The organism is Enterococcus pingfangensis (assembly GCF_005405205.1).
GTDB classification, from domain to species: Bacteria; Bacillota; Bacilli; order Lactobacillales; family Enterococcaceae; genus Enterococcus_A; species Enterococcus_A pingfangensis.
The window spans coordinates 1-57,671 of sequence record NZ_BJDP01000011.1; the positions used below are offsets into that span (position 1 = coordinate 1).

Consider the following 57,671-nt stretch of genomic DNA (forward strand, 5'->3'; position numbering starts at 1 on the left):
TGTTTCTATTAAATAGAAACGCCCTACACATTTGGTTTGTTTTATTCGTTCAGTTTTCAAAGGTCTACATTGTTTGTTGCTTTGTTTCAGCAACTTTTATATCTTAACAGCTTGCTGAGTGAATGTCAATAACTTTTTTGAAGTTTTTTTAATTTCAAAAGTCAACGTTCGGTTTTTACTGCATCAGCAACGTTTATTAATTTACCATTTAATTAACCAGCGGTCAACTATTTTCTTCAAAAAAAAAAGAACTTATTTTTATAAGCTCTTTTTTCAGGATTATTCAAATAATGGTACACCCTCAATTTCAATTGTTCCGAGGATTTTTCTCACGCTATCGGGGCTTTCCCAAGCGAAGCCTTCTGGCAGTTCTGTTACTTCTTCGCTGACCATTTCAAATACATACAATGGTAAGCTGGCGCCGTGTGATTGTGTATTGGTTAATTCAACTAGACGAATATTATTTACATCGATATGTAGTGTCGTTTTCAAAAAATTTAAAAAACTAGCTAAAACAGTGTGTTCAGCCGTGGTCTCAGTGTGGGCAAATTCTTTATCTCTTCCTACTTCATGAACTAAAAAACGTTTTGAACCATCTTCTAAATGCAACATGATTGTTCCAGATACTTGTTTCGTCACAATTTTCACCTCTGCAAGAGCTAATCTAAAATCGCACTCATTGTATCATGCTTTCAGAAAAAAAGATATTGTTTGCATAAAATAGTAATTAATTTTCAGCTTGTTCTTTCAATAGAAAGTCGATGGCTTCATCGGTCCATTTCGGCATATTCTTTTCAAGTGAACGGAATCCGATGTTCTTGTTGCGATTTGTGAAGTAACGTTTTCGATGATACGGCACTTCCGCTGGATGTTCTACAAGTGTTCGTAATGACAAACTGATTTTTTTAGTGTACTCATCGATATCAATAAGCTGAACTTTCACTACTTGTCCGACTTCTAAAAAGCTGTGAATATTTTTAGTATAACCAGACTGTACTTCGGATATATGAACCAGCCCTTGCGTCTGATCGTCTAATGAGATAAACGCTCCATAAGGTTGGATACCCGTTACATAACCTTCAATGATATCTCCAATTTTATATTTCATTCGTTTCCCTCTTTTCGCATGTTTCATTATACTGTATTTATAAATAAAATTGAAGTTCACAACTAGGAGGAAAGAAAATGACACATTTTGAGCGGCCAATCGAGCGCATTGGTTCCAACAGTATCAAATGGGACGCGATTCTTGATACGTACAACGAAGAAGAACTTTTGCCATTATGGATCGCTGATATGGATTTCCGAGCACCCGAGGGCGTTTTAACTGCCTATCAAAAATTAATCGCTCACGGAATATTAGGTTATGCTGATACCCCGGAAAGTCTTTATCGTACGATCATCGATTGGGAAAATGATCACCACCACCTTGCATTAGAAAAAAAAGATATTTTATTCTTTTCCGGAGTCTTAGCCGGAATAACGACAGCGATCCAAGCGTTTACCGCTCAGGATGATGCGATCTTAATCCACGATCCTGTCTATCCTCCCTTTGCAACAATCATCACGGAGAATCAACGAAAATTAGTGCGCAGCCGCTTGATTGAAAAAAACGGTCAATTTGTGATGGACTTTGCGGATATAGAGGAGAAATTTAAACAGCAGCATATTAAAGCGATGATTTTATGCAACCCGCACAATCCAGGTGGACGCGTCTGGTCGAAAGAAGAGTTGCAGCGTTTGGGCGAGCTTTGTAAAAAGTATGCTGTACTTGTCCTGAGTGACGAGATTCATCAAGACTTAGTTTTCCCACCCCATGAAATGACTTCTTTCTTTTGTGCCGGAACAGACTTTAGCGACTTTAGTTTACAATTTACGTCTATGACTAAGACCTTTAATCTGGCTGGGATCAAAAATTCCGTCGTCTTTGTCAAAAATGACGCGTTGCGGGAGCAGTTAGCGCGTAAACAAGCGGCGAACTTCCAGCACGAGATCAATACATTTGGCTTAGTCGGTATGGAGGCCGCTTATCAAACTGGAAAAGACTGGCTTTCAAACTTGCTACCTTATATCCAATCAAACATAACTTATTTGCTGGATTTTTTCCAAGACCATTTGCCAAAAGTAAAAATCATGATCCCGGAAGGAACGTATTTATTATGGTTGGATTTTTCTGCGTACGGCTTGTCCGATGAAGCATTGGAGAATCGCTTGGTTCATATAGGTAAAGTTGTTTTAAACCCCGGTGTCAGTTATGGACCTAGCGGCAAACAGCACATGCGCTTAAATGTTGCTTGTCCACAAGTCATTCTTGCCGAAGGATTACAGCGAATCGCAAGCGCATTAAACGAATAAAAAAAATACGGCTAAGCCGTATTTTTTTTATGCTGTGATTTCAATTGATTCAATGACGATATCGTGAACAGGTTCGTCTTGCGCGCCACGTTTAGCAGCAGCGATAGTATCAACGACATCCATTCCTTCAGTCACATGGCCAAAAACAGTGTGACGGAAGTCTAACCAAGGAGTTCCGCCTTGTTTGTATGTTTCGATGATTTCACCAGGGAAACCAGCTTCTTCTAATTGTGTCAGCATGTTAGCAGGAACGTCTTGCTTGTTCACAATAAAAAATTGACTGCCGTTAGTGTTAGGACCTGCATTAGCCATTGATAATGCCCCGCGCAAGTTAAATAAGTTGCGTGAAAATTCGTCTTCAAATTTTTCACCATAAATGCTTTCGCCGCCCATCCCAGTACCGGTTGGATCGCCGCCTTGGATCATAAAATCAGGAATTACACGGTGGAAAATCACACCATCATAATAACCGGTCTTTGCTAATTCGATAAAGTTTTTAACGGTTTTAGGTGCTTCTTCTGGGAATAGTTGAACCTTGATATCCCCCATATTGGTTTTGATCGTCGCTTTAGGACCTTTTTCTTCTGTTAAATTTAATTGTGGGAATTGAGTCACTTTAAAATCCTCCTTTATTTTTTTGCTGTGTCCATCATAACAAACTTTTCTAAATTTGCCACCTCTGCAAACTAAGCAGTTTTTTCTCTTTCATTTATTTGTTACAATCGATGAGAAGAAAGGGTGTTGATATGGAAATTTTTGATATAACTATCGTAGGCGCAGGACCAGTCGGTATGTTTGCGGCTTTCTATGCAGGAATTCGCCAAGCTAAGACAAAGTTGATCGACAGTTTGCCGCAATTAGGCGGACAATTGACAACTCTTTATCCTGAAAAAAATATTTATGACATTCCTGGATTCCCGATTGTAAAAGCGGCGGATCTGGTAAACAACTTAGAAAAACAGTTGCGGACATTTTCTCATACCTATTGTTTGGATGAAGAAGTGCTGGAGCTAAAACAACATGAAGATTATCTCGAATTGGTCACTAATAAAGAAAGTCATTACACAAAAGCAGTCGTGCTTGCGCTTGGCAACGGTTCTTTTCAGCCAAGACGCTTGATGATCGACGGTGCTGAAACTTTCGAAAATCACGGAATCGATTATTACATCACTGATTTGATGAAGTATGCCGGAAAAAAAGTTGCCATCGCTGGCGGCGGAGATTCCGCGATCGATTGGGCATTGATGTTAGAACCTATCGCTGCAGAAGTCTCGATCATCCACCGCCGTGATAATTTTAGAGGACATGAACACAGTGTGGAAAAACTGAAAGAATCCTCCGTCAATATTTACACGCCGTATCTGCTAACCGAACTCACTGGCGGACAAGAGTTAGAAGGTGTGACTTTACAAAAGGTGAAAAGCGATGAGACAATTACAGTAGGCGTCGATTATTTGATCGTCAACTACGGTTTCTCTTCTTCATTGGATCACTTAAAATCTTGGGGATTAGAAAGTACCCGTCAAGCCATTCTCGTCGAATCGGATATGCGAACATCAATCCCTGGCGTTTATGCTTGCGGAGATATCACGACGTACGATGGTAAAGTAAAATTGATTGCCACCGGCATGGGCGAAGCACCGACCGCTGTTAACAATGCGCTCCACTATATCAATCCGAAAAATCGGACACAGCCCGGACATAGCACTAGCCTATTTCCACAAAAATAATTTTGGAGGTAAGTTATGGTATTTGAAACTACTGCGCTTGAACAAACGGCCCGCGAACTCTTAGAAGAACGCGGAGTTACTATTAGAGACATCGCGGAATTAGTCTTCTTTTTGCAAAAAGATTATATCGATAAACTGGATATCGAATTGTGTATCCATAGTGTGAACCGCGTGCTGACCAAACGCGAGGTCCACAACGCGATCATCACTGGTATCCAGCTAGATAAACTAGCCGAACAAAAAAAATTGGACTACCCGCTGCAAAATATTTTAGAAGAAGATGAAGGTCTTTACGGCATCGACGAAATCATGGCACTTTCGATTGTGAACGTTTATGGTTCGATTGGTTTCACGAATTACGGCTACATTGATAAAGTAAAACCAGGTATCTTGAAAAAACTAAACGAACATGACGGCGTCCACGTCCATACTTTTTTAGATGATCTCGTTGGAGCGATCGCCGCATCGGCTGCTAGTCGTTTAGCGCACGAACATCCGCGGAAATTAGATTCTATCGTCAAATAAATTAGACAAAAGAGCATTAAAAAAAGAGCTTATCGCTCTTTTTTTAATGCTCTTTTACCAAAATAAATCGGTAAGAGATAAAATAGTTCCAATAATACAAAAAATAAAATAAAACAATGTAAGAAAAAGGTTTCCGGCAACACATTGATGATCGGGTCGGTTGCTGGATCAAAAATCCACGCATCATTGTTGAACAATACCCCATGAAATAAAATGAAGAACTGATCAAAATTCACCGCCATCATAAAAGCGATCACGATTGGTGCTGCGACGGCTATGCGAAATGGCTGAATCAATGCCCAGAGACGTTTTTGCTTGAGCAAATGCCGCAAATAAAAACCACTTGGTATAACGGTCGCTAACAATAACCCGTAATTCAGCAGAAACAATCGTTTCACTTCATAAAAATGCTTCGCACCGCTAGTCGAGACAGGAAAATCCGTCATTTGAAGGTTTTCTATCCAAGGCAAGTTCAAGTAACGCATCAATTGATCAAAATTATGCAGCAACTCTTTTTCTGAAAGCATCGTATAATCCAGCAAATTCAACTGACCGATATCAAAGCGATACAGCCAGCGGGCGTTGATTGTCAGTGTGATCGCTAATGTCAGTAAAGTCAGTAGCAAACAGATCAAGCCCAAACGCTCTAGCCATTTACTTTTCATCAAAATTCCACTCATCCAATGAGTCGACAAGATATGTCGGCGGCACAGGCAAAGTCGGTACGTCTGCTTTTTGGGTGTACCCGGACAAAACCAATAAAGAATCGACCCCATTATTGATTCCTGCCAAAATATCCGTCGTATAATTATCGCCCACCATCAAGACCTCAGATTTTTCCAGTCCTAAAACTTCGACAGCTTTATCCATAATGATTGCTTCAGGCTTGCCGATGTAGATCGCTTTTTGCTGAGTAGCAGCTTCTACTAATGCGATCACCGAACCAGCACCCGGCAACAAGCCGCGCTCAGTTGGAATGTTCTTATCTGAATTGGTTCCGATGAAGGTCGCGCCTTTTTGGATCGCTAACGTTGCTGAAACAAATTTTTCATACGTCACATTTGTATCTAAACCGATCACTACATAATCCGGATCTTTTTCATCCCAAACATAACCGGCAGCTAAAATCGGATCGATCAACCCAGGTTCGCCGATGACAAAGACTTTTTTGCCTTTGCCTGCTCCATTCATATAATCGATCGTCGCAAGTGTTGCGGTGTAGACCGTTTCCGGACTAACATGAATTGAAAACTCATTGGCTAATCGGTCTGCCACGGTTGCCGGTGTTTTTGTCGTGTTGTTTGTTAAAAATAAAAATGGAATCTGCCGAGCTTGCAGTTGTTCCACAAATCGACGGCCCGCGGGGATCGGTTCGCTGCCGCGGTAAATCGTTCCATCTAAATCAATCAAATATCCTTTGTACATCGTATTACTCTTCTCTTTGACGAATCACAAAGCGTTCGCCCTTTTCTTTTGTTTTTGTTGGTACGGGTGTTTCTTTTTGCGGCTGACGAGTTCTGATAATCGTCTTTTTCTTTGGTTTATCGGTCACTGGAACCTTTTTTTCTTCTACGAAAGCTTGCGGTTTGTCTTTGCGTTTCCGCTTGCGTTTTTTGCGAACTTGCTGCCGCTTGCCGCCGGTTCGTTCTAAGACAAAATACGCACAACCGAAATTGCAGTACTCATATAAATAATCTTCTAAGGTATCAATCCGCTGCTCGGGCAAACTTTTCCGATCATCTTCGCGGAAAAAACCTTTTAATCGCAGCTGTTCATAACCCCAATCCCCAACGATATAATCATAACGTGTCAAGACCTCACTAAAGCGTTCACCTAAACGTTCGGCATCAAAGCCTTCACGATAATTTTTAACTAAGCGGTATTGGCGTTCGCCAATCAAAAGATTACTCTCATCGACGAATACGACCATTTCACCCTTTTTCTTTTCTTCAGCGGGCGTCTCAACGATTTCATCTAAAACCTCAGCCAACTCTTCAGTGACGGTTTTTTCTGGATTGGTTTGTTTTTCTTTTTTGTCGTTTTGTTCTTTTGTCATCGTTTCACCACCTGCCTGCTATTATACCTTGTTTTTATTTGATTGGATAGTGAGTGTGGAGATAGTCTCCCAAAACACTGCGGATAAAATCCGGGAATAGAAATTCATAGCGGCCCGCAATCTCGATCGTCGGGAAAAATGGAACGAACATAAAATGATCTACCGTTGCGATTGTATAATCCAACTCAGGATCGACTAACTCACCGAGCCAGCGGACTTGATGATTCACTGAATCATATTCGATTCCGTCATACACGAGATGACCAAATACTTTCCCGCGAAAGCCCATCCCCATCACAGGAAAATTGATCAGAAAATGTCGGTTTTTTTCCATTTCCAGAATCAAACGGACCAGATTCTCACCGCTCAGCGTCACCTTGATCAAATGCATCGGATGCGGCAATGCTGTGTGGAGCTGATCTTGATCGACGATTCCTGCAGGGATGTCTTGTAAAAACAAACCAGAATTCAACACCGCGGCTTCTGTTCCAGCCGCTTCTTTTACTGCCGCTAAGGTATAGTTGATCATTGGATGATCGCCTTGTAAGTCTGTACTCATAGCAAACGGAACATCTGCGACCTTTTTATCCGCTAATAGTTGGTGCCCTGTTTGTAGATAGTCTTCGATCTCTTCTTGATCCTCAGGCAATGCCAGCATTTTTTCAGTTGGAAACGTCCGCGCTGAAGTTTTCTGGATTCGGTGCTCACTATCGACTGTCACATGGACTTCACCGACGTAATAGCCGTATTTTCCTGCTGCGGCCAACTGAACCCCTTCGATCTTTTCACCATGTTCAAACAAATGATGGGTATGCGATCCTAAGATTACATCGATTTCCGGCAATTCTCGCGCGATTCGGCGATCTACACTGATCCCCAGATGGCTCATTAAAACTAAGACATCAACTTTTGCACGAATGTCCGCAACTAATCCTGGCAAAATATCCATTACTTGCCGAATATCCCAACCATTCGGATTATAGGTCAACGAAAAGGGCGCCGTGAATGCCAACAACCCTACTTTAGTTCCTTGAGCGGTTGTAATGATTTTTGTTTGCTGTGCCCATGTTGGAAATTGCAGTGTTTGTTTATCAAACAGATTATCTAATACGATATCAAAATTCGCCTGATCATATAGATGATTTAATTCGGCTTTCGAATTCCCCACGCCTTCATTATTGCCGATAGTTGCCGCGTCATAGTGGATTTGATTCATCAACTGGACATTGGCTTGGCCATTGGTCGCTTCAGTTAGCGGATGCCAGCGGTCGACAAAATCACCGAGATCAAGCGTGATGATTTTTTTTTCGGCGGTTTCTTCTTGCTTGCGATTTAGCAAAAACCGGCGGATCTTCGGCCAATTTTCTAAATGGGAGTGGAGATCGTTGGTATGCAAAAGAATAATTTTTTCCATTATTCTACCTCTTTTCAACTCTTCTTGTTCCATCTATAGTAACATATAGCTGAAAAAGGCTGAACGAAGTCGTTTGTAAAAAAGCAGGTGAAATGATGAAATTTGACTCTATTCTTGGAACTATCTGGCTGGATGCTGATCAACACGCCTTGACTCGTGTATCTTATACACCGATTGTTGAAAATCCTTTAGCGGATCAAGCCATTTTAACATCAGCCAAACAACAACTGTTAGAATTTTTAGCAGGACAGCGCACAACTTTCGATCTTCCCTATGTTTTTGAGACCGGAACAGACTTTCAGCAAGAAGTCTGGCACGCTTTGACCGAGATCGATTTTGGAACTACGTGCAGTTATCAAGCCATCGCCGAAAAGATCCAACGACCCAAAGCTGTCCGCGCGATTGGTCAAGCCAACCGCAACAATCCCTTGCCAATCATCGTTCCTTGTCATCGAGTAATTGGTAAAAATGGCAAATTGGTCGGTTATTCTGGTGCAAGCGAGGCCGGACTAGCGATAAAAGCCCAGTTGCTTGCGATCGAAAACCCGATGTTACAAGCCACTCTTTTTTAAAAAAATACCGTTGTTGAAAGTTCGCACTCAACAACGGTATTTTTGTATTCAAATTGATTTAACTTATTGCTAAACAGAAAAAATTTCTCTTTTCTTAAAAAATTGGACAAAAAAAGCAGACACGCAGTCTGCTGTTGATTCGTATAAAAGACACATGCCGGATCCTGCTTAGTGCTGCTTCCTTCCGGATCTGACACAATTCACAAGCCCGACATTGTCCTGCCTTTCGGCAAAAAATAGTATAACAAACTCTACTCGCTTTGGCTAGTCTTTTTTTTCCGCGCCCGCAGCTCTCGAAAGAAATTCGTCAATAAAAGGCCACAGTCCGCTTCCAAAATACCGCCTTCGACATAGGCGCGATGATTGAACCGTTCATCGGTCAATAAATTCATCAGCGTTCCTGCTGTTCCGCCTTTCGGATCATAGGCGCCAAAATACACTTCCTCCACGCGCGACAAGATCATCCCGCCGCTGCACATCGGACAAGGCTCTAACGTAACAAAGAGCTGACAGTCTTCTAAGCGCCAATTATCCAAGTGCTGACACGCTTCTCGGATAGCGAACATTTCTGCATGGCTGGTCGCATCTTGGCTATGTTCCCGCAAGTTATGCCCGCGACCGATTATTTCCCCTTGATAGACAACCACCGCACCAATCGGGACCTCCGCGATTTCTTCTGCTTTTTTTGCTTCGCTGATCGCTGCTTGCATAAAAAAGACTTTTTCCTCTTCTGTTAGCCGACTTTCCCGTTCCATTAATTTCCTCACTTGCTAGTTTTAGCTTACTTTAGCATAAAGTATCCACAAAAAAAATAAATTATTAAAAATCCGTTCCTTCTTCAGTGAACCTGCTGTTTGACCTAATAAAATAGACGCTGCTTTTTCAGCTTGTTCCCGAAAAAAAAGATGCGCCATTACTGGCACATCTTTACATCAAGTGATCGACAAGATCCATTAATTTGGCTTTTAAATCTTCTGTCGTATCTTTGATGGAATCTCCATAGACGGATACGCGTTTTTTCCCGCTTTTGATCTTGTTCAAAATATTCATGATATTATCCAAATCTTCATCTGACAGTTTATCCACGATTGCCAGCAATGACTCGCTGCCATCGAATTTATCACTGACAAAACGTTTGACTTTGCAACGATTCGAGACGTGACGGACTTTTTCGATTAGTTTTCCAGAAGCTACTACGGCTGTCGCTGTACTGGCTGCAACGATGACACCTACTCCAATTTTGACTTTGGTTGATTTTTTCATGGTATCAGCTCCTTCTCGTATAAATGTGTTCATTTTAGTTAAAAATCAATCTGCCATCCTTTAATTAATCATAACATATTCTCAAAATTATCAATAATAAGAGCTACCGCAAATAAACAGACAACTAGGTGCAATCAACTAGTAAGAATGATTAGCAGCGGTTGTCTCCGCTAGCTTTACAGCAAAAAAAGAACCGACAAATTGTCGATTCTTAATCTCGGTTTCGATTGCCAAATAACAAGATCAATCGTAACAATTGTAAAAAGGTTGCTAATGCCGCTGCGACATAAGTCAACGCCGCTGCAAAGAGCACTTTTCGAGCAGCTGCTAATTCATCGGCGTCTAACATATTCCCTTCGCGTAAAATACTCAATGCGCGTCTTGATGCATCGAATTCTACCGGCAACGTCACAAGTTGAAAAATCAATGCCAATGAAAAGGCTAAGATTCCAAGATTGATCAACATTTGATTCCAACTCATAAAGACCCCGATCATGATCAATGGAAAAGAAAGTGTCGAACCAATATTTGCTACCGGCACGATCGCCGCCCGCAAACGCAATGGAATATAATTTTTCGCATCTTGTACCGCATGACCACATTCGTGAGCGGCTACACCAATCGCTGCCACTGAAGTAGATTGGGCAGTCGCCTCTGACAAGCTCAGCATTTTATTGCCGCTGTTATAATTATCGGTTAAATCACCGGCAATTTTTTGCACGCCGACATCCGTAATTCCTTGACTGCGCAAGATGTATTCAGCCGCTTGAGTTCCTGTGACTCCTTTGCTGCTACGAAACTCATCGTACTTGCGAAACGTCGAATTGACATAGGCAGAAGCCAGTCCTGAGATGACCAGCCCAGCGATCACTAATAAAAAGGTGGGATCAAAAAAATTATAAAATGAGCCATATCCATACATAGCCATTCTCCTCTGATTTAAAAATAATTTTTGCTGTTTATTACAGTTTCCTAACTTTAGTTTAGCATGAAAAGTAGGATTTTTTTATGAAAACAACTCTAAGAATTTCTCTAGCTTACAACTTCTTAACAAATTCAGATTTCAATTTCATCGGACCGAAGCCATCGACTTTACAATCAATGTTGTGGTCACCTTCGACGAGACGAATATTTTTGACTTTCGTTCCTTGTTTGATCGCGCCTGAAGCGCCTTTAACTTTCAGATCTTTGATCACTGTGACGCTGTCGCCATCTTGCAACACGTTGCCATTGCTGTCTTTGACGACAAGCCCTTCATCTGTTTCTTCATTTTCCGACCACTCATGACCACACTCTGGACAAACAAACAAGCCGCGATCCTCGTAAGTATATTCTGATTGACACATTGGGCAATTCGGCATAATCTTCCTCCAATAAAATTATTTTCTAAGTTAGTTTAGCTGAAACAAAGCCGCTTGAAAAGCTTTTCGTAAAAAAAGAAGGTTCGACAAATGATTGGTCGAACCTTCTTAAAACCTTACTTGCTTTGATAATCTGCGCAAAGTTTTTGGATCTCTTGGTAAATTTCTTGGCACACCGTTTGATCTTTTGCGTTCGCTCCGCTGGCCAAAGGATGTCCTCCACCGTCATGACGTTTAGCTACTTCATTGATAATTGGACCTTTGGAACGCAATCGGACACGGTAATAACCTTCTGGCTGTTCCACAAAAACAGCCCATGCCAATACCACATCAATCGTCCCAGGCAGCGGTACAAGTGCCGCGGTGTCAGAATCTTTGATCCCGTATTTTTTTAAGACAGCTTGATCTAAAAAGACATAGCCGGCACCATTTTCATCGATTTGTAAATTTTGATACAGATAGCCTGAAAGTTTCGCTACGTCTAATGAGATTTGATCAAGCGTACGGTTCAACTGGGCCGCATCAAAGCCATAAGTTAATAATTTTGCTGCAACTTCCAAAGTATGAGCCGTCGTCGCAGGATACAAGAATCGACCAGTATCGCCGACTATGCCGCCGTACAATAAACGAGCCGCATTTTCTGTTACTACTAAATTTTCAGTAAAGGCGAGATCGGCAATGATCTCGCTGCAGCTGCTAGCTTTCGGATTGACCCACAACACATCGCCATAAGGATCATCGTTCGGGTGATGATCGATCTTGATTAGTTTGTCACCTAATTTATAACGCTCGTCGCTGATTCGCGGAGCATTCGCGGTATCTGTCACAATGACCAGCGCCCCTTGGTACAATTCATCAGCGACCGCATCCATTTCCGCTAGAAAATCTAATCCTTCAACCGGACCGCCGACTTGATAGATTTCTTTTTCTGGAAATGTCGCCCGCAAAATCTCCGCAAGGCCGCATTGTGAACCTAACGCATCAGGATCAGGCCGCATATGACGATGGATGATGATCCGATCGTATTGTTTGATCGTTTGTAAAATTTCTTCTGTAATTGTCATATTTTTCCTCTTTTCTAAGAACGCTCCATCACTTGACAGACAACAATCGCTTTAGCCACGATAACGTTATCGATGTAAACTTCCAAATCAACTTTCGCCGAGCGCCGTCCAAGTTCTAATGTTTTCGAATGGATCTCGATTTCGCTTTCTAATTGGATCAAGCGTAAATAATGCAAGTTCATCTGCTCAATCAATGTATTGCGCCGTTGATCCATTAAAATACTGCGTTGCGCCACATTTCCGACGATCTCGCTCAAGACACCAAAAGAAATCGTGCCGACACCGTTGACCATTTGAGGTGTGACTACAAATTTAAAATAAGGATTTTCCAACAGATTGTCTTCGCGATCCGTATCAATTGTCACGATATCTCCGATGATCTGATCAGAGATCGTGTTAGACATTTGCGGTTGGCGCTGTACTAGCTGCATCGCTTTCATTACATCTTGGCGGCTGACCATGCCGACTAATGAAAGATCGTCTTTTACGACCGGCATCATTTCAAGTCCGTCCCAAATCATTTGGTGACTCACTGACGCTACGCTCATACTTTGTTTCACAACATTTGGATCGCGCGTCATGACCCGATCGATTGCTTGGCTTTCAACTTTGCCTAAAACATCTTTTGCCGTCACCACTCCTAAAACGCGCATACTTTTATTGACAACAGGAAAACGGGAATGACCGGTTTTTTCTGCTAAACGATGATAATTCGCAATCGTATCGCCCGCCTGCAAATAAACAGTCTTCTCTAACGGCATATAAATATCACTGACTTGCATGATGTCTTTTTTGATCAACTGATCGCTCAATGCGCGATTGATCATTGTTGCGACGGTAAAAGAATCATAAGTTGTACTTAAAACCGGCAGTGCTAATTCATCTGCCAACTGGGCAATCTCCGGTGTCGTATCAAAACCGCCGGTAATCAAAACTGCCGCGCCATCTTGCAAGGCCAATTTTTGGGCACTTTCACGATTCCCGATGATCAGCAGTGATCCAGGAGTGATATAACGGCGCATCGCTTCTACCGTCATCGCGCCAATCACAAATTTATGTAAGTCTTTATCCAATCCGTTAGAGCCGCCTAATACTTCGCCTTCAATGATCCGGACCACTTCACCAAAAGTCAGGCGCTCAATATTTTTTTTCAATTTGCGTTCGATCCGAATCGTGCCGACGCGTTGGATCGTTGAGACCAATCCAATATTTTCCGCATCTTTGATCGCGCGATAGGCGGTTCCTTCACTGACGCGCAAATTTTTTGCAATACTGCGGACGGAGATGCGTTCTCCTACCGGCAGGTTCTCGATATGTTCTAGTATCAGATCATGTTTTGTCGCCATAATTTCCTCCCGCTGTAAGATTTATCTAGTATAGTAGTACAGCTTAGCAAAACTAGTATAACAGAGTGTTTTAAAAAAAAGAAGTCAACCGTTACCATCTAAGGAACAATCGACTTCTTTTGTACTAATCATTTAGTTACTCAGCGGCTTTTTTTCTAAAACGCCCCAATGAAAGCAATAAAGCGATGACACAAATCACCAAAGCGGCGATAAAGGTTACCCGCATCCCGAAAATAAAAATATCCGGCCGGTTGTCGATGTAAGTAGTTACCCGTTTGCCATAAGAAGCACTCATTCCGCTGTACAGGATCGTCGTGGACAGTGCAATCCCGATAACCATCCCTAAATTGCGGGCAAATGAATTTAAACTGCCGGCGACACCAAGATTTTCTTTTTCCACACTGCTCATAACGATCGTATTGTTTGGCGATTGGAACAACGCGTTGCCCATCCCCATGATAGCGGTGGCTAAAACATAATACCAAACCGGACTAGTCTGATCCATAAAGACATACATCAATTGTGTAACAGACAGCATGACTAATCCGATCAAAACTAATTTTTGCGGACCAATCTGATCAGTCAGATAGCCGCTTAAAGGTGAACCGATGACCATCAAAAATGGAAAGACCATCATCAGCAGACCTGCATAACTTGCGGTCAGTCCGCGAGCGTTTTGTAAGTAAAACGGCACGACGACGTTCACAAAAAAGTTGGATGAAAAGATCAAAAGCGCTGTGACCAGACTCATCGTGAACAATTTGTTTTTCAAAATACTAAAAACTAATAATGGATCTGCTTTCTTTTTTTCCACTCGGATAAAGGCCACAAAAAAGATGACTGCAACGATCAATAAAATAATTGGCAGCGGCTGAACATAACCGACTTCTTGTCCGATAAAGACTGACCCAAAGAAACTCATGATTGTAATGGCGAATGTGACAAAACCAAGCCAATCGATTTTCTTTTTGGACATCGTAATGTCGTGAGGCAAAAATTTCTCCCCAATCAAAATCGTCAAAATTCCTACTGGAACATTGATCCAGAAAATATAAGACCAAGAAAAATGTGCTAAGATCGAGCCACCGATACCGGGTCCAGCGATCGAACCTAAGGAAACGAAAGCACCGATTGCTCCTAATGCTCTGCCGCGTTCATTCATAGGGAAAACTTCTGTCGTGATCCCTGTATTAGTCGCCATCGTCATGCTGGCACCGATCCCTTGGACCACTCGGCCGAACAGCAGCATCGCTAATGAATGATTGAACCCGCACAGTAACGAACCTAACGTAAATATGACCGTACCGATGCGATACACTTTGATCTTGCCGAAACTGTCGCCGACTTTGCCAAACAATAGTAAACAGGCACAGACGACCATTAAATAAATTGACACGACCCATTCTGCTTTGTTCATTGGAACTGCTAGGTCATTTGAGATCGTCGGCAGCGCAATGTTCACGATACTCGAATCTAAAGTAGACATGAAAGTAAACATCGCTACTGAGACTAAAATCCACCAGCGGTTCTTTTGAACCACTGGATCATCTTGATAAGTTTTCATTAAAAGCCTTCCTTCCGCTATAAAAAATGAACCATAGCTATTTTAAAGGAAACGCCGAAAAAAGCAAACTAAAATAAAAAACGAGAGATTACTCTCCCGTTTTCTTATCGTATTTTCCTACTTCTCGGTCTTCAAAAGTCATGAAATAGCCGTTTGTGATCCGTTTTTCATAAACATGATGACAATTCGGGCACTCTACCGGCATCGCCTCTTTCGGATGCTCTTGAACGTTCAATACTTCATCCACATAAAAATGTATGCCGCAATTTGGGCACTTTAATGGTTTTTCCAACATATGACCAGACCTCTCTACAATTTACTCCATCTCAATCATACTCCTTTTTGCCCAAAAAATAGAGTATTAAGTATCAAAAAAACTCCCCTGACTTAAAAAAAGTTAGAAGAGTTTCTGATTTGACTATTTGCGTCTGCCGCGACGTTGATTGGCTTCCATGATGACTGGCAAAATCACCGGACGTCGTTTTGTTTGTTCGAACAGATGACGGCTCAATTGATCACGAATATCTTGTTTCAATTTGCTCCATTCAAAATCATCAGAATGCAAATGTTTTTCGACGATCTCACTGGTCATCTCTGCGCTTTCCTTGATCAGATCGCGACTAGCTTTGATATAAACGAATCCGCGTGAAGTAATTTGCGGTGCTGACACGATTTTTTTCAATTTGCGGTCGATCGTCACTACGACGACGAAGATTCCATCATCTGACAAGACTTTGCGGTCGCGCAATACGATATTGCCGATATCGCCAACACCGATCCCGTCGATCATGATATTATCCGCTGGCACACTTCCGGCTGCGCTCATATGTTTGTTTTTATATTCCAACACATCGCCGCGGCCTGTAATAAAGATATCTTTGAACGGGATTCCCAACTCATTGGCCAAGCTAGCATGTGCTGCCAATTGACGATATTCTCCTTGTACCGGAATAAAATATTTCGGCGCCATAAAATTCATCATCAGCTGCAAGTCGCGCGGATTTGCATGCCCAGAAACTCGCAAGTTTTCAGAAATACTCTTGACGATCCCACCAGCACGATAAATCATGTCTTCCGTTTTTGCGACAGTTGTTTCCATCGCAATCGTCGGTGTTGTGGTGATATAGACTAGATCACCATCTTCAATCCGCAAATTACGATGGGAACGATTGGCCATTTTTTGCAATGACTTGATTGGTTCGCCCATCCGGCCAGTTTCTAAAACAACTAATTCGTCCGGTTGATAGTTTTTCATCTCTTTGATCGTGATCAAAATATCTTCCGGTACTTCCAATTTGTTTAACCGCATCGCTGTTTTGATGATGCGATCGACATCTTGTCCGGTCAATACGACTTTGCGTCCGGCTTCTTTTGCCGCATTCAAAATTTGTTGGATGCGCTGCAAGTTGCTTGCTACTGACGCTACGATGATCCGTCCATTCCATTCGTTGATGGTATCATAGACTTCACTAGCGATTTCTTGTTCAGCAGCTACTTGGATCGGATTTTCCGCATTTGATGAAGAACTCAACAAAGCTAAGACCCCTTCTGAACCGATTTCGGCCAAACGACGATAATTGGTTGCATACATCGGAATCGCAGTAGGATCAAATTTGAAGTCACCTGTATAAACGATCGTTCCTTCGTCCGTTTTTAAACTGATCCCAACAGAATCAGGAATCGTGTGAGTTGTCCGGAAAAAGCTGATGATCGCCGTTCCAAAATCGATTTCTGTGTGTTCATCGATCACATGGAAATCTTTGAAGTTTTTGCTTTCCTCATTTTGGCTGACGTTTAATTTTGCCAACTCCACCGTCAACTCTGTTCCGAAGACCGGTACTGCTACTTCAGACACTAAATACGGCAGTGCACCAATTGCATCTGCATGGCCATGTGTCAAAAAGACACCTGCTACACGATCTGCATTTTCAATTAAATAGGTAAAATCAGGAATCACGACATCGATCCCAAGTAATTCATTTTCTGGATACTTCAGTCCACAATCGAGGACAAAAATATCATTATCCACTTCAACTACGTAGAGATTTTTACCATTTTCTCGTACACCGCTGAAGGGAATTATTTTGACTGTACTCAAAATATCCACCTCTCTAGTTTCTTTATTTATTATTTCAGCTTACTCAGACCCCGTAATCAGTACGGTCTGTGCCTATACTCACTAGCTATTATACATGATTTTTTCTGAAAAACCATTGGTGAAAAATAAGCAGCAAAGATCCCTTAACAAAAACTTACTTTTATTACGCGGATTCTTTTCTGCTCCTTTTAAATTCTATGCAAAAGAAGTTGTAGTAGAAGCAGCCAGCTTCAAGAACTTTCAGCTGATTTTCTGGAAGTCGCTTCTTACCGTTTAGCTGAAAAAAAGGGAGTGACAAGATTTCTGTCACCCCCTTATACTCTATTCAAATAAATTCATTTCGTACATCGTTTCGGCGATTTGCAATGAGTTCCAAGCAGCGCCTTTTAATAAATTGTCTGAAACAACCCATAGATGAACTCCCGTTTCTTCATCTGGATCTTTACGAATCCGGCCTACAAAAGTTTCTTTTTTCCCAACACTGTTCAACGCTTGCGGATAAATTTGTTGGCTTGGATCATCTTCTAATACCGCACCTGGAGCTTTAGCAATCAGTTCTTGGATCTCTGCGACTGTCGCTGTTTTTTCAGTTTCGATATAGACAGATTCGGAATGGCCGCTCATGACCGGAATCCGTACACAAGTCGCTGAAACTTTGATCGTATCATCGCCCATGATTTTTTTCGTTTCGTTGATCATTTTCCATTCTTCATTCGTATAACCGCCTTCAGCAAATACATCGATCTGAGGCAATGCGTTGAATGCTAATGGATAATGTTTTTTATCCCCGCTAGCTGGTAAAATCGACGCCTCCCATTCATCGGATGGTTTCTCAGCAGCAAAATCACGAGTTTGCTGCGCCAATTCTTCAATGGCGAGATTTCCCGCACCAGATACCGCTTGATAAGTTGAAACGATCACACGTTTCAGTCCTAACGCTTGACGGATTGGCTCTAAAGCGACCATCATTTGGATCGTTGAACAATTAGGATTAGCAATGATCCCGTGATGTTCCCGCAATGCTTCTGGATTTACTTCTGGCACGACTAACGGTACCGCCGGATCCATCCGGAAGTGGCTGGTATTATCAACGACAACAGCACCGCGTTTGACTGCTTCTGGTGCAAATTTAGCGGAGATTCCTCCACCAGCTGAGAATAAAGCGAGATCAATTTGATCGAATGAATCCGGTACTAACTCTTCAATCGTTTGAGTTTCGCCTTTAAATGAAAGTTGCTTTCCGGCTGAACGCTTTGAAGCCAAAAACTTCACAGTACCAAGCGGCAAAGAACTATTTTCTAACATTTTAATCATTTGTGTTCCAACTGCGCCAGTAGCGCCAACAATTGCAACATTCATTTTTCTCATCATAATCACTCTTTCATTTCATATTATTTTAACAGTTTATCATATTTGTTTTGAAACGCAAGCGGACTTTTTGATGCCCTCCAATTAATGAAACTGTCTCGATTGCCGTTAAGACGATTTAACAGTCTTTTTATCTCAAAATACCGACAATATCTCTGCCTAATAGAATTATCGTTTTAAATCAAGCAAATAAACTTAAAAAAACACATTTTTTTGAATAAATTCATTGTGATTTTCTAATAAAAGCTTTAGAATTAATATGAAAGCGTTATTCATAGACGCCCAAGTATAAAAATTAACAGGCAGAACATCAAACAAATGTATGAAGTCGACGACAGATCACGTGCAGCTTTAAGTCTCACTTGTTATCAAAAAAAGCGCCGATAGTCTTATGCGCTGAATAATTGGAGGTAAAAATGAATACAAAACAGTTAGTCCCATCCTATTATCAAGCGGCTTGCTTTTACGCTGACCGCGGCAATCAAGAAAGAGCCAATGCACTTTTCGACGAAGGTATCCAGACGCTTTTAGAAGTAAATATGATCGACGGCTTAGAAGAACTATTTTTTGAAAAAGCTGTTATTCAAGACAATCCCAACGAACAGCTGGAACTTTTGAAACAGGCTGATTATTATGCCAAACTAAACGAAAATCTTAGTTTAAAAACATTGATCCAAGAAAGATTGACTAGTATTTAAAAAAGGTAGTGACAGAAGTAGACGGCTTCAAGAAATAAGTTTGTGAGATTTCGACTTATTTCTTGAAGCTGGAACACCGTTTATTCAAAAAAAGGTTGTGACAAAAAAATTGTCACAACCTTTTTGAATCCATCACCCTACTTTATTCGGGTACACTCGCATTTTCTTTATTGCTTAAAGCGCGTGCTTTGGCTGGTTTGTTTGGACGGTAGAAAATTAGATATAAGACTGCCACGATGAGCGGAATTACCGCACAGAAGAGATAGATTCGTTGATACGAACCTAAAAGCCCTTTGATTGCGCCTAATAAATAAGGACCGACCCCTAAGCCTAAATCCAAGCCGATGAAATACGTCGAAAGAGCTACACCGATTCGAGCTTTATCAACTAATTTCAACGTAACTGCTTGGCCATTCGCCATAAATGTTCCGTAACCTAGTCCTACAAAAGCACCGGCAACCAACAATACGACTGCATTTCCAGTAAAGGCTAAAAGAATCAAACCAATCGTCAAACAAATAAAACTTGGATACATTACGGAATTTTCGCCATATTTATCAAAGATTTTACCAGACATCGGTCTTGTGATCGTAACAACGAGTGCATAAACTACAAAGAAGAACGCACCGGCGGTCACTAAATGTAATTGGTCCGCATAAATAGATAAGAAGCCTAAGACGCTTGAGTAAGCGATCCCGATCAAAAATGCGATTCCGGCAATAAACAGAACTTTGATTTCAATAAAACTTTCTAAACTGAATTTGTTGATCAATGCCCGATGTTCTTCTGTTAAGACAATATTATGAACATCAAATTTGAAGCATGCGATCATTGTGATAAAGGCTAAAACAACTGCCAAGATGATAATCGTTTGAAAGCCGACTACCGGCAGTAAAAGCAAGCCGATGAATGGTCCGATCGCTGCGGCTAAACTAGTACTTAGCCCATAGTAATTGATCCCTTCCCCATATTTTGCTTCAGGGATATAGGCAGTTACGATCGCATTAGCCGCCGTTGAGACAGCCCCGTAACCAAAACCGTTCAAGAAACGGACGCCATCTAAAATAAAAATGTTGCTACTGATCAAATATGCAGCTGTCGTCAGCAAATAAAAAAGTGCGCCATAGCGTAGGACTGCACGCCGACCGAATAATTCCAATTTTTTCCCGATATATAATCGTGCAAGCAATGTCCCAATGATATAGATCCCAACTGCAAAACCAGCTTGGGCTGTTGTTGCACCTAGACTATCACTGGCATATTTCGCCGTGATTACGACAAAACAATAATAAACTAAAAAGACGACAAAATTGATAATAGTAATTGTGATAAAACCTTTATTGAATAGCTTTTCTTCCTTAATTTTCATTACCCGCTCTCATTAATAGATGATAGTTTCACTCAGTTTCTTCAAATCAGAAATCTTTTCCGCAACCTTGTTGTAATTTGATGGATAACGATCCACCGCTTGGCTGATAAATAGATCTCGTGTATGGTCAAACTCCCGCAAAAAGTCTTCTAGTGTTTCATCTTGTTCCAGCGTAACATCCTTTCTCAACATCAAGGCATTTTGATATGCATCATTCAAAAAGACCAATACTGCCTCCTTTTCAAACCGTACCTTGTAGGCTGATTCCAATCGTTCGATCATTGCGCATGTCCATTTTTTCATAATAACCACTCCTCTTTCCAAAATTTCTAATCACTAGAACATTGGGTTTGTTTGACTTACTTGACCGATTATACGGATATAAAAAAAATACAAAATCAGATTTCATAATGAAAAATGCTTTTGAAAATTTTTAGTAAATTATGACATTAACATTTGTTTGTATCTTTTTTATACATACTTTTAATCAAACTGAGCGTCTACTTATGATAAAATAGCAATAAATTTCAGTAAATTATGGAAGGAATAAATAAAAATTGGATAATGCAGCTTTAACAAACTACTTAGAACAAAAGAAATTTCCTATCGTCACGAAAGAATACAAAAAGTATTTACTCTATGAAGGAATCCAAGACCATCATGTATACATTTTGAAAAACGGGGTCATCAAGACCAGTGTTATCTCCAGAGATGGCAGAGAGTTCAATTTGGAGTACATCAATGATCTCGAAGTAGTTTCATTGTTAAAGGATGAATACTCTCAGTTTATCGACGCACCATTCAACATTCGGGTGGAATCAGAAAAAGCCGAACTCTATCAAATCGATCGCGTAGAATTTTGGAAAGACATCAATCAAAACTTCGAATTACAGATCTATGTCAAAAACTATTACCGAGAACGATTGCTCAAATCGATGAAACGAACCCAGCAGATGTTGATGAACGGGAAATTCGGGGCCGTCTGCACTCAAATCTATGACCTATGTGATAAATTCGGGATTGAATTCCAAGATGGTGTCTTGATCGATTTTGTTGTAACAAACGAAGAGATCGCCCACTTCTGCGGCATTAATGCTGCAAGTAGCGTCAGCCGCATCATGCATCAACTAAAAAGCTGCGGTGCGATCAAAATCCATGACCGCAAATTATTTATCAAAAATATCGAATTAATCAAAGACAATATCATCTTTTAAGAAGTTGAAACAGCAGTAGGTAGCTTCAAGAAACAAGAAAAAATTTTCGGAAATTGCTTTTCAAATTTTGTGATATTTTGGTTTATTTCTTGAAGCGGCTTCTCGTTTTTGGGGGGAATTTTTTATCACGTCCTCTTAAACGAAGCATGAAAAAAAAAGATCCTGACACTCATCGAAGAGTCTCAGGATCTTTTAGTTTATTTAGAAACAAAAGCATTTTTTACATTTTTGTATGGTCTGTCCGTGAAATAACGTCGCGACGTTGTTCAGGAGTCAAGTCACGGAATTTTACTGCGTAACCTGATACACGAATCGTGAAGTTGGCGTATTTAGGATTGTCGATATCTTTATCCATTTCTTCTAACAATTCACGACCAAAAACATTGACGTTCAAGTGATAGCCGCCGCGATCAAAGTAACCGTCTAAGACATGACGCAAATTCTCTACTTGCATCGCTTCATCGTCAGTCCGTCCTAAAGCACCTGGATTGATAGTTTGCGTGTCAGAGATTCCGTCTTGTGCACAAGCATAATTCAATTTAGCAGTTGAATTCAATGAAGCCAACAAGCCATTTTTCTCGCCTAAGTATTTCCCGTCTTGGTAACTTGGGTTGGCACCTGGTGCTAACGGTTTGCCTGCCCGACGTCCGTCAGGAGTGTTCCCTGTATTTTTTCCGTAAACGACATTCGATGTGATCGTCAACAATGACAATGTCGGTGTTGACTCACGATACGTATGCTGACGTTTGATTTGGGTCATGAAGTATTCAAGAATCCAGTTTGCCATTTCGTCGGCTTCATCGTCATCATTTCCGTAAGTTGGAAATTCATTTTGTGGAATGTAGTCTACAGCTAAGCCATCTTCATCACGAATTACTTTTACGTTTCCGTGTTTGATCGCCATCAATGAATCCGTCGCATGGGAGATCCCAGCGATCCCAGTTGCAAACGTCCGTTTCAACTCTGTATCCATCAATGCTAATTGCGGTGCTTCATACGCATATTTATCATGCATATAATGGATTACATTCAATGTATTTACGTAAAGTTCAGCTAACCAGTCTAAAACATCTTTATAGCTGTCCATAAATTGATTGAAATCAATGCTGTCGCCTTCTAATGGACGGAAGCGCGGACCTACTTGCATCTTCGTCATTTCGTCAACGCCGCCGTTGATCGCGTAAAGAACGGCTTTAGCTAAGTTAGCACGTGCACCGAAGAATTGCATATCTTTTCCGATCACTGTCGCAGAAACACAGCAAGCAATCGCTGAGTCATCCGAACCCCAGTATTGACGTAATAGATCATCATTTTCCAATTGGATCGAAGAACTTTGTTTAGCAACTTTCGCTGCGTAAGTCCGGAAGCCTTCTGGTAAATGTGATGAATATAAAACAGTTAAATTCGGTTCTGGTGAAGGGCCCATGTTGGTCAATGTGTGCAAGATCCGGAAATCGTTCTTTGTAACTAATGAAGAGCCGTCCATGTTCATTCCTGCTAATGACAATGTCGCCCAAATTGGATAACCAGAGAATAATTGATTGTATTCCGGTGTACGCGCAAATTTCACCATCCGTAATTTCATGATCAAGTGATCGATCATTTCTTGCGCTTCAAATTCTGTGATCAATCCACGGTTTAAATCACGTTGGATATAAACATCTAAGAAAGCGGAGATCCGGCCAATCGACATTGCGGCACCATTTTGCGATTTGATCGCTGCAAGGTAGCCAAAGTATAACCATTGGATCGCTTCTTGTGCATCGCTAGCAGGTTTTGAAATATCACAGCCGTAGCTTGCAGCCATTTCCTTCATATCTGCTAACGCACGATATTGTTCAGAAACTTCTTCACGCAATTGGATCACGTCGTTTGTCATCACTTTACTGCCGACATTTTTCCAATCTTTTTTCTTTTCTTTCATTAAGTAATCGATTCCGTATAATGCAACACGACGATAATCGCCGATGATTCGACCACGTCCGTAAGCATCAGGCAGACCCGTAATGATTTTATTTTTACGAGCTAGACGCATTTCATCCGTATACGCATCAAAAACACCTTGGTTGTGTGTTTTGCGCCATTTGTTAAAGATAAATGACATTTCATCATCTACTTCATAACCATTTGATTCCAACGCTTTGTTCGCCATATTGATCCCGCCAAAAGGCATGAATGCTTGTTTCAACGGTACATCTGTTTGCAAACCAACGATTTTTTCTTCTTCTTTGATCAAGTAACCAGGTTCATGTGAAGTGATGGTTGCAGGAACGTCCGTGTCCATATCGTAGACACCATTTTTCTTATGTTGAACTTCAAAAAGTTCTTGCAGTTTTTCCCATAATTTTTCAGTACTTGGTGCAGCCCCTTCTAAAAAGCTGTCATCGCCTTTATATTCTGTGTAGTTGCGTTTGATAAAGTCCAGTGTGTTGACCTCATGTTGCCAACGGCCTTCGTTAAAACCTTCCCAAGGATTGTTTGTCTGTTCTGTCGTTTTGTTGATTGTTTTAGTTTCCATCTGTGCACTCCTTCGTCAAATTAATTAAAGTGATTATAACAAAAGTAACCGTTTTAAGAAAGTGCTTTTTTAAACTCTCATTTAACCAAATCCCTTTAAAATAATGACCATTATTTAACGACAGCTGTTCTATTTTTTACTATAACAGATAACGTAATCGAGAATGAGCTCGTCTACTTGAGAGAAGTTTCACTTACTAAGAGATAGATTTTTCTGATCCAAACAAGTTAAAAAACAGCGACTGATACAGCACGCTATTTGAGCGTTCTCTTCTCTCATCACTCCTTGATTTCGCTTATAATTAGTAGTAACGCTGAATTTTCGACTCCGTGATTTTAAACAATCCTTAAACTCTGCTCGCACGATTCACCGGCTAGTCATCAAAATAATCCGTTTTTTGCTAGCAACCTCCTTAGAAATACAGCTAAAAAAAAGTTGTGACAAAAATCTTGTCACAACCTCATATAAAGCTTGAGTGCTTTATCAAAAAAAGCTCAAATATATAGAAACAATCTTATTTTTAAACTTGAATCCCTATATATTTATTAAAGATTGGCACGGGATAGCTTCTTGCTCAACAAGGTCGTTTTCCAAATAATCGAAAAACTTTTTATTTAAGCGATAACCTTGGCCCCAGACAGTTTGGATCGCTTCATCCCCAAACTCATTTTCCAATTTCTCGTTAACTTTGGAAACAACTTTTGAAAGGCTCGCTAAAACGGATTTTGTCGGTGCTTTTTCCCAAATCTGCTGACTGATTTCTTCCCGCGGAACTGTACGTTCGCCGGCTTGGATCAAATAATAAACGATTTCTTTTTGCTTTAATTTCAAGCTCAGTTCAGATAATTTTTGTTTGACCGCAACTTGCTGCACATGTGCGGCATCTTTATTCGCTAAACTAGTCAGTTCAGCAACCAATAAAATTTCCCGCAGCTGCCCAAGACTTGAATCTAGTGGGATCCATGCATCAAAAGGAGCACAAGGGATTTCGTCACACTTGCTTTCTGTTGAGCGGCGGAAAAACTTGATATTCTCTTGAGATAGTTGTTTCATTATTTCTTGCGTTTCCATATCATAAAGCGTCTCACTAAAAATGATCCCTTCAAACTGATTGAGAAAATTCTTATCACAAGCACCTTTTTTTAACGCCGTCATTATATTACTGGAACAATAAACTTCATTTCCTAATTGCTTCAATTGCCGTTCAAAATTTTCTTCATACAACGGAACCTTAGTCAAAAGCAGTAATTGCACGCATTTATCCTCCTTCATAGTCCTACATCACAACAATTTTCTGATTTATGTTGCCTCCTACTAATAGATTCCTCCTATTATCAAAATCAATTATAAATAAAATTTCATCTATTAAAACAAAAACATACGGGTCAGTTATAATATAAAATTATTTTTAAATCAATTTACGATACAACTTCTTAAAAACACATGATAAAATCTTTAATATCACGGAAAAATTATTTTATCCAATAATAAAAAAAGCTGCCCATCTTCTATTGAAAATGAACAGCTGGCCACTCAAGATTTATTATACATTCAAGATCCACATAAAGCCGATAAAGACGAAGAACAGTCCATACATGATCGGTGAAACTTCTTTTCCGCGTTTAGCAGCAACCATCGTGATCGGATAAAAGATAAAACCTAGTGCAATTCCGTCCGAAATACTATAGGTCAACGGCATACCGATCAAAATTAAAAATGAAGGAATCGCGATTTCCAATTGATCCCATTTAATTTGACGCAATGATTGTGCCATTAATACACCAACTACGATCAAGGCAGGTGCCGTAACTTGTGAAGTAACAACTGATAACAACGGTGAGAAGAACAATCCAAAGATAAAGAATACTCCGGTAGTGATCGCGGTCAAACCAGAACGTCCGCCAACTGCGATTCCAGCTGAAGATTCTACATAAGCACCAACTGGTGATGTCCCAAATAATGAGCCAGCCAACATCGCCGTAGAATCAGAAGCCAACGCTTTTCCCACTCGCGGCATTTTATTGTCTTTCATGAAGCCGGCTTGATTGGCTAGTCCAACCAATGTCCCCGCAGTATCAAAGAAAGTCACTAATAAAAACGTTAGAACAACGACCCATAATTGTAGTGTATTGATATCTTTCACATGTTTTAACGCAACTAAGAAAGTTGGTTTCAAACTGGGAGCAGCGGAAATGATTTGTGTCGGCGCTTGGATCAGCCCAGTAACTAAACCTAATAAAGTCGTAGCGACCATCCCGATAAAAATTCCGCCCGGCACTCGCCGTACTAGCAAGATCGCGGTCACGATCAAACCAAAAACAGTCAGCCAAGTTGTTCCAGTCATTGAACCTAAACCGACTAAAGTCGATTTATCAGCGACGATGATGCCACCTTCACTCAAACCTAAAAACGCGATAAATAAACCAATCCCGCCAGATATCGCATATTTCAAATCGGCTGGGATCGCATCGATGATCATTTCGCGTAATTTAAAAATAGTAATCACAATAAAAATCAGCGATGCTACAAATACTCCAGCTAAAGCTGTTTCCCAACGAATACCCATCCCGATACAAACCGAATAGGCAAAAAAGGCATTGATCCCTAATGCGGGTGCCGTCGCAATCGGATAGCGCGCCAATACGCCCATCAGGACACAACCTAATGCACTAGCTAATGCGGTGGCAGTAAAGACGGCTCCTTCATCCATTCCTGAGGCACCTAGTACGCTAGGATTTACAAAAAGAATGTACGCCATTGAAATAAATGTAGTGAAGCCTGCCAGAATTTCTCTTTTTACTGTTGTGTTTAATTTATCAAGTTCAAAATAGGAATTTATTTTCCCTTTCATGATACTCCCCCTATAATCTAAAATGTTCGTAAAATAATAGCATTTTTTCCAAACAACGAGGATAATCATATAATAAACACGATAATAAGTAAACAATAATATACAAACTTAGTGAAACACGAACATTAATCTGAAGAGCTAATAGCGTTAAAAACCTTGGATCAATTTAAATCACATTCTTGCTAAAGTTTTTTCTTCAAACCAACTGAATAGTTTAAAAGAAAACAACCTCTCATTTACGATAGTTTTTGCAGTTTCTTGTACTCTTCTACTATTTTGATTCCAGAACTGGTTCCTAAGCGTTCCGCTCCTGCTTCGATCATCTTCAGTGCTGTAGCCAAATCACGAATGCCGCCGGCTGCTTTGACTTTCACCTCATCGTCTACGATTTTTTTCATCAACGCGACATCTTCAACTGTGGCACCGCCTGTCCCAAAGCCAGTCGAAGTTTTAACAAAATCAGGTTTTACTTCCTTGGCGATTTCGCAAACAGTGATCTTTTCTTCATCCGTTAAATAGCAGTTTTCTAAAATGACTTTGCTAATGATTCCATTTTCGCGCGAAACATTCACGATTGCTTTCATCTCTTCACGAATATAGTCCTGATCGCCATCTTTCAATTTACCGATATTGATGACATAGTCGATTTCATCCGCACCATTTTCGATAGCATCTTTGACTTCAAACACTTTTGTTGCGATCGTCGTCTGGCCTAAAGGAAATCCAATGGCAGCACCTACGTGAACCGGACTGTCTTTCAAAAATTTCCGACACAGCGCGACGGGATAAGAATTGATTGCTACCATTTTGAATCCATAATCATCCGCTTCTTTGCAAAGACGTTCAAATCCTTCTTTTGTCGCATCAGCTTTTAATAATGTGTGATCCACCATATTTGCTAATTTTTTTAATTCAATCATGTCCACACTTCCTTTTTTATTGATACCTTTATAGTAACATTTTTTATTTTTTTGCTGCTTAAACAAAAATCGACTGTTTCTGCCTTTAGCAAAAAAAGTGGACGTAACAAAAATCTTGTCACACCCACTTTTTCCAAATAAACGATGCGAAGTAGCTTCAAGAAATAAGCCAACCGTTCACAAAAATTCGAGCAGTGATTTTCGTAAATTCCTTCTTATTTTTTTGCAACTGCTACTTCTGTTGCAACTTCTTTCAAACACAACTGACTATCAGCGGCTTAATTCTCCCGGCCAAGCGGCGGTTCCGCCTAAAACGTTGATGACGTTATAGCCTTGGCTGGCTAAAAAGCTACAGGCATTTTCTGAACGAGCACCCGATTGGCAGACTAGATAAAACTCTTTTTCAGTATCGAGCTCAAGCTTATCCGCACCCAACCGGCTCAAAGGAAGATTTGTTGCATGAGGAATATGTCCCATTTGGTATTCATAAGCTTCACGCACATCGATGATCGCTACCATTTTTTGCTTAGTTAACTGATAAAAGTCGGCCATCGTGATCGAACTATTCATACAAAAGCTCCTCCGGTCTGACTGTTTTGTATAAGGCGAAGGCGCCGTCTAAATTTTTTACGTGGAAACCATTTTGTTTTAAGATACGTTCAGCAACATAACTTCTCAAACCGCTATGACAGCTGACCAAATACTCTTGGTTCGGATCCAATTCAGTGATTCTTTCACGTAGTTGATTGAGCGGAAGATTGATCGCATCTGGAAACCGTCCTTGAGCTAACTCGCCAGGATTACGAACATCTAATAATTGGCTGCCTTTTTTCTGTTCTTCTTTTAATTGATGCCACTGGATCGATTCGCTGATGCCTTCTGCTAAATTGATCGCCGCATACCCTAGCATATTGACTGGATCTTTAGCAGAACCGAACGGTGGCGCATAAGTAAATTCCAATTCAGGCAAATCAAAAATCGTCAACCCGCCTTTGATCGCTGTCGCTAAAATATCGATTCGTTTGTCTACACCTTCTGCCCCGACACCTTGAGCACCAAAAATCGTTCCTTGTTCCGGATCAAAAACTAATTTTAACGTCAGTTCACTTGCTCCAGGATAATACCCCGCGTGACTTTTTCCAGCAATATGAACGACTTGATAATTTAAACCTAATTGTTTGACTGCGCGTTCGCTCAATCCAGTCGCAGCCGCGACTAAATCAAAGACACGTACGATCGCTGTCCCGATACTTCCGCGATTCGTTCGTTTCAGTCCGGAAATGACATCCGCAACTTGCCGACCTTGACGATTCGCTGGTGAAGCCAACGCAATCAACGCATCTTCGCCGCTGACTTGCTGCTTAACGACGATCGCATCACCCACTGCAAAAATATCCGGCTCACTCGTTCGATATTGTTCATCTACTACGATCCCGCCGCCTAAACCGGTTGCTAATCCAGCTTGTTTAGCGAGCATATTTTCCGGACGGACACCGACAGAAAGGAGTGTTAAATCAGAGTACACTTCTTCTCCATTCGTCAATTTGATACGCTTGCCTTGTTCGCTGAAACTTTGAGCAGATTCGCCAGTGATCACTCGAACGCCTTTTTTGATCAATTCATTTTGAACAAAGGCGGCCATTTCTTCATCCAATGGCGGTAAAACATGCGGCGCTTTTTCAATCACCGTTACTTCTAAGCCACGGGCTTTTAAATTTTCAGCCATCTCAAGACCAATAAATCCTGCACCGATCACCGTTGCCTTGGCGGGTTTATTTTCTAAAGCTTGCATGATCTGATCCAAATCCGGAACATTCCGCAAGCTGTAAACATTCTCTGCCTCCGCTAGCCCTGTCATTTCTGGAATCAACGGTTTTGCCCCAGGTGATAAAATCAATTTGTCATAACTTTCTTCAAAAATTCCTTGTTCATTTTTGACTGTTACGGTTTTCTTTTCCGGTGAAATACTTGTAACTTCGTGGAAAGGACGGACGTCAAGCGCAAAACGGGCTTTTAAAGATGCCGGCGTTTGAACTAACAACGCTTCGCGCTCAGCAATCTCGCCAGAAACATAATATGGCAAGCCACAATTAGCAAAAGAAACAAAGGGTCCTTTTTCTAATACGACGATCTCAGCATCTTCCATCAAGCGTCGTAATCGCGTAGCTGCTGACATTCCGCCTGCAACACCGCCTACAATAACGATTTTCATTTTATTTTCCTCCTTTGACCGGGCCCTGCCATTGATTCATTCCGCCACGTACATTGATCACGTCATAGCCTTTTTCTTTTAAGATCTTCGCGGCCTTTTTACTGTTTACTCCGGCTGTACAAATCACATAAAGTTCCTTTTCTTTGCCTCGATACTCAGCAATTTTATTAAACGGCTGATTTATTGCCTTGGCAATATGCCCTTTACGGTATTCTTCAGGCTTTCGAACATCTAATAAAGTAATTGGATCATTTAGTTTTCCAGCTAGTTCTTCGGTAGAAATAGATGGGATCTTTTGAAATAAGTTGAACATGCTTTACACTCCTTTTGATTATCTAAAATACCTATCAGGGTATTTTTATCATAAAAAATAAATCCCTGTCAATTGTTCTGTTTGCAATTAATTATAACAAAAAGCGCGCCACTTGACGAAACATACCCTGACTAGGTATATTCTTCATAAATCGATCTAAAGGAGTCACTATCAATGGTTATTGAAGAGAAAAAAATTCTTAATCGTTTGAAACGAACAGAAGGACAAATTCGCGGAGTCCAAAAAATGATTGAAGACGAAAAAGAATGTATCGACGTTATCACTCAATTAAGTGCAGTCCGTTCCAGCATCGATCGAGTAATGGGAATGATCGTGGCAGACAATTTAAAAAACTGTTTTGAACATCCTGCGGAAAATCCTGCGGAACAGGCAAAAAAATTAGAACAAGCAATCAACATGATCATTAAGAAATAAGGTGCAGAAATGAATGTTGTTTTCCATATTGATGAATTAGAAAAATGGTCCGAGACAGCCAATAATGTCAAAAACTTATTGAAAGAACCTCACGAAATAACTATTATTGTTTTAGTTAACGGAAAAGCGATTAATGGTTATTTGGCGCCTGAGAATCAGGCATTTATCGCAATGGACCGGGTAACTTTTCACGCTTGCGGCAATGCGCTGCGGGCAAACCAAATCCCACAAGCACAATTACCCAAAAACGTTGTTGTCGTACCATCTGGCGTCTTAGACTTGATTGAATTGCAAGCAGCAGGGTATGCTTATATCAAACCATAAACAGTCCAATCAAAACGTTGGCCCCAAAAATTTAGTTTCAATTAGGAGCATACAGATGAAATATGAATGGCGCAAAGCCGAAAAGCAAATCTATTTGCCAAAAAAAATCGAGATCCAAACGATCCCAAATTATAAGTTCATTTCGTTATCCGGTCATGGCGATCCAAATAACGAACACTTTAGCGAACGAGTCAGTGCGCTTTATATTTTGTCCTATGCTTTGCGGATGAAACTCAAAAAAGGCGAACTAGGCGAGCCGTTTGAATACACAGTTTATCCTTTAGAAGGCGTTTGGACTTCTGAAAAAGATCCTGGTGATGGTCCCCTTAATAAAGATGAGCTGATCTATCAAATCATGATCCGCCAGCCAGATCGTCTGACAAAAGAAGATTTCTTAGCGGTGATTGAACCAGCTTTCAAAAAAAAGCAAAATCCCTATATCAAACAAGCTGATTTTGTCGAATATGAAGAAGGTCGTGTCATCCAAACGACTCATCTCGGTCCTTACGACGATGAAGCCGCAACTTTTGCTAAAATGCATGAGTTTATGGCAAAAGAACAGTTGCAATCAACTACTACGATGGGCCAATACATCCATCGAGAGATCTATCTTTCAGATCCGCGAAAAATCGAACCGGCTAAACAGAAAACCGTTTTACGTTATAAGCTCAAATAAAAATACCGACTGCCAGAAACTGATGGCAGTCGGTATTTTTATTTTTTCTGTTTGCGCTGGATCGCTTTTTTGATACCTACGCGATAAACCTTAGGAATCGCCAGGAAAAAATTTTGTGTAAACTGGTATTGTTGATATTTCTCGATAATAAACGCTGCTAATTCTTCGTTGCCATATTTTTTCTGATGAAAAAGTTTAAAGCTGTGGATCTTGCGCTCCGCTTTATTTTTTTTCAACACCAGCAAGAAAGAAAGCAGATCATCAAAGTAGCGTTGCTTAGCCGCTTGGTATGTTTCAGTCCCATAGCGTTCCAACTGAATAAAATCAGTCAGCTTGCGCTCCCAGAATTTTTGCTCCACATAGATTGGCGCTTGGATATCTTGGTGAAAGTCCTCTAAATAGGCTTCAAAAACTTTTTTATCTGCTAAAAAGTTTCTTTCATTCCCCTCAAAAACTTCACGATCGACTTGATTGATCTCCGTAACGATGCTCAAGTAGTCACCGATGAATAACGGCATTTGGGCCGCACGGAAGTGCACAGCTCGTTCCGCCAATTGATGGTTCAAAGCAAGTGGTCGGCGCAACGTATTATTCCGATAATAAGCAAACACGTAACGCTGCCATAAGTCTTCGGGAAATGAGAACCCCTGCTTACTCAACCACAGCAGTTCATCTAACGCCAAATCTACATGCGCGACGCCTTTTTTGATCTCTTCAGCCACTTGCTGGGAGATCCCTAAATGATCTTTAAAATGTTGGATGCCTAACCGAATTTCTTGCTGTTTGATTTTTGATTCGATCACGAATTGATATTTCAGCGGGCGCCCGCAAGCACATTTCAATTGACTATGAACACCTCGTTCGAATTCGTCATCAATATTCAAAGCCACGAATTCCCAATCGGATGCCTGCAAATATTGTTTTTGCAAAAATAACGAACGGACTTCATATTTTCTTTGCTGATTGACCAGCTGTTGTTGCGAGACAGTCAATTCTTCAAATAAAGCTTTGCGTTCTGCACCTGAATACGTCACATGACATTCCGTTGGATAGTCGTCTAATCCGTAACTTCGCGGATACCAATATTCATAAATCTCTAAACTATTATTCATAAATTAACTCATTTCTTATTTCTTTGGATCAAATTTATCTTCAAGCTCTTGGATGATCTTTTTTGCTTCTTCTTTCAGCGAAGGATGTGCCTCTTCTTTTTCCACCGAATTTGAGCCAGAGCGGGCGACTTCTTTAGGTTCACTGGAATTACTGCCAGCTAACGCTTCCGACTTGTTTTCTGTTTCACTGGAGTTTGTGCCAGCTAAAGCGACATCTTCTTCTGTTTTTGGTGCCATTGAACCACGCAAACGGCGATCTTTTTCATTATGATTTGTCATTTGTCCCACTCCTTCGATTGATAATTTCTTATACTGCAGTTTTGTTCTCAACTAGTTAAGCAAACTGTATGACTTCTTTTTTTATTTTACCCGATCACTGATCAGAAAGCCAAAGACAGCCATTAAAACCTTCGCTGCACAATTGATCAGCTCGTTTTTTCTACTGATAACCAGACGATCAATGTCCCAGCAATCGAGATCACTGTTCCAATCAACAACATTGCAGAAACCGATAAAAGACTCAGCATCTGACCGCCGACAAAAGAACCGACGATACCGCCAAACGTATTGGCTGTCGCCATCAAAGTCTGGCCTTTGACTAAATCTTTTTGCGGAATGATTTGATTCGTATAATAGACCGAAGCCATTGTGTGGAGCGCAAATCCGACCATTTGCAAACTCTGTGCCACATTGATCAAAAAAATATTGCCAGCAAATAAAATCAATACCGCTTTGACTGAGAAAAAGAAAGCGGCGATCCGCAGCAATGAATGGATTCTGAACCGGCGCAGCAGCCAAGAAAAGAAAAACATCGTCGGCAGCTCGCACAGCGCCGCAATCGATAAAGAAGAACCCACATTGACTTCTGTTCCGCCTAATGGTTGTACGATTTGGAACATGTAGCTGTTGATGATCGTATGAAAAACAAATAACAAAGAAACGCCAACTAACAAAAACATAAAGCGTTTATATTGTTTAGAAAATGCGAATAATCCGATCGGTTCTTCCTGCGTTGCTTGGAGATGTTTTGTTCCTAACGAGTCTGAATATTTACCACTATGCTGCCGAGTATCGATCATTACTGTCATAATTGTGAAAAATAAAAAAATACCGATCAATAAATACAAAATGATCGTTGATGAAAAACGTTCGATCAACAAGCCGGTTACCGCCGTTGCAGCTGCGAACGCCAATGATCCTAGACCGCGTGCCACGCCAAAATTTAAGCCATAGCCGCGACTGATAAAAAAAGTCCCGATAGCTATTGTCATCGGCTGCAAAAGGACGAGGCAAGCATACAATAAAACATAGATAAACGCCACGACCAAAAGAACTTTTGGGACTACTAGCAAAATACTTGAAAACAGCACTAACAGTACCGCCATCCCTGCCGTCAACTGCGACAGATGGATTCGTACCATTCGATCAGCAAATGATGCTAAAAAAGGTTGCAGGATCGCCGCCAATACGTTTGCCAACGATAGGATCATCCCTATTTGGCCATTCGTAAAATCTCGTGACAGCAAAAAAACCGAAGTGAAAGTCCCCAACACCGAATAACCCATCCAATAAGGAACTTGCATGCTGATATATTGCAGATTCAGTTTGATTTGATTTGCTTTTTCCATACACCCTCCTCTAAGAAATATTCTCCCTCCATTATACCCGATAGTAAAAGTGAAAACGATCGGTCTTAGCAAAAGTCTGCCGAACAGATTGCGATAATCTTATGTTAGAAAAACTGATTCGAAGATCGAGGGCACCTTTCAAAAAATTTTTAGGACCAATTTCTTTTCTGCAATCAATTTTTAAGGGAGTTGATTACACTTTTTGAGGCTAAAAAAATCCCACACTACTTTAAATGTAATGTGAGATCATTTTTTCTAAAATTGTGACCAAGGTTGGGCATGCAGCATCCAGTTGATTCCATATTTATCTTTGAATTGCCCAAGTTTTCCGCCCCAAAATTGATCTTCATAAGGCAAAACGATCGTAACTTCATTTGATTCTGTCAGTCTTTCGTAGAAAGCATCTGCCGCTGTCATACTTTCAGTATCTTCGCTGTTTACACTGATCATCAAAGAAATTTTATCTGTTGCGCTTGTGTCTGCGCCAAATGAATCACCTGCTTGGATCTCTACTCCTAATACATTGAAAGTTGCGTGGACCGTAACTGTGTCCAAATCCGTACTTTCAGGGATTCCCATTTGACCCGCTTGTTCTGCTGTCGGTGATAGACGATGAATATCTGTTGCTCCAAAAACCTCTTCATAATACGCTAGCGCTTCTTTCGCATTGTCATATGCGATAGAAGGAAATAACCGTGTTTCCATGTGCGTTCGCTCCTTTAGATTTTTTTCGTGGTGTCTTATTAAACCTGAAATCTAACTAAAATGCAACTGTTTTCATTCGCTTATCCCTTAAATTTTGGAAGATTTTACTTAGCCGGCAAACGAAGAGCGCAAGACTTCCTCCCAACTAAAAAAAGACTTTTAAAATTTTACAGTTTGTTCTAAAAAAAAAAAATATGACTGCTAATAAAAAAAGGTGTGACTTTTTGTCACACCCAAAATGGATTACTCGGTTACCCAAAGTTTTTGATCGTCTTTATAAGGCCATTTTTTCGCGCCATTTTCAACGATAAATAGCCGTGATTCATCCACACCTTCATCGATCAGCAGTGAAATTGTCCGTTTAGCACCGCCGCCGCCGCCAGGGCAGACAACATAGATTGGATTGTCGCCTTCTTTAAATTGATCAGCATTATCAACAACTAGTTTTTCTAATTTTTCCGTATCAACTGGATAGGCCGGTACACTGATTGAGTTTGGCAAATGACCTTTGGCATAATCTGCTTCTGGTTGAATATCAATGATTTGATAGTCAGCCGGATCATCATTTTCCAAAACCGTTTTCATCTTCTCAGGGGCGATCATTTGCCAATCGATATCCGCTTCCGCGCGATCTTCTTTGGCTTCATTTTTTTGACAGCCCGTTAATACTACTGCAAACATTGCTAAAACAATCACTAATAATCCGCTCATTCTTTTCATTTACTAAATCCTTCTTCCGTTAATTTTTAGTTGGCGCATTGACTTGATGAGTTCACGTGTTCTTCTATCCGCATTTTGCCGCACAAAAAAATAAACAGCTTTCGTAGGTGCCGTTCAAAAAATTTAAATTCATTTTTCGTACTTTGAGAGAAAGAAGGCCGCCGGAACTCGCTTAGAGACTCTAAGCAAAATTTTGCTTCATAGTCATAGTCGTTTTGACACTTCTTTCACCTCCAGACCCTTTGTAAAGGTTTTCTCAAAGTAAAGTATATCGAAAGAAATAGTCTTTTTCAATAACAATTAATGTTCCATTTGATTACTATGATAGTTTAATTATCCGTTAAAATAGCGAATAAAAATAATATCTATAAAAAAACCGTGATATTTTTCATCACGGTTGTTTAACTATATTTTTTTATTAAATAATTCCTAGTCGCTTATTGATCAGATCTCGATCCTGCCTTTCAACCCTTCACTATAGGCCAAGCGCTGATCGGTAGTGATGATAATCCCGTCAATTCCTTTCCGCTGATTCAATTCTGCTAAAACTTCCTGCGCTGATTTAGCAAATAAGCGCGTCGTCCAAATTTCTCCGGTCAACGATTCTTTTGAAACGATCGTTAAGCTGGCTAGATCTGTTTGAATCGGATAACCTGTCTTGCTGTCAAAAATATGGTGATAGCTTTGTCCTTGCCATTCGAATTTACGTTCATAAATTCCGGAAGTCACCACGGATTCGTCTCGCGTTTTGACAACAGCGACATAGTTTCCCCGCGGCAAAAATGGATTTTGAATCCCGATCCGCCAATGACCATCTGCTCGCTGCGGTGCTGGTCCATAAGTCAGTACGTTACCGCCCAGATCGATAAACGCCGCTTTTGCTCCGCTAGCTTTAAAATCAGCGATAATCTTATCCGCAAAATAACCTTTCGCCAACGCGCCAAGATCCAGTAACATTCCAGGTCGCGATAAAAAAACGGTTTGATTCAATTCATCCAGCTGGATAGCCGTTGGGTCGATCATAGTCAGTTTTTCTTGGATTTTTTCCGGTGATGGATACTTCGCGTCAACAAACCCTACCCGCCACTCTTGAATCAACGGACCGATAGCGATATTTAATGAGCTATCTGAAACTAAGCTCTGTTTTTTGCCAATCTTAATCAACTCAAAAAGTTCTGCATCTACTTTGACTGGAGCGATCCCGGCCTGATGATTGACTACCATCAGTTCTGAGTCTGCCGCGTTAGCGCTGAACCGCTGCTCAAAATCTCGCAGATGTTCTTCGGCAGTGTCCAACATTTTTTCCGCTTGTGGATGATCAATCCAAAGTTTGATGACGGTCCCCATTAAATGTATTGTTCTCTCACTCATTTCTACGTCCCTTTCTTGCTCTCTTTCTAGCTTAATAGATTATTCGCTCGAACAAAAGAATTATTTCTGAATTTATTTTGAAACCAGTAATGCAATCGCTTATACTTCTAGGTGTGGAAGTATAAATATAGAGGAGGATTCTATGCTACTTTTATCTCGTGCGAATATCAAACAAGTTTTTACTATGAAAGATGCTATTGAGGCGGACAAGATCGCCTTCCGTTTATTCAGTGAAGGCAAAACCGAGGTACCCTTGCGGACACAGATCGTTTCAGAAAAACAAAATGGGACATTTTTGTTCATGCCTTCTTATGCGCCTGATCTAGACGCGGCAGCGCTGAAGATCATCAATATTTTTCCTGACAATATTGATAAAGGTTTAGCATCTGCGCCAGCTCAAGTGTTGTTAGTTGATGGCAAGACTGGTTATGTCAATGCCTTGTTAGATGGCGTAACGGTCACTCAACTTCGAACCGGCGCCGCATCAGGAGTCGCTTTTGATCTTTTAGGTCGCAAAGATGCGAAAAAAGGGGCATTGATTGGCACCGGCGGACAAGCCGCAACGCAATTAGAAGCGATGGTTTGCGCTCGTAAATTAGAGACCGTTTATGTTTTTGATCAAAATCAAGCGCGAACAAAAGAATTTTCAGCCCAAATGAATGAAGAATTAAAAGATTATGGTACGCAGATTTTACCAGAGGCGACTTCCGATGAAGCCATCAGCGATGCTGATTTGATCATTACGGTCACTCCCGCCACCTCGCCTGTTTTTGATGGCAGTAAAGTCAAAGCCGGTGCCACAGTCAGCTGTGTCGGCTCTTATCAGCCGCAGATGCAAGAAATGGATCCTGTGATTTTAGAACGAGCAGGCAAAATCTATTTTGATTCAGAAGAAGCCGTACTCTCTGAAGCCGGCGATATTTTGATCCCGCTAGCCGCTGGGACCATCACGAAAGCTGACTTCACTGGCGACATCGGTGAAGTTTTATTAGGAAAAATCAACGGACGAGAAAACGACGAAGAGATCATCGTCTTCAAAACCGTTGGGATCGGCGCCCAAGATTTAGTCACCGCCCAAAAAATCTATGAGCGCGCACTTGAAAAAAAAATCGGGACAGAATGGTCCTAAACGAAAAGCTGGCTTTTACTTTTATTTAATAAAATCAGATCAAAATAAGGAGGAACCACTCATGCCCCATTTATCAGTTAAATTATATCCCGGTCGTTCAGAAGCGGTAAAACAAGCTTTTGCTGACAAACTACAAGACTTCGTGGTCAAAGAATTAGGGTGCGAACCAAATGTCGTTTCCGTATCTTTCAAAGAAATCGATCCAGAAAAATGGAAAGATGTCATTGATGACGAAATCGTTGGCGAAGAAGTTTATATCGAATCAGATTTCTAAAGGTCAAAACAACTTCTGTGGATTTAATCAATTGTTGCTTGATCGAAGTGATCACTAATTAAATGAGTAGACAAAAAGACGAGTGTACGCTCGTCTTTTTTATCGTTCAATAATTTTTGGCTGACATTTTGTATAAGGTAAAAATTTTTGCAAAATATCTGCAGTTCTTAATTTCAAATAGCCTGTAGTCGTTCCATCACTGCAGCCATAATAGTCTTGCTCGCAGACATCTTGATCAAGTACAAGTTGAACATTGCTCGCTTCTTTTAGCAAGGTACTGAAAATAGTTGCTGCTCCGATTTTTGTACCTAACATCTCGGTCATCTGCTCGAGAGATGCAAATGAAACGCGAGATATTTCTAATGCTTGACTGAAATCTTTTGATTTGAAGGCTTTATCCCCGCGAGTTACAAAAAGATAAAAATTTGTTTTTTGGCGGTTGCACAAAAACAGTGTCTTCACCATCTCCATTTCCAATCGCTCATTGATTTGCTGACAATCTTCCATTGTGATGACTTCATCAGTCGCCACTCGTTGAAATGCTATTTCTAATTCTTGCAAGACTTGATAAACTTTTTCTTGCAAAGGCGTGCTGTAAACTGTTGGTACAGATGTAACTATTTCACTTACAAAAACCATTCTACTCATCCTTTTTTGCATTCTTTATTATGAAAATCAATTGAAGCTTCTCCTACTAACGTTTTCCAACGAAGGAAATTAGTCATTCCTACTTTCTGTATTGATTAGTTATTAGCAGTAATTTATCATAAAGTCAAAGATTAAAAAAACGATTTTTTTTCATACTTAATATGATAAAAACAGATGGAGGAGGAATGGCTATGGATATGAACATTCAAAAATACATCGCCTTTGTCAAAACTGTAGAATTAGGCAGCTTCACAAAAGCCGCCAAAATTTTAAATTATTCTCAATCAGGGATTAGCCGAATGATCAATGACCTTGAACAAGAATGGGGAATCGTCTTACTAGAACGGAATCGTGCAGGACTCAGATTAACTTCAGACGGCATGAATGTCTTGCCTTACGCGAAAGAATTGGCAGACAACTATCAAACGTTACAAAACCAATTAGCGGAACTTAGTCACTTAGATACGGGCTTGATCCGTATAGGAACCTTCTCCAGCGTTGCCACTCACTGGCTACCAGAAGCAATCAAAAAATTCCAAATAGCTTATCCTAAAATTGATTTTGAGTTATTACTAGGTGACTACGATGAAGTTGAGCAGTGGATTTTAGCTGGCCGCGTTGATTTTGGTTTTTCTCGGTTACCTGCAACACATAATTTGGAACAAAGATTTCTGCATGCGGATGAACAGCTGGTCGTTTTACCAAAAGAACATCCATTTTTAGCTAAAGAAAAAATCTTCCTCTCTGATTTGCAAGACCAGCCTTTCATTTTACTGGAACGCGAAAGCAATTCAGATGTTGCGGAGCTATTGAAAGACGCTCACGTTCAACCACAAATTAAATTTCGAACATGGGATGATTATTCGATTTTAGCAATGGTAGAGAAAAATTTAGGGCTCAGTTTGCTGCCGAAATTAATTTTACAGCGGATCGCCTATCATGTTGAGATTCAATCATTAGCCGATCCAGTTTTTCGCAAAATCGGGATCCTTTACCGCAGTGAATCACTGCTTTCCTTAGCCAGTCAAAAATTTTTACAATCCTTTTTTAATCTCTAAATTAAATAAACTTATTTATTTTAAATAGTTCAATCAATCACAAAAAATCAATTTTATAGTTCTTTCTACTTTATTTACTGGTATAATTAGAAAAAAAGATTTACGGGAGGATTTATGGCACAGATTATTTTTTATGTTTTGATTGGTCTGATGATCTTTCAAGCGATCATGCTTGTACGCGATGTTGTGACCCATCGCGATGATTTAGGACCAGGAAGTTGGCTGATTAGCGGGATTATTGGATTTATTGCTGATTTTGCAGATACGATTGGGATCGGGAGTTTTGCCCTTACCACGATGATGTTGAATATCACCAAACAAAATAGAGACGATCGAAAATTACCGGGAATTCTAAATGTTGGACATGCGATTCCCGTCTTGACTGAAGCTGTGATTTTCGTCACAGTCATCAAAGTCGATGCTGTGACTTTGATTTCCTTGATTCTCGCAGCGATCGTTGGTTCTTGGTTCGGCTCTAAATTTGTGACAAAATTATCCGAGACCGCAGTCCAAAAATGGATCGGTTGGGCACTTTTGATCACCGCTGTTTTGATGTTGTTACGTCAGACAGAAGTCATCGCTTTATTAGGAAAAGGCAATACAGCAATGGGCTTAACTGGCGGAAAATTAGTTATTGGGATCATCGGCAACTTTTTCTTCGGCGCCTTGATGACAGTCGGCGTTGGTTTGTATGCGCCCTGCATGGCAATGGTCTATATGTTAGGGATGACACCGCTGGCGGCGTTTCCGATCATGATGTGTTCTTGCGCCGGGCTTCAACCAGTCGCAAGTATCAACTTTATTCGTGAAAAAGCTTACTCTAGAAAAATTGCTTTAGCAATCACGATTGGCGGGATCCCCGGTGTAATCATCGCTTCACAATTTTTGATGAACTTAGATATTTCAATGGTCACTTATTTAGTTATTGTTATTATCTTCTATACTGGAATCCAATATATTCTAAAATCACGAAAAACTGCGCTAGCATAAATAAAAAGACACTGTACTTTGATTAGGTACAGTGTCTTTTTATTCGGATCATTTTGCTAACTATTTTTAATAGGCACGCTATTTCGACTATGTTTGATTAGACTCGAAAGCCATTTGCTAATTGCAATTCGGCTTTCTCTTTTTTTACAAAAGCGACTTGGGCATCGATCAGCTCTTTTGCTATAGGAGAATTATAACGATCAATCTTAGTATTGATCTCTTTTAAATTCTCTGTCAGCTGTGCTTGCTGACGTAAAACTTCTGCTTTGTGCGCTTGCAACAGGGCTTTTCGTTGAGGAATCGTCTTAGAACCGTCCATACAATAGTCAATATATTGTCTAATCTCATAGATCGGCATCCCGGTATTTTTTAAACAACAAACTGTATGGATCAGATTCAAGTCTGATTCAGTAAATTCACGGTAACCTGAATCATTTTTTGCAACAAAAGGTAATAGTCCTTTCTTGTCATAAAAGCGGAGTGCAGAGATCGTCAAACCAAATTTTTCTGCTACTTCTTTAATTGTATACGTCTTAGCCATTATTTTTCCCTCCTATACTAAACAAAATTATTCTCACTGAATCACATAGGATTTTGCATTACAATAATTCAATGAAGTAAAATAGTCAAATAAAGGACTTAACTATCTGATGCAACGAAAAAAATAGTCTGTATAAAAAAGACCGATCATTTTAAATGATCGGTCCGTTTGATTAGGCTGATAGTTGCCCAGATTGTTCTAACGCTTCTTCAAGTTGTTTGTATTGTTCATCGGTCAGATAGGGTTTGTATGTCTCTTTGATTTGATCAATTTCAGTTTGGGTCAACTGTGCTTGGCCGCTTCTGATCACATCTAGCAAATCGTTGAAATCTTCTTCTGGAACAAGTGCGCTTTGTTCTTGCGCAGAAGCAAAGATCTCTTCAATTTCTTTAACCGAGACTGTCTCAGCCGCTTTTGGCAGCGTGATTTTTTTCTTTGATTCCTTGGCTTGATTGTTGAGTGTCAAATCAGCAGAAACCGTGACATCCTCATTTTTAGCTGCAAGTTTTAGTGTTGTTTTTTGAGTATTTTTTTGCGTGTTCAAAGTTGTTGTCTGTTCATACTTAGTCAACTGATCCAAGCTTTCTTTCAGTTCTTTGGCTGTCTTTTTCTCATCTTTATTGCCGTTTTCTTCGACGTATTTGATAAATCCTTGGATATCTTTTTTAGTGAATGTCCGTTTGATAGTCTCTTCTTTTTTCTCAAATGATTCAGGCGCTAAAGTATCAAGGTACTCACTGAAAAGTTCTGTATTCAAGTTTCCGCTGATTGAGTCAGCCGCCGTATCTCCCGCGGCACTTTCTTCCATATCTTCTTCGGTTACATGGATGTATTTTCCTTCTAAGCGTTCCAAGTCTTTTGCTTCAATAGGAATTTCCGCATCAAATTCTTTTGCAATATCAATGATCTCTGTCAAAATCACCGTATTCATATACAACTCTTGTTTCTTTTCATTCATAAAAAATTCAACTGGAATCTTCTGCCCTAAAAGATCAAAATCCATCGTCATCTCAAGTTGTTCCTTCTTGCTATCTTTTAGATAGTCGCCTGAGATTTTTGTGCCGCTGACCATTTTTGCGGCCATCTCCATCGAAGCCCGCGTTGGTGCATCAGCATTTTCAGCTTCAATCGACACCTTGTTGAGCGCGATCGAATATTCTCCGGCGTTCATTTTATTTTGTTCTGCCAACTCCGCTGTAAATTCTTTCTGGGTTTCTTTTTTACAGCCGGCAAACAGGATTATTGCTAATGCCGCCACCACAACCACTTTTAACTTTTTCATTTTTATTCTCCTTATAAAATAATCTTTTCTCCATCATATCGGTCTTGAAACATGAATACAAACATTTATCAAAAAAACTGGTTTGTTTATCTTTCTATTTTTTACCATTAACTTCCCAATAAAAATGTCGCTTGGTCAACCAGATACCTTTAGCTAGGATTCCGCTTGATTTGAGCCATTTTTTGCCGAATATTTCCCACCAAATGCTGATAAGCTAAAAATTGTCGCCGTTCCCGTTTGATCGCGCGATAACGCTTCGGCTGTTTTTTATAAAATGCTTGGTGGTAATTTTCAGCCGGCCAAAATTTCTCTGCCGGTCTGATTTCTGTAACGATTGGTTGCTTATATCTGTCTGAATCGATCACTGCTTGTTTCGTTTTTTCAGCAACAGCTTTTTGTTCGGCATTCGTCGTAAAAATAATTGGCCGATACTGCATACCGCGATCTTGAAATTGCCCTAAGGCATCCGTTGGGTCTGTGATCTGCCAATAAAGAGCGAGCAAGTCTCGATAGCTGACAACACGCGTGTCAAAAATAATCTCTACTGCTTCGACATGACCGCTATCCCCGCCACTGACTTGATCATAACTAGGATCTTCCGTCGTTCCGCCAGTATAACCAGACAAAACAGAAACAATTCCTGACTGATTTTCAAATGGTTCCACCATACACCAGAAACAGCCACCCGCAAAAATCGCCCGTTCTTGATGCAGCGGATCACCGATAAAATGCTTTTCTTTTACGACATGCTCTACCACTTTTTTTCCAGTGATCGTTTGATAAAAGTCCGCGACATCTGGTGTCAAATTATTTCGCAACGCTAATGGCCGTAGTTCTGCTTCCAGCTTCGCCAGCTGTTCTTTGAAATTCGCTTGATCGGTCAACGCATTCTTTGCCGCAGTTAATAAATAGCGCTCCCATTCTCGTGTATTGGGATTTATGATCAAATTGTAGAGTTGCTCGACGATTTCATCTTCGGTCGCTTCCATACTGTTCACCTCTGCGATCATTACTTGGATTTTATCTGAAATTTACCATAATTTTATCGAATAATCGAATTGTTGGATCGCACAAAAAAAGACTTATCTTCTCAGATAAGTCTTCTCGTTAGTAACGTGACCTGAACCGCATCACTCGATTCATGAACACGTCCTTTTTCATAATTTTATAGCAATTCTTTTCTCAAAGTTGCATCATCAAGCGGCGACAAGTATTTCGGTGCAATGTCTAATACTGTGAACGCACCGAATTGTTTTTCTTTTGCTAAACGAGCACAAGCTCTAGCATAAGCAACAAGCACGCTGGCAGTGAACTCTGGATTGCTTTCTAATTGCAGCTTGTATTCGATCACTTGCTTCGTAGTTTCATTCGTTGTGCCTGTCCGCAATACCGTTCCGCCATGGGGCATCGCATGGTGATCACGTCTCAATTCTTCAGCTGAAATGAAATGAACGATCGTATCGTATTCATCAAAATAGTTCGGCATCGTCACGATTTCTTCTTTAATCGCGTCAGGATCAGCACCTGCTTCTAAAACAACGAAACATTCCCGCAGATGTTTATCGCGAGTCGTCAATTCCATTTTCTCGCCGGCTTTTAATCTTTCAATCACGTCATTTTTTGGGATCGTGTATTGGATTGCATCAGCAATGCCTTCGATTCTTCTTAACGCATCTGAATGCCCTTGGCTCACGCCTTTGCCCCAAAAAGTATATGTTTCGCCTTCTGGTAAAATACTTTGAGCGTATAGACGATTCAAACTGAACAAGCCCGGATCCCAGCCCGTTGAAATAATCGAAACTGTTTGATTTTCTTTTGCTGCTTGATCGACATTCGCAAAATGTTCAGGAACTTTCGCATGCGTGTCGAAACTATCGATCGTATTAAAATTCTTTGTGATTGCTGGTGTTTGGACGGGCAAATCGGTTGCTGAGCCGCCGCACAAAATACATATATCGATTGTTTCTTTTTTTGCTTCTAATTCATCTAATTCATAAACGGGTGCACCTTCTGTCTGAACTGTTTCTGGATTTCTTCTTGAGAAAACACCGACTAATTCCAAATCCGGATTTTGTTTCAACGCTTGTTCAACACCGCGTCCTAAATTTCCATATCCAATAATCGCTACTTTGATCATTACTTGTCCTCCTAATAATGTTTATTAGAAGTATACTATAAAACAAGAAAAAAAGATTAGAAAAAATCTCATGATCAGAAAAATGCCTAAAAAACCTGTCCCGCCTGTTACTAATACTTTGTCTGTCATCTTGAAGACCTCCATCAATTTCCCCTTACTTTAAACCCTAAACCATAGTCTATAGCAAGCGTTTTGATCGACTATTTTGCTTTGAACCAGAAAAAAAGCGCAGGCGTGACAAGAATTTTGTCACACCCACACTTTTCTTACAACAGATGGTTGTCTTTCAATACCTCTTCAATATACGTATGTTCGATTTTCTTAGCAAAATGGTGCAATACTTTTTTCTCTACAAAAGGCAGTTCCATTTCAGAAAGTTTCTTACGATCGCTTAAATAATAAACTGAATTGGCTAATGTCCGCAGATCATACGCCGATGCAAAAACTTCCGGCACGCCACGTTCGAGATCTAAAAATGAATAAACAGCTTCCATCGCCGTTCGAACTGAATATTCTGTTGTGAAAACTGTATCGCGTTTTGTTTCAGCAAAATTCCCGATGAAGGCTAAGTTCTTAGAGCCGTTTGGAATAACTAATGGCCGATCCCCAGGTTCCCGCAGCATAAAGTATGACGTAATAAATGGCATGTAAACAGGGGTCACCACACAAGATTCTTCAGAGAATTTCTTAATGTCTTCTTCCGGCACGCCTAAATGGTACATCAATTCTTGCACGATTTCTTGTCCGCTGCATTTTTCAATTGGTTTCTTGATATAATTTCCTGGTGTATTGGACAATAATCCGTAGACCCAAGTCACTGTTTGTTGATCGTTTTGTTCTTTGAAATGCGGTTGACGATGGGTCGCGAAACTCATCAGCCAATTAGAATCTTTGATCGTAATGATCCCGCCAGTAACAACTTTTCCAGAACGTAATTTACGTTTCGTCAACCGTGAAATATACGGTTCTATATCAAAATTTTCCCAAGTAACTGTCGCTGAAACGAACCAACTTTCTGCTGGCAGATTTTCACAAAAAACAGCGGGATGACCGAATTCATCCGATTGTTTCGCTAAATTTTTCCATAAATTCCAGCTGCCGCCCAATTCATGAGTAATCGGTGCCGGCTTATGATGATTTCCTTCAGTTGAGCTTTCCGTGATCGAGCCATTCGTCACAAAAACCAAATCATTTTCTGTCAAAGCAATCTCTTCTGCTTGACCTGAACGTGTCAGTAAAATCTTTTGCGCCACTTTTTTATCAGCCGTCACTTCGACTTCGATATTATTGATCTTCGTTTCATAATGAAAATCCACGCCATGATCCTTCAAAAATGCTAAGAGTGGTTTTACTAATGAGTCGTATTGATTGTAACGTGTGAATTTCAAAGCGCTAAAATCTGGCAAGCCATTGATATGATGGATAAACCGCATGACATAGCGGCGCATTTCAATCGCTGAATGCCATTTTTCAAAAGCGAACATCGAACACCAATACAACCAAAAGTTTGAAGCAAAGAACTCTTCCCCGAAGACGTCTTCAATTTTTTTACCTATCAATTGATCTTCTGAGGTCATAAACAATTCGACTAATTCTTTTTGGGCCGTTTTTGATAGGGTAAAATCACCATCATCTTCTGCACGTTCCCCACGATTATGGATGATCCGGCAATTTGATGAATTGGGATCGTCGTGATCCAACCAATAAAATTCATCTAAGACTGAGGCATCTTCTACTTCTAGTGAAGGAACAGAGCGAAACAAATCCCATAAACATTCAAAATGATTTTCCATCTCACGACCGCCGCGAGTCACGAAACCATCATGAGGAATGAATTTCCCATCTAATGAACCGCCGGATAAGGAAAGTTCCTCAAAAATGTGGATACGTTCACCGCTCATTTGGCCATCTCTGATCAGAAAAACAGCTGCCGCTAATCCAGCTAATCCCGCGCCGACAATATATGCACTTTTCTCATCAACACCCGCTGGTTTTCTTGGTCTAGCAAAAGCTTCATAATTTCCATTCGTATATCTCATGATGTTTCCCCCTTCAATTGATTAACTTCAGCTTACCAGTGAGAAAAATTTATTGAAAATCAAATGACTCCGACTTTCTGAAAAGTTAGACTCTTTTGCTGATTTGTCAAAAAAAGTAGGGGGACAGAAATAAGCTGTAGGTGAGACCTCTGAGTTTGATTTTTGGTCCAGCTCAGGGATAAGGAGGTATTTCACTACTTCGAGAAATAAGAAAGAATTTTCGAAAATTGCTTTTCAAATTTTTGCGAAATTTCGGCTTACTGCCAAAGAAGTAATCTTTCATCCTTTATACGAAAAAAAGGTGTGACAAACTTTCTGCCACACCCCTTTTGAAATTAATTTTTTTGTTCCGTCATGATAACGGGACCCTCTTTCGTAATCGCGATTGAATGTTCATACTGCGCACAAAAACTTCCGTCTAACGTACGAACAGTCCAGCCATTGCCATCAATTCCTGCTTCCCACGTCCCTGTCGTGATCATCGGTTCAATCGTGATGGTCATTCCTTCTTTTAGTCGTGCACCTTTTCCGGCAGTTCCAAAATGTGGGAAGAATGGTTCTTCATGGATCGTTGGCCCGATTCCGTGAGCAAGAAAGTCTTGCACAACACCATAACCTTTTCCTTCTGCATACATTTGGATTGCGTGACCAATATCACCGACACGATTGCCGACTTGTGCTTGAGCGATTCCTAACATCAATGCCTCTTTCGTAACATACATTAACGCTTGATGTTCCGGCGTGATTTCACCGACCGCATACGTCCAACAACTATCTGAAATCGCTCCATGATAATCGACACAAAAATCGACCTTCAAAACATCGCCTGACTTCAAGCGATAATTTGATGGGAAACCATGACAGATCTCATCATTTACACTTGTACAAGTCGCAAACTCATACCCTTCAAACCCGATTTGAGCAGCAGTCGCTCCAGCGGCTTCAATTTTTTCTTGCACAAACTGATCAATCTCTTTCGTCGTTATTCCCGGAACGATGATCTCTCGCAACTGTTCATGTATCCCAGCCAGGATTGCTCCTGATTCTTTCATTTGTCCAATTTCTCTTGTTGATTTTAATGTAACCATTTCATTGCTCCTTCGCTGATTCTTTGCTAGTTATAACACGAAACGTTTTTGAAAGAAAGCCGGAAAACTTTTTTGTCATTGAAATATTTCACAAGTTTGATTTTAGCAGCTATCTGCTCTATTTAATACTTCATCCTATAGAATCCTAAATTTTAAGGTCAGCTATCTTTTCAGAATAACTACTCATTATTTCCTGTAACTAACTGGATTGAAACTAGTCATTAAAGTATCCTATGGAAGCTAGAATAAATCCGACTAGTAAAGAAACTAGTCGGATTTATCTATTATTTCTATAATTGAAATAAAAATTCTACGCAATACATAGATACTTATATTTTATTTTCAATAAAGATATGCCTACTTTATTTAAGATTGAATATCTTTAATGCTTGAACAATATTTTCTCTAATAGCTTCCGTAGCTACCAATGACAGTGCATCAAAAAATAATTCTTCATTCTGAGAATGCTCAATAGTATCTTTCAATGATTTCCCAGCCGCCAGATTCATATACGTATAGTAATTTATTTTACGAATACCCGCTTCAATAGCTCGCCGATAATCGTCTTTTGAAACGCCTGATCCTCCATGCATGACTAGCGGAATACCTTCAGTGGCCGATCGAATACTCGCAATACGGTCAAAATCTAAGTTCGGTTCTGCTAAATACTTTCCATGAACAGTCCCGAAAGAAATCGCTAAACTGTCTATATGAGTAGATTCAATAAAATCTTTTGCTTGTTGTGGATTCGTAAATAAGTCAATATTTCCAAAATCACTTATCTTAGATGTACGTCCTTCTCCGCCACCAATCGTTGAGTTGGTCATCTCACCTAATTCTGCTTCAACAGAAACATCCACACTATGTGCAATTTTAACGAGCTCTAAAGTTTCCTTGACATTTGTCTCATAATCTTTTAAAGAAGCATCATACATAATTGAAGTAAAGCCTAGCCGAATAGCCTTTATACACTCGGCTAAACTAGAACCGTGATCTAAATGTACCGCAACAGGAACTCTAGCTCGTTTAGCATAGTCAACCATCAAAGGTCCGATTTCTTCTATTGAAATTAAATTTTCATGAACTTCAGCATGTTGAATGATTACTGGTACTTCTAACATCTCAGCTGCCTGAATCACTCCTCTCAGCGACTCCAGATTCGGTACATTAAACGCGCCGACTGCACATTGTTTTTTTTCTGCTTCTATCAATAATTCTCTAACTGTTACTAACATGGTTCTTCACTTCTTTCTTGCTCAAAATCAATCACAATCCGAAATGATTCAGTATTCACAGCCTCCTCAAAAGCAGATTCAATCTGACTCAATGGATAAATTTTTGTAATAAATGGTTTTACGTCGACGATTCCTTGACTAATTAAACGAGAAGCTCGAATAAAATCGCGTTTGTTAGAGTTTGCAGTTCCCTTGATTTGCTGACCAGTTTTATGAATATGATCAAATTTTATACCGACGGGTTCATCTGGATAATAAGAGGAATACAAAATCATTGTACCCGTATTAGATAGACTTTCTAACAAACTGGGAATTAGACTAGAAATTGGAGTAGTATTAAAAATAATCTGCGCTCCTAAGTTTTCTGTATATGCTAAAATTTTCTCAGTCAGATTTTCTTTTACTGGATTTATAACGTAAGTTGCACCTAAATTTTTAGCTAATTCTAGCCGTTCTTCATTTGGATCCGAAACAATTACGATAGCTCCTCTTTTTTGAGCTAATTGAAGGTGAAGCATTCCCATGATTCCAGCACCAACAATTAAAACATAATCTCCAAAATCCACTTTTGCGGTCTCAACACTATGCAGAACGCAAGATAATGGTTCAGTTAAAGATGCTTCTTCCGGAGCGACATTTTGATAACTAAAAATATCTGACGGATCAACTACTAGATACTCAGACAACCCTCCCATTCCTTTATAGGGTAACCCTGGCTGTTGTTTACTATGATCAAAATTCAGACAATTTTGTTCCTCACCAATTCTACAATAATAACAATGACCACAAGCCAGATTTGTGCCAAAAACAATCTTATCTCCTTGCTTCCAATCTCCTTCAACTGCTTCACCAATCTTAACAATCTCACCTGCGATTTCATGCCCCCCAATGAACGGATAGGAAACTTTTTTCACTCCTGTATATACTCGTTGCTCCCAAGTACAGATTGCACACGTATCAATCTTCATTAAAATTTTTTCTCTTGGAACTTCTGGCATTGGCGTCTCTTCAACTACTAAATTTTTCACATCATAAAATACAGCTGTTTTCAAAAAAATTCATCCTTTCATTCTTAATAAATCAAAAAAACGACGTCAGATAAATGGAGTATCTTCCCTAACGTCGTTTTCAGCTTATATTGAGTTAACAATTAGGCCTATAGCGGCTAAAATCGCTCCACCAACAATTTGGATAACCAGTACCTTGGTTGGTGTATATTTTTTATGTTTTAATAGATAGTATGTTATTAAAGTTACTCCTAGTGGTAGAATACCTTTTACTAAAGCATCTAACACGTCTGTTTGAATTGACAAACTTTCTTTCCCACTTAGATGGATGCTTAACGGCGTTGCGATCTTAACAAAATTTGCAGCTAAAGATCCAATAACAATTGCTCCCAATGTTTGTGAAAAGGTCATGATATAAGATAGACGGCCACCAGCCATCATCTTTTGAATTCCCTCTTTTCCTTGTTCGTATCCTTGAATCCACAAGAAGTAGGCAATTACTGTCATAATAATCCAATGCAGAGCAAAGAATAGAACTGGTCCCATGAAAATATTTCCTTCAGCCCCAAATGGTAATGTGAATGATAGCAAGATTGGGATTAAAGTCCCTTGCCATAAAGTATCACCAATACCAGCTAACGGTCCCATTAATCCAGTTTTTAATCCATTTATCGTTTGATCATTAATATCTGCTCCCAATGCTTTTTCTTCTTCCATAGCAATGGTCATTGATAAAATTGGTCCGCCAAAAGAAGGTTCTGTATTGAAAAATTGCATGTGTCGTTCTAAAGCAGCCTTCATTTCATCTTCATCTTTTCCATATAGCTTTTTTAAGATCGGACTAAAGGCATGGACTACTCCAGTAGCTTGTAGACGCTCATAATTATAGTTTGCATGAGAAAAGAAAGTCCAACGCCAGAAAGCTTTAACAACATCTTTTTTCGTCAATAACTTTTCTTTTTTTGGTTCTACAGTTTGCTCCATTATGCCAAACCTCCATTCTTATCTTTCAAATATAATTCGGTGAAGACGTATCCAATAATAACTGCAAATACGGCAATTGGTACTGATGGTAATCCAGAATAGATTGCTAGCATAAATCCAAAAGTAAAGAATAATAGTGTCCCTTTACCATTCATCGCACGTAAATTCATCGCGATCCCTAACGCCGGTAAAATACCACCAATAGCGGATAAAACATCAAGTGGTCGACCACTTAAAGCATCAACGATTCCTTCTACTGCATCTGCTCCTAGGTAAGCGGCTAATGCAACAGGTACAACAGTAATTAAAAGTAAAAATAATTGCGGTGGAACAATATGAAGCCAGTTAATACGATCGATTTTTCCTTCTTCAGCTGCTTTATCAGCCATATGAACAAATGTAATATCAACCGTCATATGAGCTACCCAGATCAACGTCCCTAATAATCCGATTGGTACAGCCAATGTTACGGCAACTGCTGGTTCAACTTTTGCGGCCATAGCTAATGCGGTTCCAAGAGTTCCTGCAAGTGCAGGATCCATTGCAACAGTTCCTCCGGCTGAGATAAAAGCTAAATAAGGCAAGTTAATCGCAGCTCCAATGATACATCCTTGAACCGGGTCACCCAAAATTAATCCTACAACAGTCCCATTCACTAATGGGCGCATCCAGCCATGAGTTCCAACCAATGAAAGCCAAGGTGTTCCATTGATTCCAAGATAATAAACGACACCGATTAAAATTGCTTGGATTAGACTTATTTTCATTTCTCTACTCCTTTTATTAAATTTTTTTATAGCAATCCTTCAATTGCTTGTGAACCCTGATCAGGAATTACATGAATCTTCATTTTTACATTCTGACCAACAATCTTTCTAAAGGTTTCTTTTTCTTCTTCTGATGCAGAAATATTTTTATAAAATGTTTTGCGGTCTTTTCGTGCGCCCATTCCACCGATAATAATCTCATCAAACTTCACGCCGTTTTCAATCAATTTCCAATATGTTTGCGGTTCTTTAGCCAAAACAATAATCTTATGCCCATCTGGAACATTAGCAAGCAACTCTGCACCGGCTGTGACATCTAAAATAGATAACTTGATTCCATTAGGTACAGCCATTGACATAATTGATTTGGTAAACTCATCGGCTGCTGTTGCGTCATCCACGATGACGATATGATTTCCTCCTGTAAATTGTAGCCACGCAGTCATTACTTGCCCGTGAATCAAACGATCATCGATTCTTGCTAATACGATTTCTCCCATTTCTATACACTCCTAATTTTTATTTTCACCTGTTTGAATTTTTTTCTAGTTTTTCCATTTCTTCCAAAAATTCTTTGATGCCTTCTTTTCCCGCAGTCATGGCTGCTTGATACATTGTTTCTAAATCTGCACCAATCATTCGTTGATTAAAAACTTCAATAATCAGTGGTAAATTCACTCCTGAGATCAAGCGATAACTATGATCCTTCAATTTATTAAAAGATAAAGCTGTTTGATTGTATGGACTCGCAGAAAATAGGTCAGCTAAAACTAAAACCCCATCTCCTTTATCTAACTGACGAATGCTCGCTTGAATTTTTTCTCCAAATTCAACAATATCATCACCATGTCTCAATCCTAAAGTTTGGTACTCTTCTTGCTCGCCCATAATCAGGCTTAAACCATCCATTATTCCTTTAGCCATTTCACCGTGAGTAACGATTAGTATTCCTGTCATATTTTTCACCTCATTTTTTCTTTGATTTGAAACTTACCAATCGAAATGCATAACTGTCTTATTCCAACCAGGATTTTCAACAAATTTTTCCATAACTTGTCTAAAATCTTCACCACTTGAGATTTCAGAAAGATGTTCTGGTAAAATTTTGCTTAATGCTTTACGATAGTCTGGATTCATCATTCCTTTAATTACAGCTTCAAAATCAATTGTTGATGAGCGGCTGCTACCATGAGCAGTAATTCCTTTTTCCAATATATCTCTTGTATCAAGCGGTACCAATTCTTCTGTAACTCCCATAAAAATGATATCTGCCAATGAATCTGCAAGCTCAATTGCTTGATTAAGAGCACTCTCACTAAATTTACCACCTGTACATTCAATCAAAACATCAAATTTTTCTTCTGAATTTTTAAAATCATAAGTCAATACATTTTCAGTTCGAGCAAAATCAAAATGTGCAAGCTTATCATCTGCTGCACCAAAAACTACAAAACGATCTGAATTGATTCCATATAAATATTTCAACATGACGGCAGTGAAGTAACCTACAGGCCCATCTCCAAAAAGCGCAACATGAGTATCCACTTTTTTCAATTTGTCTTCTACATGGCTAATCGCATGGTGAGAAACAGAAGACAACTCAGACAAAACAGCAATTTCATTAGGAACTTCATCCGGAATCCGTACTAAGCATTCTTCTGGATGAACTAAACGGCTCTGTGCCATTCCATCATATCCGCTACCCAAGAATGCATTTCCTTTTGAATAATTCACAGGAACACCAGGTTTTTGTTGGATTTCTGGATGTAAAATTTGTCCTGGTATATTGGGTACAACTACTACACGATCACCTACAGTAAATTTATCTGATTGAGTTTCTTTAACAACTCCTATCCCCTCGTGCAATAAAGCCATAGGTAATTTTTTTGCTAAAGCCTCTGGTCTCCGTAATCCTGCAAAATATCTTAAATCTGCGTGACAAATACTAGCATAAGTCGGCTCTACTGCTACCCAATTTTTAGGGATTTCTCTCTCTTTATTAACTTCTTTAATCACTCCTGGCTCAACTAGACTAAAGACTCTTGATTCAACCGAATTTCCCATTACAATTTCCTCCCCATTGCTAAGCGCTCGTTATCGCTCTTGTTAACTCGTTAATGAGTATACCATTCTGAAACACGTTTGTAAACGCTTTAAATAGAAAATACTAATTATTTTTGTACAACACGTTTATTTATAGTAAACACTATCCTTTTTTTACTATAATAATTATATGGAACAACAATTATTTTTCACCTATTAATTTATGAGAACTTAGATTTCTTATAGCGTTACGCTCGAAAATGCTCGTTATCGCACTATATATCTCTTTTTATATTGACACATTCCAGTATTTTCCATAGACTGAAAAGTGAAAGTAGCTTTTTAAAATATCTATAAAACTTATAGGAAGGTGAATAAAATGCTCACAGGCGAGCGGAGAGTAAGATTGTTAGAAGAAATTGAAAAAAAACAATTTATTTCTGTAATACAACTATCTGAAATATTTCAGGTTCATGAGACTACTATTCGAAGAGATCTTGATGAATTAGAATCACAGGGTCTTGTTATACGAATTCATGGCGGTGTCGTTCCAGCAAGTATCAAACATGATGAACCAGTGTTTGAAGATCGTGCAACTGAAAATATGCTTGAGAAAACAAATATTGGAAAATATGCTACTAAGTATATAAAAAGCGGGGAAGCTATCATTTTAGATTCTGGAACGACAACATTGCAAATTGCTAAGACGCTAAATGAAATGCCTCATTTACAAGACATTACGATTATTACTAATGATGTAAATATTGCTTCTGTTCTTCGATCTAATCGAAATATTACTACCATTGTTACCGGTGGGACGCTTTTTCATGATAGCTACATGTTGAATGGTCAAATTGCTAATGAGACCCTACATAAGCTCAGCGTAGATAAAATTTTCGTTGCTACTCCTGCCCTTAACGTAGAAAAAGGTCTAACTCATTTCAATGAGTTATTAATTGCGACTAAAAAAAATATGATCGAAGCATCAGCAAAAAAAATCGTTGTTACTGATCATACAAAGATTGGGCGACGAGCTTTGTATACCTTTCTTCCTATTGATCAGATTGACTTACTGATTACTGATAATCAAACAGATAAAAAGCTAATTGATGAGATGTATAAAAATGGAATTAAACGGATTGAAACTATTTAGTAAAAAATAATCTTCTTTTTTTAAATCACTGCGAATAGAGCGAAGAAACCTTGTTTCGTAAGGTTTCTTTGCTCTATTCTATTATCTGATCTTGAATAATCCCAGCGGCTTTAAGGAACATACAAGTAACGACTGGTCCAACGTAGGAAAAACCGCGTTTCTTCATATCTTTAGCGATCACCGTAGCTTCTGGCAACGTGTTAGGTACTTCAGCTCTCAGCTCATACTCATGGATGATCGGCACGCCGCCCACAAAATCCCAAAGATATTCAGCAAAGCTACCATAGTCTTTCAGCAGTGTAACGATTGCTCGAGCATTTAGTATCACTGCTCTGATTTTCCGTGGATTGCGGATCATTTCAGGATCGTTGGCAATTCGTTCAAGATCTTCCGGGAAAAAGGCCGCGACTTGATGGAAATCCATGTCACAAAAATTTCTTTCAAAAATTTCCCGCTTGCCGGCAGCTATTTGCCAGCTCAGTCCCGCCTGAAAAACGCCGACTGTCAATAATAAAAACAACATCCGATCATCTTGTGTTGGTTTTCCCCATTGATCGCTGTACCATTGTGATTTCTTCATGAATTCCACCTCTGTCTAATCATACAAAAACTACCTACTATTCAGCCAGTGTTTTAACTTTTTTATGTCTTCTATCAAATCACCGTTTTTTTAGCTGCTGGTGATAAAATATCTTTTGATGAATTATTTTTCATTTTTTTAACGGACTAAGCAGCTCATGAAGCCTTTACGCTTGCGATGCTCAAAAGGAATGATAGAATAAAGAGTCCTACTAAACTAGTGGTCTCACTCCTTTTGATTTTTGTTGATCAAAATGGATGTAGCGACTGCTCTGACCATGTTTTAGCATTTTAGAAAAATGATTTTTCAATTGACTATTTACATCGTCAGAATTAGTAAAAAATACATAAGGAGTACAGTTAATGAGCAATGCATTAGAAATAAAAGATTTAAAAAAAGTATACGCGACTGGCGTTGAAGCGTTAAAGGGAATCGATCTGACTGTTGAGGCAGGCGATTTCTATGCGCTATTAGGTCCTAACGGCGCTGGAAAATCCACGACGATTGGGATCATCACTTCTTTAGTCAATAAAACTGCCGGCAATGTCAAAGTTTTCGACTATGATTTAGATAAGGATTTAGTGATGGCCAAACAACAAATTGGTTTGGTTCCGCAAGAATTCAATTTCAATCCTTTTGAAACAGTTCAGCAAATCGTCGTCAACCAAGCCGGATACTACGGCGTGCCCCGCAAAGAAGCCTTGATTCGCAGTGAAAAATATTTGAAACAATCCGACTTATGGGAGAAACGCAATGTACGTGCCCGGATGCTTTCTGGCGGTATGAAGCGTCGTTTGATGATCGCTCGAGCATTGATGCACGAACCGCGTCTGCTGATCTTAGATGAACCGACTGCTGGTGTTGATATTGAATTACGCCGGGAAATGTGGGGTTTTCTTAAAGAACTAAATGAAAATGGCACAACGATCATTTT

62 protein-coding genes and 1 other RNA gene (1 of these 63 running past the window's edge) are annotated in these 57,671 nt (G+C 39.9%); 15 read left to right on the plus strand and 48 right to left on the minus strand.

The features are described from left to right. Positions 1-279: 279 nt before the first annotated feature. Together FFM63_RS07650 and FFM63_RS07655 are read right to left on the minus strand one after the other, a co-directional pair. Entirely contained in the window at positions 280-642 is a 363-nt protein-coding gene (locus FFM63_RS07650; RefSeq protein ID WP_171000213.1) for a hypothetical protein, read from the minus strand. Between the two features lie 85 nt (positions 643-727). Beyond that, positions 728-1,108 carry a CvfD/Ygs/GSP13 family RNA-binding post-transcriptional regulator gene (locus tag FFM63_RS07655; RefSeq protein ID WP_137609718.1) on the minus strand — a complete coding sequence of 127 codons (381 nt, stop codon included), beginning with the start codon at positions 1,106-1,108 and terminating at the stop codon, positions 728-730. Positions 1,109-1,185: 77 nt separating this feature from the next. Here FFM63_RS07655 and FFM63_RS07660 point away from each other — a divergent pair, with 77 nt between their 5' ends. Next, positions 1,186-2,355, plus strand: coding sequence for a MalY/PatB family protein (locus FFM63_RS07660; protein WP_137609719.1), 1,170 nt, complete (start codon positions 1,186-1,188; stop codon positions 2,353-2,355). A gap of 27 nt (positions 2,356-2,382) precedes the next feature. On the opposite strand, the gene FFM63_RS07665 is transcribed toward FFM63_RS07660, so the two are convergent. Next, positions 2,383-2,970, minus strand: coding sequence for a peptidylprolyl isomerase (locus FFM63_RS07665; protein ID WP_137609720.1), 588 nt, complete (start codon positions 2,968-2,970; stop codon positions 2,383-2,385). A 131-nt stretch (positions 2,971-3,101) separates the two neighbouring features. On the opposite strand from FFM63_RS07665, the gene FFM63_RS07670 reads away from it, so the two are divergent. Both FFM63_RS07670 and FFM63_RS07675 read left to right on the plus strand, forming a co-directional pair. Further along, entirely contained in the window at positions 3,102-4,085 is a 984-nt protein-coding gene (locus tag FFM63_RS07670; RefSeq protein ID WP_137609721.1) for an NAD(P)/FAD-dependent oxidoreductase, read from the plus strand. A gap of 15 nt (positions 4,086-4,100) precedes the next feature. Next, positions 4,101-4,610: a phosphatidylglycerophosphatase A family protein gene (locus tag FFM63_RS07675; protein ID WP_137609722.1), complete on the plus strand. Its 510-nt coding sequence runs from the start codon at positions 4,101-4,103 to the stop codon at positions 4,608-4,610. A gap of 29 nt (positions 4,611-4,639) precedes the next feature. Here FFM63_RS07675 and FFM63_RS07680 read toward each other — a convergent pair whose 3' ends face one another. Genes FFM63_RS07680 through FFM63_RS07695 form a run of 4 tightly spaced genes read right to left on the minus strand, consistent with a single transcriptional unit; the run spans position 4,640 to position 8,080 of the window. Next, a complete protein-coding gene (locus tag FFM63_RS07680) occupies positions 4,640-5,275 on the minus strand; it encodes a TIGR01906 family membrane protein (protein ID WP_137609723.1) in 636 nt (211 codons plus the stop codon). Then, positions 5,265-6,035: a TIGR01457 family HAD-type hydrolase gene (locus FFM63_RS07685; RefSeq protein WP_137609724.1), complete on the minus strand. Its 771-nt coding sequence runs from the start codon at positions 6,033-6,035 to the stop codon at positions 5,265-5,267. Before FFM63_RS07685 ends, FFM63_RS07680 begins: the two co-directional genes overlap by 11 nt. A gap of 4 nt (positions 6,036-6,039) precedes the next feature. Continuing rightward, positions 6,040-6,666 carry a YutD family protein gene (locus FFM63_RS07690; protein ID WP_137609725.1) on the minus strand — a complete coding sequence of 209 codons (627 nt, stop codon included), beginning with the start codon at positions 6,664-6,666 and terminating at the stop codon, positions 6,040-6,042. 34 nt (positions 6,667-6,700) lie between these two features. After that, a complete protein-coding gene (locus FFM63_RS07695) occupies positions 6,701-8,080 on the minus strand; it encodes a bifunctional metallophosphatase/5'-nucleotidase (protein ID WP_137609726.1) in 1,380 nt (459 codons plus the stop codon). A gap of 95 nt (positions 8,081-8,175) precedes the next feature. On the opposite strand from FFM63_RS07695, the gene FFM63_RS07700 reads away from it, so the two are divergent. Beyond that, positions 8,176-8,652, plus strand: coding sequence for a methylated-DNA--[protein]-cysteine S-methyltransferase (locus tag FFM63_RS07700; RefSeq protein ID WP_137609727.1), 477 nt, complete (start codon positions 8,176-8,178; stop codon positions 8,650-8,652). A gap of 141 nt (positions 8,653-8,793) precedes the next feature. On the opposite strand, the gene ffs is transcribed toward FFM63_RS07700, so the two are convergent. The 11 genes from ffs to FFM63_RS07755 all read right to left on the minus strand — a co-directional run bounded on the left by ffs (position 8,794) and on the right by FFM63_RS07755 (position 18,716). Next, positions 8,794-8,876: signal recognition particle sRNA small type (gene ffs / locus FFM63_RS07705), an RNA gene on the minus strand. Between the two features lie 27 nt (positions 8,877-8,903). Continuing rightward, positions 8,904-9,407: a tRNA adenosine(34) deaminase TadA gene (tadA, locus tag FFM63_RS07710; RefSeq protein ID WP_137609728.1), complete on the minus strand. Its 504-nt coding sequence runs from the start codon at positions 9,405-9,407 to the stop codon at positions 8,904-8,906. A gap of 172 nt (positions 9,408-9,579) precedes the next feature. Further along, a complete protein-coding gene (locus tag FFM63_RS07715) occupies positions 9,580-9,915 on the minus strand; it encodes a hypothetical protein (RefSeq protein ID WP_137609729.1) in 336 nt (111 codons plus the stop codon). A gap of 211 nt (positions 9,916-10,126) precedes the next feature. Next, positions 10,127-10,837 (minus strand): zinc metallopeptidase, encoded by a 711-nt coding sequence (locus FFM63_RS07720; protein WP_137609793.1) that lies wholly within the window; start codon positions 10,835-10,837, stop codon positions 10,127-10,129. Between the two features lie 115 nt (positions 10,838-10,952). Then, a complete protein-coding gene (locus FFM63_RS07725; protein WP_137609730.1) occupies positions 10,953-11,276 on the minus strand; it encodes a zinc ribbon domain-containing protein YjdM in 324 nt (107 codons plus the stop codon). 116 nt (positions 11,277-11,392) lie between these two features. Then, positions 11,393-12,340: a DHH family phosphoesterase gene (locus FFM63_RS07730; protein WP_137609731.1), complete on the minus strand. Its 948-nt coding sequence runs from the start codon at positions 12,338-12,340 to the stop codon at positions 11,393-11,395. 14 nt (positions 12,341-12,354) lie between these two features. Then, complete coding sequence (locus FFM63_RS07735) at positions 12,355-13,686, minus strand: DRTGG domain-containing protein (RefSeq protein ID WP_137609732.1); 1,332 nt, start codon at positions 13,684-13,686, stop codon at positions 12,355-12,357. A gap of 136 nt (positions 13,687-13,822) precedes the next feature. Next, positions 13,823-15,250 carry an MFS transporter gene (locus tag FFM63_RS07740; RefSeq protein ID WP_137609733.1) on the minus strand — a complete coding sequence of 476 codons (1,428 nt, stop codon included), beginning with the start codon at positions 15,248-15,250 and terminating at the stop codon, positions 13,823-13,825. A gap of 88 nt (positions 15,251-15,338) precedes the next feature. After that, a complete protein-coding gene (locus tag FFM63_RS07745) occupies positions 15,339-15,545 on the minus strand; it encodes a hypothetical protein (RefSeq protein WP_137609734.1) in 207 nt (68 codons plus the stop codon). Positions 15,546-15,668: 123 nt separating this feature from the next. Next, positions 15,669-17,348, minus strand: a complete 1,680-nt coding sequence (locus FFM63_RS07750; protein WP_137609735.1) for a ribonuclease J — start codon at positions 17,346-17,348, stop codon at positions 15,669-15,671. Positions 17,349-17,669: 321 nt separating this feature from the next. Further along, positions 17,670-18,716: an aspartate-semialdehyde dehydrogenase gene (locus tag FFM63_RS07755; protein ID WP_137609736.1), complete on the minus strand. Its 1,047-nt coding sequence runs from the start codon at positions 18,714-18,716 to the stop codon at positions 17,670-17,672. Positions 18,717-19,132: 416 nt separating this feature from the next. On the opposite strand from FFM63_RS07755, the gene FFM63_RS07760 reads away from it, so the two are divergent. Then, positions 19,133-19,414, plus strand: a complete 282-nt coding sequence (locus tag FFM63_RS07760; RefSeq protein WP_246033311.1) for a hypothetical protein — start codon at positions 19,133-19,135, stop codon at positions 19,412-19,414. 142 nt (positions 19,415-19,556) lie between these two features. On the opposite strand, the gene FFM63_RS07765 is transcribed toward FFM63_RS07760, so the two are convergent. Together FFM63_RS07765 and FFM63_RS07770 are read right to left on the minus strand one after the other, a co-directional pair. Then, positions 19,557-20,783, minus strand: coding sequence for an MFS transporter (locus FFM63_RS07765; RefSeq protein ID WP_137609737.1), 1,227 nt, complete (start codon positions 20,781-20,783; stop codon positions 19,557-19,559). 12 nt (positions 20,784-20,795) lie between these two features. After that, a complete protein-coding gene (locus FFM63_RS07770; RefSeq protein WP_171000211.1) occupies positions 20,796-21,086 on the minus strand; it encodes a hypothetical protein in 291 nt (96 codons plus the stop codon). Positions 21,087-21,340: 254 nt separating this feature from the next. On the opposite strand from FFM63_RS07770, the gene FFM63_RS07775 reads away from it, so the two are divergent. Further along, positions 21,341-21,997 (plus strand): Crp/Fnr family transcriptional regulator, encoded by a 657-nt coding sequence (locus FFM63_RS07775; RefSeq protein ID WP_137609738.1) that lies wholly within the window; start codon positions 21,341-21,343, stop codon positions 21,995-21,997. 220 nt (positions 21,998-22,217) lie between these two features. Here the strand turns inward: FFM63_RS07775 and pflB are convergent, their stop codons facing one another. From pflB to FFM63_RS07815, 7 genes are all read right to left on the minus strand, one after another. Then, positions 22,218-24,515 carry a formate C-acetyltransferase gene (pflB, locus tag FFM63_RS07780; RefSeq protein WP_137609739.1) on the minus strand — a complete coding sequence of 766 codons (2,298 nt, stop codon included), beginning with the start codon at positions 24,513-24,515 and terminating at the stop codon, positions 22,218-22,220. A gap of 534 nt (positions 24,516-25,049) precedes the next feature. Further along, the gene (locus FFM63_RS07785) at positions 25,050-25,769 is read right to left on the minus strand and encodes a helix-turn-helix domain-containing protein (RefSeq protein WP_137609740.1); all 720 of its coding nucleotides are present in this window, start codon (positions 25,767-25,769) and stop codon (positions 25,050-25,052) included. Between the two features lie 289 nt (positions 25,770-26,058). Then, complete coding sequence (locus FFM63_RS07790) at positions 26,059-27,366, minus strand: NCS2 family permease (protein WP_137609741.1); 1,308 nt, start codon at positions 27,364-27,366, stop codon at positions 26,059-26,061. A gap of 236 nt (positions 27,367-27,602) precedes the next feature. Beyond that, positions 27,603-28,286 carry a deoxyribose-phosphate aldolase gene (deoC, locus tag FFM63_RS07795; protein ID WP_137609742.1) on the minus strand — a complete coding sequence of 228 codons (684 nt, stop codon included), beginning with the start codon at positions 28,284-28,286 and terminating at the stop codon, positions 27,603-27,605. 270 nt (positions 28,287-28,556) lie between these two features. Continuing rightward, entirely contained in the window at positions 28,557-28,856 is a 300-nt protein-coding gene (locus tag FFM63_RS07805; RefSeq protein WP_137609744.1) for a rhodanese-like domain-containing protein, read from the minus strand. Beyond that, a complete protein-coding gene (locus FFM63_RS07810; protein ID WP_137609745.1) occupies positions 28,849-30,498 on the minus strand; it encodes an FAD-dependent oxidoreductase in 1,650 nt (549 codons plus the stop codon). The genes FFM63_RS07805 and FFM63_RS07810 overlap by 8 nt, the downstream gene beginning before the upstream one ends. Position 30,499: 1 nt before the next feature. Further along, on the minus strand, positions 30,500-30,811 hold the full coding sequence (locus tag FFM63_RS07815; protein WP_137609746.1) for a rhodanese-like domain-containing protein: 312 nt from the start codon (positions 30,809-30,811) through the stop codon (positions 30,500-30,502). Positions 30,812-30,985: 174 nt separating this feature from the next. Here FFM63_RS07815 and FFM63_RS07820 point away from each other — a divergent pair, with 174 nt between their 5' ends. Genes FFM63_RS07820 through FFM63_RS07830 form a run of 3 tightly spaced genes read left to right on the plus strand, consistent with a single transcriptional unit; the run spans position 30,986 to position 32,246 of the window. Next, positions 30,986-31,246 carry a metal-sensitive transcriptional regulator gene (locus FFM63_RS07820; protein WP_137609747.1) on the plus strand — a complete coding sequence of 87 codons (261 nt, stop codon included), beginning with the start codon at positions 30,986-30,988 and terminating at the stop codon, positions 31,244-31,246. 9 nt (positions 31,247-31,255) lie between these two features. Continuing rightward, positions 31,256-31,570: a DsrE family protein gene (locus tag FFM63_RS07825; protein ID WP_137609748.1), complete on the plus strand. Its 315-nt coding sequence runs from the start codon at positions 31,256-31,258 to the stop codon at positions 31,568-31,570. Positions 31,571-31,625: 55 nt separating this feature from the next. Then, positions 31,626-32,246, plus strand: a complete 621-nt coding sequence (locus FFM63_RS07830) for a GyrI-like domain-containing protein (protein WP_137609749.1) — start codon at positions 31,626-31,628, stop codon at positions 32,244-32,246. 38 nt (positions 32,247-32,284) lie between these two features. Here the strand turns inward: FFM63_RS07830 and FFM63_RS07835 are convergent, their stop codons facing one another. The 6 genes from FFM63_RS07835 to FFM63_RS07860 form a co-directional block, all read right to left on the minus strand. After that, positions 32,285-33,358: a hypothetical protein gene (locus tag FFM63_RS07835; protein ID WP_137609750.1), complete on the minus strand. Its 1,074-nt coding sequence runs from the start codon at positions 33,356-33,358 to the stop codon at positions 32,285-32,287. Between the two features lie 15 nt (positions 33,359-33,373). Further along, entirely contained in the window at positions 33,374-33,637 is a 264-nt protein-coding gene (locus tag FFM63_RS07840; RefSeq protein ID WP_137609751.1) for an rRNA processing protein, read from the minus strand. A gap of 146 nt (positions 33,638-33,783) precedes the next feature. After that, complete coding sequence (locus tag FFM63_RS07845; RefSeq protein ID WP_137609752.1) at positions 33,784-34,986, minus strand: MFS transporter; 1,203 nt, start codon at positions 34,984-34,986, stop codon at positions 33,784-33,786. Between the two features lie 255 nt (positions 34,987-35,241). Further along, the gene (locus tag FFM63_RS07850; RefSeq protein WP_137609753.1) at positions 35,242-35,691 is read right to left on the minus strand and encodes a VOC family protein; all 450 of its coding nucleotides are present in this window, start codon (positions 35,689-35,691) and stop codon (positions 35,242-35,244) included. Positions 35,692-35,934: 243 nt separating this feature from the next. Beyond that, positions 35,935-36,411 (minus strand): rhodanese-like domain-containing protein, encoded by a 477-nt coding sequence (locus tag FFM63_RS07855; RefSeq protein ID WP_137609754.1) that lies wholly within the window; start codon positions 36,409-36,411, stop codon positions 35,935-35,937. Positions 36,412-36,855: 444 nt separating this feature from the next. Beyond that, positions 36,856-37,782, minus strand: a complete 927-nt coding sequence (locus FFM63_RS07860; RefSeq protein WP_137609755.1) for an FAD:protein FMN transferase — start codon at positions 37,780-37,782, stop codon at positions 36,856-36,858. Between the two features lie 142 nt (positions 37,783-37,924). On the opposite strand from FFM63_RS07860, the gene FFM63_RS07865 reads away from it, so the two are divergent. After that, complete coding sequence (locus FFM63_RS07865) at positions 37,925-38,911, plus strand: ornithine cyclodeaminase family protein (protein WP_137609756.1); 987 nt, start codon at positions 37,925-37,927, stop codon at positions 38,909-38,911. A gap of 61 nt (positions 38,912-38,972) precedes the next feature. Next, positions 38,973-39,185, plus strand: coding sequence for a tautomerase family protein (locus FFM63_RS07870; RefSeq protein ID WP_137609757.1), 213 nt, complete (start codon positions 38,973-38,975; stop codon positions 39,183-39,185). 99 nt (positions 39,186-39,284) lie between these two features. On the opposite strand, the gene FFM63_RS07875 is transcribed toward FFM63_RS07870, so the two are convergent. Next, the gene (locus tag FFM63_RS07875) at positions 39,285-39,824 is read right to left on the minus strand and encodes a prolyl-tRNA synthetase associated domain-containing protein (protein WP_137609758.1); all 540 of its coding nucleotides are present in this window, start codon (positions 39,822-39,824) and stop codon (positions 39,285-39,287) included. Positions 39,825-40,024: 200 nt separating this feature from the next. On the opposite strand from FFM63_RS07875, the gene FFM63_RS07880 reads away from it, so the two are divergent. Together FFM63_RS07880 and FFM63_RS07885 are read left to right on the plus strand one after the other, a co-directional pair. Further along, the gene (locus tag FFM63_RS07880) at positions 40,025-40,891 is read left to right on the plus strand and encodes a LysR family transcriptional regulator (protein WP_137609759.1); all 867 of its coding nucleotides are present in this window, start codon (positions 40,025-40,027) and stop codon (positions 40,889-40,891) included. 114 nt (positions 40,892-41,005) lie between these two features. Beyond that, a complete protein-coding gene (locus FFM63_RS07885; protein ID WP_137609760.1) occupies positions 41,006-41,881 on the plus strand; it encodes a sulfite exporter TauE/SafE family protein in 876 nt (291 codons plus the stop codon). Between the two features lie 97 nt (positions 41,882-41,978). On the opposite strand, the gene FFM63_RS07890 is transcribed toward FFM63_RS07885, so the two are convergent. The 13 genes from FFM63_RS07890 to FFM63_RS07950 form a co-directional block, all read right to left on the minus strand. Next, positions 41,979-42,422, minus strand: a complete 444-nt coding sequence (locus FFM63_RS07890; protein WP_137609761.1) for a MerR family transcriptional regulator — start codon at positions 42,420-42,422, stop codon at positions 41,979-41,981. Positions 42,423-42,594: 172 nt separating this feature from the next. After that, on the minus strand, positions 42,595-43,704 hold the full coding sequence (locus FFM63_RS07895; protein ID WP_137609762.1) for a hypothetical protein: 1,110 nt from the start codon (positions 43,702-43,704) through the stop codon (positions 42,595-42,597). A 149-nt stretch (positions 43,705-43,853) separates the two neighbouring features. Further along, complete coding sequence (msrA, locus tag FFM63_RS07900; RefSeq protein ID WP_137609763.1) at positions 43,854-44,693, minus strand: peptide-methionine (S)-S-oxide reductase MsrA; 840 nt, start codon at positions 44,691-44,693, stop codon at positions 43,854-43,856. A gap of 176 nt (positions 44,694-44,869) precedes the next feature. After that, positions 44,870-45,841, minus strand: coding sequence for a diaminopimelate dehydrogenase (locus tag FFM63_RS07905; RefSeq protein ID WP_137609764.1), 972 nt, complete (start codon positions 45,839-45,841; stop codon positions 44,870-44,872). A gap of 266 nt (positions 45,842-46,107) precedes the next feature. After that, positions 46,108-47,880 (minus strand): oleate hydratase, encoded by a 1,773-nt coding sequence (locus FFM63_RS07910; protein ID WP_137609765.1) that lies wholly within the window; start codon positions 47,878-47,880, stop codon positions 46,108-46,110. A 335-nt stretch (positions 47,881-48,215) separates the two neighbouring features. Further along, positions 48,216-48,968: a type I methionyl aminopeptidase gene (gene map, locus FFM63_RS07915; protein WP_137609766.1), complete on the minus strand. Its 753-nt coding sequence runs from the start codon at positions 48,966-48,968 to the stop codon at positions 48,216-48,218. Between the two features lie 362 nt (positions 48,969-49,330). Next, a complete protein-coding gene (locus tag FFM63_RS07920; protein WP_137609767.1) occupies positions 49,331-50,203 on the minus strand; it encodes a class II fructose-bisphosphate aldolase in 873 nt (290 codons plus the stop codon). Further along, positions 50,197-51,255, minus strand: a complete 1,059-nt coding sequence (locus tag FFM63_RS07925) for a zinc-dependent alcohol dehydrogenase (RefSeq protein ID WP_137609768.1) — start codon at positions 51,253-51,255, stop codon at positions 50,197-50,199. The genes FFM63_RS07920 and FFM63_RS07925 overlap by 7 nt, the downstream gene beginning before the upstream one ends. A gap of 81 nt (positions 51,256-51,336) precedes the next feature. Then, positions 51,337-52,194, minus strand: coding sequence for a PTS system mannose/fructose/sorbose family transporter subunit IID (locus FFM63_RS07930; RefSeq protein ID WP_137609769.1), 858 nt, complete (start codon positions 52,192-52,194; stop codon positions 51,337-51,339). Next, positions 52,194-52,961 carry a PTS mannose/fructose/sorbose/N-acetylgalactosamine transporter subunit IIC gene (locus tag FFM63_RS07935; protein WP_137609770.1) on the minus strand — a complete coding sequence of 256 codons (768 nt, stop codon included), beginning with the start codon at positions 52,959-52,961 and terminating at the stop codon, positions 52,194-52,196. The genes FFM63_RS07930 and FFM63_RS07935 overlap by 1 nt, the downstream gene beginning before the upstream one ends. A gap of 26 nt (positions 52,962-52,987) precedes the next feature. Further along, a complete protein-coding gene (locus FFM63_RS07940; RefSeq protein WP_137609771.1) occupies positions 52,988-53,461 on the minus strand; it encodes a PTS sugar transporter subunit IIB in 474 nt (157 codons plus the stop codon). Between the two features lie 25 nt (positions 53,462-53,486). Next, positions 53,487-53,918, minus strand: a complete 432-nt coding sequence (locus FFM63_RS07945; RefSeq protein ID WP_137609772.1) for a PTS sugar transporter subunit IIA — start codon at positions 53,916-53,918, stop codon at positions 53,487-53,489. A 33-nt stretch (positions 53,919-53,951) separates the two neighbouring features. After that, on the minus strand, positions 53,952-55,025 hold the full coding sequence (locus tag FFM63_RS07950; RefSeq protein ID WP_137609773.1) for an alcohol dehydrogenase catalytic domain-containing protein: 1,074 nt from the start codon (positions 55,023-55,025) through the stop codon (positions 53,952-53,954). 385 nt (positions 55,026-55,410) lie between these two features. Between FFM63_RS07950 and FFM63_RS07955 the strand changes: the two genes are divergently transcribed. Further along, positions 55,411-56,157 carry a DeoR/GlpR family DNA-binding transcription regulator gene (locus tag FFM63_RS07955; protein ID WP_246033313.1) on the plus strand — a complete coding sequence of 249 codons (747 nt, stop codon included), beginning with the start codon at positions 55,411-55,413 and terminating at the stop codon, positions 56,155-56,157. A 73-nt stretch (positions 56,158-56,230) separates the two neighbouring features. On the opposite strand, the gene FFM63_RS07960 is transcribed toward FFM63_RS07955, so the two are convergent. Beyond that, complete coding sequence (locus tag FFM63_RS07960; RefSeq protein WP_137609775.1) at positions 56,231-56,737, minus strand: DNA-3-methyladenine glycosylase I; 507 nt, start codon at positions 56,735-56,737, stop codon at positions 56,231-56,233. Positions 56,738-57,099: 362 nt separating this feature from the next. Here FFM63_RS07960 and FFM63_RS07965 point away from each other — a divergent pair, with 362 nt between their 5' ends. Then, positions 57,100-57,671 carry the 5' portion of an ABC transporter ATP-binding protein gene (locus FFM63_RS07965; protein WP_137609776.1) on the plus strand. The gene runs 346 nt beyond the window's last position, so 572 of the gene's 918 nt are visible here — the first part of the coding sequence; it begins with the start codon at positions 57,100-57,102; its stop codon lies beyond the right edge, outside the window.

Bases quoted from the DNA above. Each gene is read 5' to 3' on its own strand.
- FFM63_RS07715 (WP_137609729.1), bottom strand. From the start codon at position 9,915: ATGAAAAAATCAACCAAAGTCAAAATTGGAGTAGGTGTCATCGTTGCA.
- FFM63_RS07940 (WP_137609771.1), bottom strand. From the start codon at position 53,461: ATGGGAGAAATCGTATTAGCAAGAATCGATGATCGTTTGATTCACGGG.
- FFM63_RS07735 (WP_137609732.1), bottom strand. From the start codon at position 13,686: ATGGCGACAAAACATGATCTGATACTAGAACATATCGAGAACCTGCCG.
- FFM63_RS07730 (WP_137609731.1), bottom strand. From the start codon at position 12,340: ATGACAATTACAGAAGAAATTTTACAAACGATCAAACAATACGATCGG.
- FFM63_RS07825 (WP_137609748.1), top strand. From the start codon at position 31,256: ATGAATGTTGTTTTCCATATTGATGAATTAGAAAAATGGTCCGAGACA.
- FFM63_RS07895 (WP_137609762.1), bottom strand. From the start codon at position 43,704: ATGAAAAAGTTAAAAGTGGTTGTGGTGGCGGCATTAGCAATAATCCTG.
- FFM63_RS07770 (WP_171000211.1), bottom strand. From the start codon at position 21,086: ATGAAAAAATGGACATGCGCAATGATCGAACGATTGGAATCAGCCTAC.
- FFM63_RS07870 (WP_137609757.1), top strand. From the start codon at position 38,973: ATGCCCCATTTATCAGTTAAATTATATCCCGGTCGTTCAGAAGCGGTA.
- FFM63_RS07960 (WP_137609775.1), bottom strand. From the start codon at position 56,737: ATGAAGAAATCACAATGGTACAGCGATCAATGGGGAAAACCAACACAA.
- FFM63_RS07755 (WP_137609736.1), bottom strand. From the start codon at position 18,716: ATGAGAAAAATGAATGTTGCAATTGTTGGCGCTACTGGCGCAGTTGGA.
- FFM63_RS07860 (WP_137609755.1), bottom strand. From the start codon at position 37,782: ATGAGTGAGAGAACAATACATTTAATGGGGACCGTCATCAAACTTTGG.
- FFM63_RS07695 (WP_137609726.1), bottom strand. From the start codon at position 8,080: ATGGAAAAAATTATTCTTTTGCATACCAACGATCTCCACTCCCATTTA.
- FFM63_RS07655 (WP_137609718.1), bottom strand. From the start codon at position 1,108: ATGAAATATAAAATTGGAGATATCATTGAAGGTTATGTAACGGGTATC.
- FFM63_RS07920 (WP_137609767.1), bottom strand. From the start codon at position 50,203: ATGTTAGTAACAGTTAGAGAATTATTGATAGAAGCAGAAAAAAAACAA.
- FFM63_RS07840 (WP_137609751.1), bottom strand. From the start codon at position 33,637: ATGACAAATCATAATGAAAAAGATCGCCGTTTGCGTGGTTCAATGGCA.
- FFM63_RS07700 (WP_137609727.1), top strand. From the start codon at position 8,176: ATGAAATTTGACTCTATTCTTGGAACTATCTGGCTGGATGCTGATCAA.
- FFM63_RS07675 (WP_137609722.1), top strand. From the start codon at position 4,101: ATGGTATTTGAAACTACTGCGCTTGAACAAACGGCCCGCGAACTCTTA.
- FFM63_RS07805 (WP_137609744.1), bottom strand. From the start codon at position 28,856: ATGAATAGTTCGATCACGATGGCCGACTTTTATCAGTTAACTAAGCAA.
- FFM63_RS07890 (WP_137609761.1), bottom strand. From the start codon at position 42,422: ATGGCTAAGACGTATACAATTAAAGAAGTAGCAGAAAAATTTGGTTTG.
- pflB (WP_137609739.1), bottom strand. From the start codon at position 24,515: ATGGAAACTAAAACAATCAACAAAACGACAGAACAGACAAACAATCCT.
- FFM63_RS07745 (WP_137609734.1), bottom strand. From the start codon at position 15,545: ATGTTGGAAAAACCATTAAAGTGCCCAAATTGCGGCATACATTTTTAT.
- FFM63_RS07740 (WP_137609733.1), bottom strand. From the start codon at position 15,250: ATGAAAACTTATCAAGATGATCCAGTGGTTCAAAAGAACCGCTGGTGG.
- FFM63_RS07720 (WP_137609793.1), bottom strand. From the start codon at position 10,837: ATGTATGGATATGGCTCATTTTATAATTTTTTTGATCCCACCTTTTTA.
- FFM63_RS07760 (WP_246033311.1), top strand. From the start codon at position 19,133: ATGAATACAAAACAGTTAGTCCCATCCTATTATCAAGCGGCTTGCTTT.
- FFM63_RS07830 (WP_137609749.1), top strand. From the start codon at position 31,626: ATGAAATATGAATGGCGCAAAGCCGAAAAGCAAATCTATTTGCCAAAA.
- FFM63_RS07855 (WP_137609754.1), bottom strand. From the start codon at position 36,411: ATGAAAAGAATGAGCGGATTATTAGTGATTGTTTTAGCAATGTTTGCA.
- FFM63_RS07690 (WP_137609725.1), bottom strand. From the start codon at position 6,666: ATGACAAAAGAACAAAACGACAAAAAAGAAAAACAAACCAATCCAGAA.
- FFM63_RS07880 (WP_137609759.1), top strand. From the start codon at position 40,025: ATGGATATGAACATTCAAAAATACATCGCCTTTGTCAAAACTGTAGAA.
- deoC (WP_137609742.1), bottom strand. From the start codon at position 28,286: ATGATTGAATTAAAAAAATTAGCAAATATGGTGGATCACACATTATTA.
- FFM63_RS07950 (WP_137609773.1), bottom strand. From the start codon at position 55,025: ATGGGAAATTCGGTTGAATCAAGAGTCTTTAGTCTAGTTGAGCCAGGA.
- FFM63_RS07910 (WP_137609765.1), bottom strand. From the start codon at position 47,880: ATGAGATATACGAATGGAAATTATGAAGCTTTTGCTAGACCAAGAAAA.
- FFM63_RS07810 (WP_137609745.1), bottom strand. From the start codon at position 30,498: ATGAAAATCGTTATTGTAGGCGGTGTTGCAGGCGGAATGTCAGCAGCT.
- FFM63_RS07850 (WP_137609753.1), bottom strand. From the start codon at position 35,691: ATGGAAACACGGTTATTTCCTTCTATCGCATATGACAATGCGAAAGAA.
- FFM63_RS07815 (WP_137609746.1), bottom strand. From the start codon at position 30,811: ATGTTCAACTTATTTCAAAAGATCCCATCTATTTCTACCGAAGAACTA.
- FFM63_RS07935 (WP_137609770.1), bottom strand. From the start codon at position 52,961: ATGAAAATAAGTCTAATCCAAGCAATTTTAATCGGTGTCGTTTATTAT.
- FFM63_RS07835 (WP_137609750.1), bottom strand. From the start codon at position 33,358: ATGAATAATAGTTTAGAGATTTATGAATATTGGTATCCGCGAAGTTAC.
- FFM63_RS07945 (WP_137609772.1), bottom strand. From the start codon at position 53,918: ATGACAGGAATACTAATCGTTACTCACGGTGAAATGGCTAAAGGAATA.
- FFM63_RS07790 (WP_137609741.1), bottom strand. From the start codon at position 27,366: ATGAAAGGGAAAATAAATTCCTATTTTGAACTTGATAAATTAAACACA.
- FFM63_RS07865 (WP_137609756.1), top strand. From the start codon at position 37,925: ATGCTACTTTTATCTCGTGCGAATATCAAACAAGTTTTTACTATGAAA.
- FFM63_RS07660 (WP_137609719.1), top strand. From the start codon at position 1,186: ATGACACATTTTGAGCGGCCAATCGAGCGCATTGGTTCCAACAGTATC.
- FFM63_RS07885 (WP_137609760.1), top strand. From the start codon at position 41,006: ATGGCACAGATTATTTTTTATGTTTTGATTGGTCTGATGATCTTTCAA.
- msrA (WP_137609763.1), bottom strand. From the start codon at position 44,693: ATGGAAGCGACCGAAGATGAAATCGTCGAGCAACTCTACAATTTGATC.
- FFM63_RS07670 (WP_137609721.1), top strand. From the start codon at position 3,102: ATGGAAATTTTTGATATAACTATCGTAGGCGCAGGACCAGTCGGTATG.
- FFM63_RS07845 (WP_137609752.1), bottom strand. From the start codon at position 34,986: ATGGAAAAAGCAAATCAAATCAAACTGAATCTGCAATATATCAGCATG.
- FFM63_RS07680 (WP_137609723.1), bottom strand. From the start codon at position 5,275: ATGAAAAGTAAATGGCTAGAGCGTTTGGGCTTGATCTGTTTGCTACTG.
- FFM63_RS07905 (WP_137609764.1), bottom strand. From the start codon at position 45,841: ATGATCAAAGTAGCGATTATTGGATATGGAAATTTAGGACGCGGTGTT.
- FFM63_RS07875 (WP_137609758.1), bottom strand. From the start codon at position 39,824: ATGGTTTTTGTAAGTGAAATAGTTACATCTGTACCAACAGTTTACAGC.
- map (WP_137609766.1), bottom strand. From the start codon at position 48,968: ATGGTTACATTAAAATCAACAAGAGAAATTGGACAAATGAAAGAATCA.
- FFM63_RS07725 (WP_137609730.1), bottom strand. From the start codon at position 11,276: ATGCCGAATTGCCCAATGTGTCAATCAGAATATACTTACGAGGATCGC.
- tadA (WP_137609728.1), bottom strand. From the start codon at position 9,407: ATGGAACGGGAAAGTCGGCTAACAGAAGAGGAAAAAGTCTTTTTTATG.
- FFM63_RS07930 (WP_137609769.1), bottom strand. From the start codon at position 52,194: ATGGAGCAAACTGTAGAACCAAAAAAAGAAAAGTTATTGACGAAAAAA.
- FFM63_RS07685 (WP_137609724.1), bottom strand. From the start codon at position 6,035: ATGTACAAAGGATATTTGATTGATTTAGATGGAACGATTTACCGCGGC.
- FFM63_RS07820 (WP_137609747.1), top strand. From the start codon at position 30,986: ATGGTTATTGAAGAGAAAAAAATTCTTAATCGTTTGAAACGAACAGAA.
- FFM63_RS07765 (WP_137609737.1), bottom strand. From the start codon at position 20,783: ATGAAAATTAAGGAAGAAAAGCTATTCAATAAAGGTTTTATCACAATT.